Source organism: Actinokineospora inagensis DSM 44258 (genome assembly GCF_000482865.1).
GTDB lineage: Bacteria > Actinomycetota > Actinomycetes > Mycobacteriales > Pseudonocardiaceae > Actinokineospora > Actinokineospora inagensis.
The window spans coordinates 1-57,671 of record NZ_AXWW01000022.1 but is presented as its reverse complement, the minus strand read 5'-3'; the positions used below and the strand labels follow the sequence as shown (position 1 = coordinate 57,671).

General features: G+C 70.2%; 27 protein-coding genes (1 of these 27 running past the window's edge). 10 read left to right on the top strand and 17 right to left on the bottom strand.

Features of this window, described 5'->3' with window-relative positions:
• Positions 1-175, top strand: partial view of an alpha-ketoglutarate-dependent dioxygenase AlkB family protein gene (locus H504_RS34050; protein WP_051385652.1) — the end only. 491 nt of this gene lie to the left of the window's left edge; the window shows 175 of its 666 coding nt (coding positions 492-666); its start codon lies off the left edge, out of view; the stop codon is at positions 173-175.
• A gap of 387 nt (positions 176-562) precedes the next feature.
• Here H504_RS34050 and H504_RS0109205 read toward each other — a convergent pair whose 3' ends face one another.
• A complete protein-coding gene (locus H504_RS0109205) occupies positions 563-1,588 on the bottom strand; it encodes a TetR/AcrR family transcriptional regulator (protein ID WP_026422553.1) in 1,026 nt (341 codons plus the stop codon).
• 114 nt (positions 1,589-1,702) lie between these two features.
• On the opposite strand from H504_RS0109205, the gene H504_RS0109200 reads away from it, so the two are divergent.
• Together H504_RS0109200 and H504_RS0109195 are read left to right on the top strand one after the other, a co-directional pair.
• A complete protein-coding gene (locus tag H504_RS0109200; RefSeq protein ID WP_157440303.1) occupies positions 1,703-2,860 on the top strand; it encodes a cytochrome P450 in 1,158 nt (385 codons plus the stop codon).
• A gap of 1,412 nt (positions 2,861-4,272) precedes the next feature.
• The gene (locus H504_RS0109195) at positions 4,273-4,620 is read left to right on the top strand and encodes a hypothetical protein (RefSeq protein ID WP_026422551.1); all 348 of its coding nucleotides are present in this window, start codon (positions 4,273-4,275) and stop codon (positions 4,618-4,620) included.
• Positions 4,621-4,937: 317 nt separating this feature from the next.
• On the opposite strand, the gene H504_RS0109190 is transcribed toward H504_RS0109195, so the two are convergent.
• Together H504_RS0109190 and H504_RS0109185 are read right to left on the bottom strand one after the other, a co-directional pair.
• Positions 4,938-5,336, bottom strand: coding sequence for a histone-like nucleoid-structuring protein Lsr2 (locus tag H504_RS0109190; protein ID WP_026422550.1), 399 nt, complete (start codon positions 5,334-5,336; stop codon positions 4,938-4,940).
• Positions 5,337-5,983: 647 nt separating this feature from the next.
• Complete coding sequence (locus H504_RS0109185) at positions 5,984-8,953, bottom strand: glycine--tRNA ligase (protein ID WP_035303809.1); 2,970 nt, start codon at positions 8,951-8,953, stop codon at positions 5,984-5,986.
• Positions 8,954-9,332: 379 nt separating this feature from the next.
• Here H504_RS0109185 and H504_RS0109180 point away from each other — a divergent pair, with 379 nt between their 5' ends.
• Both H504_RS0109180 and H504_RS0109175 read left to right on the top strand, forming a co-directional pair.
• On the top strand, positions 9,333-9,887 hold the full coding sequence (locus H504_RS0109180) for an acyl-CoA thioesterase (protein WP_035303787.1): 555 nt from the start codon (positions 9,333-9,335) through the stop codon (positions 9,885-9,887).
• Positions 9,884-10,402, top strand: coding sequence for an ester cyclase (locus H504_RS0109175; protein WP_026422547.1), 519 nt, complete (start codon positions 9,884-9,886; stop codon positions 10,400-10,402). The genes H504_RS0109180 and H504_RS0109175 overlap by 4 nt, the downstream gene beginning before the upstream one ends.
• Before the next feature lie 211 nt (positions 10,403-10,613).
• Here H504_RS0109175 and H504_RS0109170 read toward each other — a convergent pair whose 3' ends face one another.
• Positions 10,614-10,874, bottom strand: a complete 261-nt coding sequence (locus tag H504_RS0109170; protein ID WP_026422546.1) for a hypothetical protein — start codon at positions 10,872-10,874, stop codon at positions 10,614-10,616.
• A 412-nt stretch (positions 10,875-11,286) separates the two neighbouring features.
• Here H504_RS0109170 and H504_RS0109165 point away from each other — a divergent pair, with 412 nt between their 5' ends.
• The 3 genes from H504_RS0109165 (at position 11,287) to H504_RS38535 (ending at position 15,948) form a co-directional block, all read left to right on the top strand.
• The gene (locus H504_RS0109165; RefSeq protein ID WP_051385651.1) at positions 11,287-12,486 is read left to right on the top strand and encodes a cytochrome P450; all 1,200 of its coding nucleotides are present in this window, start codon (positions 11,287-11,289) and stop codon (positions 12,484-12,486) included.
• A 65-nt stretch (positions 12,487-12,551) separates the two neighbouring features.
• A complete protein-coding gene (locus tag H504_RS0109160; protein WP_026422544.1) occupies positions 12,552-13,448 on the top strand; it encodes a hypothetical protein in 897 nt (298 codons plus the stop codon).
• A 13-nt stretch (positions 13,449-13,461) separates the two neighbouring features.
• Entirely contained in the window at positions 13,462-15,948 is a 2,487-nt protein-coding gene (locus tag H504_RS38535) for a P-loop NTPase fold protein (RefSeq protein ID WP_051385650.1), read from the top strand.
• A 649-nt stretch (positions 15,949-16,597) separates the two neighbouring features.
• Here the strand turns inward: H504_RS38535 and H504_RS0109150 are convergent.
• Complete coding sequence (locus H504_RS0109150; RefSeq protein WP_026422543.1) at positions 16,598-18,277, bottom strand: PstS family phosphate ABC transporter substrate-binding protein; 1,680 nt, start codon at positions 18,275-18,277, stop codon at positions 16,598-16,600.
• 143 nt (positions 18,278-18,420) lie between these two features.
• Here H504_RS0109150 and H504_RS0109145 point away from each other — a divergent pair, with 143 nt between their 5' ends.
• Entirely contained in the window at positions 18,421-19,002 is a 582-nt protein-coding gene (locus H504_RS0109145; RefSeq protein ID WP_026422542.1) for a DinB family protein, read from the top strand.
• A 16-nt stretch (positions 19,003-19,018) separates the two neighbouring features.
• Here H504_RS0109145 and H504_RS0109140 read toward each other — a convergent pair whose 3' ends face one another.
• Positions 19,019-19,579, bottom strand: coding sequence for a copper resistance CopC family protein (locus H504_RS0109140; RefSeq protein ID WP_026422541.1), 561 nt, complete (start codon positions 19,577-19,579; stop codon positions 19,019-19,021).
• Positions 19,580-19,811: 232 nt separating this feature from the next.
• Positions 19,812-21,080 (bottom strand): cytochrome P450, encoded by a 1,269-nt coding sequence (locus H504_RS0109135; protein WP_026422540.1) that lies wholly within the window; start codon positions 21,078-21,080, stop codon positions 19,812-19,814.
• 258 nt (positions 21,081-21,338) lie between these two features.
• Between H504_RS0109135 and H504_RS0109130 the strand changes: the two genes are divergently transcribed.
• Positions 21,339-22,673, top strand: coding sequence for a fibronectin type III domain-containing protein (locus H504_RS0109130; protein WP_169735363.1), 1,335 nt, complete (start codon positions 21,339-21,341; stop codon positions 22,671-22,673).
• A 59-nt stretch (positions 22,674-22,732) separates the two neighbouring features.
• Here H504_RS0109130 and H504_RS0109125 read toward each other — a convergent pair whose 3' ends face one another.
• From H504_RS0109125 to H504_RS34030, 10 genes are all read right to left on the bottom strand, one after another.
• Entirely contained in the window at positions 22,733-23,842 is a 1,110-nt protein-coding gene (locus H504_RS0109125) for a DegT/DnrJ/EryC1/StrS family aminotransferase (protein ID WP_026422538.1), read from the bottom strand.
• Complete coding sequence (locus H504_RS0109120) at positions 23,839-25,317, bottom strand: NDP-hexose 2,3-dehydratase family protein (protein WP_035303785.1); 1,479 nt, start codon at positions 25,315-25,317, stop codon at positions 23,839-23,841. Before H504_RS0109120 ends, H504_RS0109125 begins: the two co-directional genes overlap by 4 nt.
• A 108-nt stretch (positions 25,318-25,425) precedes the next feature.
• On the bottom strand, positions 25,426-26,604 hold the full coding sequence (locus H504_RS0109115; protein WP_026422536.1) for a macrolide family glycosyltransferase: 1,179 nt from the start codon (positions 26,602-26,604) through the stop codon (positions 25,426-25,428).
• A gap of 1 nt (position 26,605) precedes the next feature.
• On the bottom strand, positions 26,606-27,541 hold the full coding sequence (locus tag H504_RS42960; protein ID WP_026422535.1) for an NAD-dependent epimerase/dehydratase family protein: 936 nt from the start codon (positions 27,539-27,541) through the stop codon (positions 26,606-26,608).
• Positions 27,538-28,134: a dTDP-4-dehydrorhamnose 3,5-epimerase family protein gene (locus tag H504_RS42955; RefSeq protein ID WP_026422534.1), complete on the bottom strand. Its 597-nt coding sequence runs from the start codon at positions 28,132-28,134 to the stop codon at positions 27,538-27,540. Before H504_RS42955 ends, H504_RS42960 begins: the two co-directional genes overlap by 4 nt.
• Before the next feature lie 14 nt (positions 28,135-28,148).
• On the bottom strand, positions 28,149-28,886 hold the full coding sequence (locus H504_RS42950; protein WP_026422533.1) for a hypothetical protein: 738 nt from the start codon (positions 28,884-28,886) through the stop codon (positions 28,149-28,151).
• Between the two features lie 10 nt (positions 28,887-28,896).
• Positions 28,897-29,793, bottom strand: a complete 897-nt coding sequence (locus H504_RS0109095; protein WP_026422532.1) for an ABC transporter ATP-binding protein — start codon at positions 29,791-29,793, stop codon at positions 28,897-28,899.
• Positions 29,790-45,947 carry a type I polyketide synthase gene (locus H504_RS43590; protein ID WP_051385649.1) on the bottom strand — a complete coding sequence of 5,386 codons (16,158 nt, stop codon included), beginning with the start codon at positions 45,945-45,947 and terminating at the stop codon, positions 29,790-29,792. Before H504_RS43590 ends, H504_RS0109095 begins: the two co-directional genes overlap by 4 nt.
• Before the next feature lie 229 nt (positions 45,948-46,176).
• Positions 46,177-56,163, bottom strand: coding sequence for a type I polyketide synthase (locus H504_RS0109085; RefSeq protein WP_026422531.1), 9,987 nt, complete (start codon positions 56,161-56,163; stop codon positions 46,177-46,179).
• Between the two features lie 160 nt (positions 56,164-56,323).
• Positions 56,324-57,671 (bottom strand): beta-ketoacyl reductase (locus H504_RS34030; protein WP_157440301.1); only part of this gene is annotated, 1,348 nt, incomplete at its 5' end.

Here is a 57,671-nt window from a genome sequence, read left to right as displayed (position 1 = left end):
CCTGGTGGTTTTCGGTGGACCGTCCCGGCTGGCCTACCACGGCGTGCCCCGGATCCTGCCCGGAACGGCCGATCCGGCGCTCGGCCTGACCGGCAGGCTGAACGTCACCTTGCGGGTGTCCGGGCTGGCGGGCCCGACAGGCGCAACAGCTCACCCACACAGCCGCACTCCGTGACGCGCAACGTATCGGCCGGGTTGGAACACTCCACAATCGAGCATCTGTCAGTTTCAAACAAACCGCAGGTGAGCGTGGCTTCCCTCGATCGAGGGCAAGTCGAATTCCCAAAAACCACTCGATCGAGTGTCACTCCATAGTGGGGAGATGCTCGCGGTGGGCACCGTCCGAACCGTACAAACAACGGTGTCGGAGTTGTCCGCTCCGATTGGGTCGAAGCAAAGGAGCACATCATGTTGAGTGGCCTTCTCGACACGGTCCTCGGCCTCGTTTCCGGCCTGCTCGACACCGTCCGCAACCTCGTGCACAGCCTGCCCCTGCCCCTCTGATCGGTGACCGGTCCGGGTTCCGCGGGGTCAGCACACGGGCGGAACCCGGGCCGCCGGGTCAGGAATTCACGAACTCCGGCGCGCACACCGCGTGGCACGCGCCGACACCGTCCGCCCGCACCACGACCCGACCACCGGCCACCCGCACCGCCGCCTCGGTCGCGTCGCTCACCGCGGTCAGCCCGGCCGCCGCGGCGATCGAGTTGTCGCACACCACCCGCAGCGCCGGTAGAACCGCGAACGACTGCCGCAGGCACACCGCGACCTCCGTGACCACCAACCGGACCAGCGGGTGCAGTTCCTCGGGCCGGTTCGTCACCACCACAACCGTCGCGGGTAGGCCCAACCGCAGCACCTCTTCCACCGCCATCACGCGGTGGGTGCCAAGGATCGCGACCACACCGTCCCCGATCGACGCGGCTTCCCCGGTGACAAGGTCGACCGCTTCCGTTGCCCGCCAAGGCTCATCCACCTGCCGCGCGGCGGCCGTGCTGTACGGGTAGGCCCACCAGTCGTTGATGGCCAGGTCCGCCAACTGCTCACACGCGCTGACGACGTCGAACGCCTCGACGAACCCGGACGCTTCCAAGTGGGAAGCGCCGTGCAGCACGGTCAGGATCGCCTGGGCCTGTCGCACCCGACGCGCGGGTGGCGCGCCCGGCGGCGACTGCGGCCGGTCGAGTTCCTCCATCGCCGCCGCCAGGAGCAACCCGGTCAACTTCAACAGCCGTGCGTAGGGCAGCAGCACCGCCTGGTCGTCGATGATCTCCGACACCAGCGGCGACACGGCCGGGTCGACGACCCAGGCCCGAGCGAACCCACCGACCGCCGACCGGAGCGTGTCCCCCACGGTGGCCATCGGCGACCCGGTCGCACGGGCCGCCCGGTCCGCGAGCACCTCCAGGTAGAGCGCCTGCTTCCCCGGGAAGTTCGAGTAGACGGCGCCCCTGGTCAGCCCGGCCCGCGCCGCGATCCCGTCGATCTTGGCGTCGCGGTACCCCTGGTCGCGGAACTCCGCTCGGGCGGCGTCGAGCACCCGCTCCCGGTTCCGCGCCTGCGCCTGCGCCCTGTTCAGCCGATCCACCACGCGTCCATTCTCCGCCGTTACCCGATCCGGCGAACCTCGACACCGACTCATCCAGATGATGGCATCATGTGATTGGAACATCTCGTATCACCAGAGGCCTTGGAGACAGCAGTGCGCACCATCCCCGAACTCCCCGTCATCGATCCCGCCGTGCTGGCCGATCCGTTCACGGCGTACGCGCGGGTCAGCGCCCAATCACCGGTCGTGCGACTGGTCGGCCCCGGAATGCCGGCGCTGTGGGCGGTGACCCGGCACGAGCACGCGCGGGCCGTGCTGGCCGATCCCAGGTTCGAGCTCAGCGAGGCCAGCTTCCTGCGCCCGCCGGGCATCCCCGAGCACTGCGCCCGCTACCTGCACACGATGGCCGAGATGGACGGCCCCGAACACGCCCACCTCCGTAGCGCGGTCGCCCCCGCCTTCACCGCCCGCCGCACCGAGCGGTTACGACCGGCCCTCGACCTGATCGTCGACCGGTTGCTGGCGCCGCTGGGCGGAAGCACCGACCTGCTGCGCGAGTTCGCGGGTCCGCTGCCGATGGAGGTCATCTGCGAACTGGTCGGCATCCCGGAATCCGACCGCCCCCGGTGGCGCGGGTACGGGGCGGCGGTGGCCGCCGGGTTCGGCTCGGGCTTCATCGCCGCCATCCCGGACATCCTGGCCAGCGCCGAGACCGCCGTCGCCGCCGCCCGCGCCACCCCGGACGACGGCATCCTGTCCCTGCTGGTCGACGGCCCGCTGACCGAGGTGGAACTGGTGACCCTGGTCTGGCACCTACTCCTGGCGGGCCAAACCCCCACCAACCTGATCGCCAACAGTGTCGCCGCGCTGCTGGCCCACCCCGACCAACTCGCCCTGCTCCGCGAGAACCCCGCCCTCGCCCCGAACGCCGTGGAGGAACTCATGCGCTGGTGCGGCCCCCAACTGCTCACCACCCCCCGATACGCCACCGAAGACGTCCCCATCGACGACGTCGTGATCCCCCGGGGCGCCGCCATGACCGTCTCGATCGCCGCCGCCAACCGAGACCCGCGAGCCTTCGCCAACCCCGACCAACTCGACATCACCCGCCCGCTGGGCAGCCCCGCCCACCTCGGCTTCTCCCACGGCCCCCACTTCTGCCTCGGCGCGCCCCTCGCCAAGGCCCAAACCGAAATCGCCCTCACCGCCCTCTTACACCGCTTCCCCACCATCACCCCAACCGAGCCGTTCGTGCCCACCCCCGACCCGGGCACCTGGCGCCTGGCCGCGCTCCCCGTCCACTTGGGCTAGTGGCCCGGCCCGGCCTCGATCACCGTGCCTCGCCGCTCGACCAACTGAACGGTCGCGAGTCGAGAACTGATGATCCGGCCAGGCGAAGCCGTTGCCACAGAACGGTGACGCGCATGGGGCGGGACCAGTCCGGTGGCGCGAGTGTCGGTCACGGTGGCGCGGTATGTCCGACTGTCCGCGCAGCATGTCCGGCTATCCGAGCGACGGGTGACGGCTGGTCGAGCGGCATGTCCGACAGTTCGAGCGGCAGGTGGCGGCTGGTCGAGTGGTGGCGGCTGGTCGAGCGGTGCGCAGCGGCTGGTCGAGCGGCATGTCCGGCTATTCGGGTGGCGGGTGCCGGGTGGCGACAACGGCTATTCGGATGCCAGGTGGCGGTGACGCTAGCGGCTATGTGGGTGCCAGGTGGCGACGGCGGCTGTTCGGGTGGCGAGAGGCGAGAGGCGAGAGGCGAGAGGCGAGCACACCAGGTGCGTGGTCTGCGAGTTCGACGTGCCCCGGGTCGAAACACGGTGGCTGCGGGTGGGTGGGGTCTGGCGAACTGGACTACAGCCCGGTTTGTCTTCCGGGCGTGATGCGGACCTCGGCCCGCACCAGGTCCAGGGGGCTAGGGCGGTATTCGAAGGGCGCGGGGCCGCGAAATGAGGCAGGCGGGCGAGCCCGGACTGGTCTAGGCCAAACCGGTTAAAGACGAGTTGGGCGGGCGGTGTCCCGGGTGGGTGGCAGCGGGCGGGGTGCGCAATGGGTGGTGTTCGCCGGTGGGCCACTAGGGGACAACGGCCCGGTCCGGCGCCTAGAGGTAAACATGAGTGGGTGTGAACGATCCGTCCGGCGGGGTCCGGGTGAACCGGGCCGCCGATTTCGAAGGGAGTGCCGGATGCGGCCGCCGAGGTAAGGAGGCGAGGGGCGGGGATGCGCGGAATTTGCGGCGTTCCGCGCTCGGTGTGAGCACCGGGTGAAGGCCGGTTGGGTCGGAAGCGCGGCGGGGTGATTGCGCCGATAGGCCTATCGAGTGAGTTCCGCCACCCGGTGTCCGGTGTAGACCCGGGGGCGGGGTGAGCGGAAGGGGTTAGGTGGTGGGAATCGGCCGACGTGGGGGGCGCGGATACCCGGGGCGCGAGTTTCACAAACCGGCCGAGGGGGCGGGGCGGAGAGGCGCCGGCGGGGTGCGGGCGGTGGATAACCCACCTCGCCCCCGGCAGGGGATATCAGTCACGGCGGCGGGCGGCCGGAATCCGGGCGGAGGTGGATCTTGGTGAGCGGATAGCAGTCCGGAAACCCGCGAATGGGGTGGCGGCGGTGGCGCAATTGACCCGGTGCGGTCAGTCCACTGGGGAGCGGCCGGGTTGGCGGTGTGCGGCATGCTGGAGACGTCGTACCGTGGGGAGAACGGTCCAGGTGAAGGAGGGGTTGGGATGCCCGAGCCGGTAATGGTGTCGATCGCGGCGGCGGTGGCGGGGAAGTCGGTCGGGGCGTTGTACGAGCTGGTGAAAGCCAAGCTCGGCCGCAAGGCGGACGCCGCCGCGGTGCTGGTCGCCGCCGACGGCAAGGACCCGGGATCGACCGAGGTGACCGCACTGGCCACCGAGCTGGAAACGGCCGAACGAGCCGACCCCGACTTCGCCGAACGCCTGCGTGACCAGTGGGCCGTCGACGCCGCCCGTCTGCACGCCGACCAGGGTGGCGTGGTGAACCAGATCACCGGCAACGTCAGCGGCAAGGTCCTCCAGGCCCGCGACATCCACGGCGGCGTCAGCTTCTGACGAATTACCCGGGCGACCGCGTCCGGGCCCACGGGAACCCGTGTGCCGTGACCCGGGTTCACCGGAGCCCAGGCAGGCATCGGGGTCGGGACCGGGCTGTCCGGGCATGGATTTCGGGCTCGGATTTCGAGCGCGGGTCGATCTCAGCCAAGAAGCGGCCGACCGGCAGCTTCCGGCCTGCCGCCGGAAACAGGGTGGGAACGTCGGGAATTCCAGGCCAGGACCCGGCGGGCAACAGGGGCTGGATAGCGCGGGACCGCGGCGGGGAATGCCCGCCGCGGTCCGTCCCGGTGGCCCGAGGGGCCGGTAGGCGGGGGTCAGCCGGAGAAGGCGGCCTTCTTGACCTTGCCGTTGCCCTTGGCCTTCACCGTGTGCGCCTCCTCGAAGGCTTCCACCACGGCGGACGGGATGCGGCCGCGTTCGGAGATGTCGTGGCCGTTCTGCCGCGCCCAATCCCGAATCGCCTTGGTCTGCTCCTTGGAACGGGTGTCGCCCGCGGGCTTCGCCGAAGGGGCGGTGTGCCGCTTCACGCGGCCGCCGGTCCGCCGGGCGGCGGCGACGAACTCGGCCAACTGGTCGCGCAACCGGGTCGCGTTGGCCTCATTCAGGTCGATCTCGTAGTTCGCGCCGTCGAGGCTGAATTCGACCGGGCGGATGTCGTCGCCCGCCGAGCCGTCGAGGTCGTCGTAAAGCTGGACGATGGTCTTCTGAGCCATAGGGCACCTCACTGCACACGGGGTGTCACGGGAATTCAAAACAGCTCCCCACTTGGCGTGAAGGCTACCCGCTCACCTTGGCTTCTTCAAATAGGAGCCCACCGGGTAATGCCACCCGTGTCGGCGGAGGCGGCGCGGCGGTTCGGCGAAAGCGGGTGCGCGACGGCCATATCCGCCGGTCGGCCGGGGATTTCGAGCGGCGGGTGTCCGGTCGGCGGCGGCGCTTTCCTGCGCACGGCCACCGGCGCCGGGCCCGCGGCGCACACCATACGAATCGCGGGGTCCGGGCAATCCGGGCGGCGGTGGACGGTGGGCAATCCCGGTCCGCCGGTGGCCGATTACCTCCGTTCAGCCCCGATGAGCCGACCGGGACCGGCAGACCATTGCCCGACCGGCGGCCCGCTCCGGATCGGTGCGGCGACCCAATTCGGCCACCGACCAACCAGTGCCGCCGCGGCTAACCGCCGGTTGCCGCGCCCGCCGAAAAGCGACAACCGTTGGCGCGCACATACTTCGCGGTGGCCGAATGTCCCGGCAATGATCAAGTCAGTTGCGGAATAAGACCGACCGTGCGGACGAGAAAACCCGGTCCAGGGTGGACCTGGACCGGGTCTCGGAACGATCGGGATTCAGCCGCGGCGGACGGATCAGGAGTCGAGCGAGGTGCCCAACGCCTGCCAGTCCAACACGGGGGCCGCCCAGTCGCGAATGGCGGCGAGCAGGCCGAGCCGGGCGGCACGAACGGTCGGATCGGGCGCCATCACCAGGATCGCGTCGAAGAACACGGCGACCGGCTCGGTGAGCACCGAAGCGGCCGTGGCGAATTCGGCGAGTCCCGCCCCGGTGGACCGCGCTTTGCCGAACGCGAGGTGGAGTTCGACTTCCGCCGGTTCGGTGAGCGCGGCCGGGTCGTAACCGGGTTCGGTGTCCGCGGGCACGATTCGGCGGACCCGCTGCAGCGCGGCCACCAGCGCCGCGAACGCCGGGTCGCCGACCCGGGCACCCAGTTCGGCCAGGGTCTCGTCGGCAGCCGCCGGGGCGTCGGCGAGTACGAGCACCGCGCCGACCTGCTCGTGCGGGCTGCCCGCGTCGAGCAGCACCTGCTCGTAGCGGCGCTTGACGAACTCGGCGACCTCGGCGAGTACGGCGTCGTCGACGTCGATCCCCTGCCCGCGCACCTCGTCCGCGGCCACCGACAGTCCACTTGGCACAGTGATGGCGCGCAGCCCGGGGAACGCGCGGAGGATGGCGACGACCCCGGCCCCCGCCCGGCGCAGACCGAACGGGTCGGAGCTGCCGGTCGGTTTGGCCCCGATCGCGAACAGACCGACCAGCAGGTCGAACCGGTCCGCCAGGGCGAGCACCGCGCCGGGCACCGACGACGGCACCGCGCCGCCGCCGGACCGGGGCAGTTCCATGTCGTAGAGGGCCTGGGCGACCGCGTCCGGCTCGCCAGCGCGGCGGGCGTACTCACGGGCCATGGTGCCCGCCAGGCTGGTCAGCTCGATCACCATCTGCGAGCCGAGGTCGAACTTCGCCAACCCGGCCGCCCGGCGCACGGTCGCGGTGTCCTCTTCGGACAAGCCAGCGGCCAGTCGGAGCGCGATGGCGGCGATCCGGTCGGCGCGCTGGGCCATCGAGCCGAGCCGTTCCTCGAAGGCGAGCTTGGCGATGCCCTCCTTCATCCGCGACGGCGGGGTGCGCAGGTCGGCACGCCAGAAGAAGCTGGCGTCCTCGTAGCGGGCGCGCAGCACCGCCTCGTTGCCCGCGCGCACGGTGTCGTGGTCGCAGGCCCCGTTGGCGACGGCGACGAAATGCGGCAGCAGGGCGCCGTCGGCGTCGCGGACCGGCAGGTAGCGCTGGTGCTTGCGCATGACGGTGGTGAGGATCTCGGCGGGCAGGTCGAGGTAGCGGGGGTCGAACGAACCGAGGATCGCGTTCGGTTCCTCGACGAGGTTGGTGATCTCGTCGACCAGCGCGGACTCGCCGTCGACGACTCCGCCGACGGTGGCGGCCAGCTCGGCCGCCGAGGACACGACCAGGGAGCGCCGCTCGACCGCGTCGGCCACGATGCCGTGCCCGGCGAGGAACTCCAGGTAGCCCGCCGCCGAAGGCACCTCGACCACCGGGGTCGACGCGGTGCGGTGCACCCGGGTGGTGCGGCCCGCGGTGAGCGCGGACGCCGCGACCGGCACCGGTTGCCCACCCAGCAACGCGAGCAGCCACCGCACTGGCCGGCTGAACGACAGCTTGGGGTCGCTCCACCTCATGTTCTTGTCCGCGCGCAGCTCGGCGACCACCTCACCGAGCACGCCGCTGAGCACCTCGACCGCGCCGCGCCCGAGGTCGGTGCGGGTGATGCCGACGTACTCGACACCGTCCACGTTGACGCGGCGCAGCTCGGCCGGGTCGACGCCCTGGCCGCGGGCGAACCCGGCGGCGGCCTTGGTCGGGTTCCCATCGGCGTCGAAGGCGGCGGTGGCGCGCGGGCCGCGAACAGTGCGCTCGGCGTCCGGCTCGACCGCCTCGACCCCCTCGACCATGGCGATGACCCGGCGGGGCGTGGCGTACGTGCGAACGGCGCCGTGCCCGAGTCGGGTCGCGGCGAGCTTGTCGGTCAACGCGCGCTCGACGGCGGCGGCCGTGCGGGTCACCTCGTGCGGGGGCAGTTCCTCGGTGCCGATCTCGAACAGCAGTGGGCGCGTGCCCTCGACCGCCGGGAACTCGGTCGGCTTCGGCGCGGGCTCCGCGACGGCCGCGCGGCCAAGCGGATACTCCAGTTCCGCGCGCCGCTCCGCCCACAGCGCGGCGACCTCGCGGGCCAGCCCGCGCATCCTGGCGAACGCCTTCGCGCGCTCGGTGGTGCTGACGGCGCCGCGCGCGTCGAGCACGTTGAAGGTGTGCGAGCACTTGAGGACGTGGCTGTGCGCCGGGACCGGCAGGCGCAGGTCGAGCAGCCTGCGCGCCTCGGCGGCGTAGTCCTCGAACAGCCTGCGCTGGGTGTCGACGTCGGCGTCGTCGAGGTAGAAGCGGCTCATCTCGTACTCGGCTTGGCCGAACGCCTCGCCGTAGGAGATGCCGGGCGCGTAGGCGATGTCCTTGAAGTGGCTGACCCCCTGCAGCGCCATCATGATCCGCTCGACGCCGTAGGTGATCTCCACCGACACCGGGTCCAGGGTCTGCCCGCCCGCCTGCTGGAAGTAGGTGAACTGGGTGATCTCCAGCCCGTCCAGCCACACCTCCCAGCCGAGGCCCCAGGCGCCGAGCGCGGGTGAGGCCCAGTTGTCCTCGACGAACCGGACGTCGTGCGCGTGCACGTCGATGCCGAGCGCGGCGAGGCTGCCCAGGTACTGCTCCTGCGGGTCACCCGGGTCGGGCTTGATGACGACCTGGAACTGGGTGTGCGTCTGCAGCCGGTTGGGGTTCTCGCCGTAGCGGGCGTCGTCCGGGCGGACGCTGGGCTCGACGTAGGCGACCCGCCACGGTTCGGGACCGAGCACCCGCAGCACGGTGGCCGGGTTGAGGGTGCCTGCGCCGACCTCGGTGTTGACCGGCTGCACCACCATCGCGCCGCGGTCGGTCCAGTAACGGGTCAGGGCCAGCAGCGCGTCCTGCATGGTGAGCACGTGGAAACCTCGCTCGCAAGGGGGAAGGGCGGGATCGGGGGCAGTCTAGAGCGGTGCCACCGGGCGCCGACCGGTCCGCGCCGCCGTGGGTGGGGGTCACCCAGAGGTTGGACCGGCGGCGGACCGGGAAAACTCGATCCGCGCGACCGTCATCACCGTTTCGAGTGAGCTTTATCCGACATTTTCGGCCCAGTTCGATCACGCACAGTCAACTTTGTCGCCCGACACAGGGAGATATCCGCCGATCATGAGAAATTGGCCAGGGTCACCCAAGTGATCGTTTAGACTGGCCCGCGTCTCCCCCCACGCAGGTCCCCGTCCCGGTTTCGCTTTTCGCCGTCACCGAGATCCCCTTGGAGAAACACTTCCGATGACCCCTGTCGACATCCCAACGCGGGCACAGCGGACCGACCAGCCGCCGCTGCCGACCGGGAAGACGATGGGCTCCTCGCGCTGCGAGCTGTCCCGCGTCGTCTGGCGGTCCAACGAGAACATGTTCGGCTCGGGCAAGGGCACCCTGGTGCTCGAACTGGTCGACGACGTCGCCTGGGCCAGCGCCGCCCGGCACTGCGACGGGCACGCCGTCACCGCGTCGGTCGAGGACATGACGTTCTTCGCACCGGTCTGGGCAGGCGACATCGTCAGCGCGTTCGCCCAGGTCGAGGGCACCGGCCGCACCTCGATGGAGGTCGGCGTGTACGTCAGCGCGCGCCGCTGCCACGGCGGCGACGAGCCGGTGCGGGTGGCCGAGGCGCACCTGGTGTTCGTGGCCGTCGACGCCGACGGCGCGCCGCGGCAGGTCCGCCCGGTGCACCCGGAGACCGACGCCGAGTACGCCCGCCACCGCGCCGTCGCCATCCGCCGCGAGCACCGCAGAGCACTCGCCGCCGCCCTCGCCGAGGTCGCCCTCCCCGCGCCGCGATGACCGAGTCAACCGGGATGTCCACCGGAACCGCGACCACGGGAACCCAGGTCGGAATCCGCACCGGAACCGATGTCGTCGCCATTCCGGGTCAGCGCGCCCCGGCGGGCGACCAGGTCGACATCGCCGTCGCGTTCATCCGGGAAACGCTGAACGAGGGCGATTTCGGCATTCTGGACGCCTTCGCCCACCCGGACATCCGAGATCTCTCCGACGTCCGGGTATTCGACGACGGAATCGCCGGGTTGCGCTTCTCCGTGGTGGCCGCGCGGCGCGCCATGCCGGACATCTACGCCCGCATCATCAGCGCCCGGCGCACCGGGGCCGACACGGTCGAGACCCGGCTGGAGCTGACCGGCACCTACCTGGGTGCGAACCTCGCGCCCAGTCCCCGCCACGGCCGCCGGGCCACCTGGCGCCAGCACCACCTGTGGTCCTTCCGCGGTGCGCGGGCCAGCGCGCACCTGGGCTGGATCGATCGCACCGCGCTGCGCGCCGCGCTCGGCGAGCCGTACTGACAATCGCCCCACCTATCTCCTTCGGTGTCCCGCTTCGGCGGGTTGGTCCCCCGGTCGGCGCCCACCGACCGGGGGACCTGCGGTTCGGGGGTTCGTGCCCCCGGCCGCGACGCGGCGCCCACCGCGTCCGGTCATCGTCCCTCTCGTCCGTCCCATACTCGGCCGGTCCGCGAGCCCCCACCAGGGTCGCCCGGCCCACCCGGCAGGGCCCTCAGCCCGCCAGCCGGTCGTGCGCCCCGTGGTGCGCGCCGCGGCGCGACCAGGCCAGCCGGGGCGGGTGCGGCCAGGCGGCCGCCCGCTCCGGCTGCTGCTCGGCCTCGACGGCCAAGGCGTACTCCTCGACCCGCACGTCGCGCTCGGCACCGGCGCGCTCCTCGGTCAGGATGCGGTCGACCAGGCTGGAGGCCTTGCGCAGCCGCCAGGTGAGCAGCGCCAGTGCGGTCAGTGCACCGATGATCCACAGCAGTGTCATGGCTATGTCGATTCTTCAGTGGTTCCAAGCCCACCGGGGAGACCACGCGCGAGGTCCTGGCGCTGGTTGGTCCACCCGGGGCACTGTTGCCCGTTCCATCGCATCGACCCATAACATCAGTTACACGTCGTGACTTATGACAACCGAGTCGCAACCAAGTTCACTCGTACGTCGTACACATTGAAGCGTCAAGTAACGATCTGCTGATCAACATCGACGTTACACAACCGGCCGCTACCGTGTGGCCTTGTACCGAACGCCACCACCGGGGTCACCGACCGTGGTCACGGCAAAAAACTGCGGAGTGTGACCGCCTCGGTCACTAGGGGTCCACCTAGGGGTTGACGGTCCCCGGGGCCGACAGCACGATCGGAGCCGTCTCCCCCGGTGGCTGTCAGGGACGGATCCCGCTATGACCGCACTGTTCGACCTGAACGACCCGGCGCTGGCCACCGACCGCTTCGGCTACTACCGGCGGCTCCGCGAGACCGACCCGGTGCACCGCTCGCCGTTCGGCTACTGGGTGCTCTCCCGCTACGACGACGTCGACGCCCTGCTGCGCGCACCCGGCGCGTCCAGCAACTTCCCCGCCGACCCCGGCTGGGCGATGATCCGCGGCGGCCCCACCTGCCCGGTCGTCAAGAGCACCGGCAAGTGGATGCTGATGCAGGACGGCCAGGCCCACCGGCGGATGCGCAGGCTCATCGCGCGCGTGTTCACCCCGCGCAACATCGACCGGATGCGGCCGCGCATCCAGCAGGTCGTCGACCGGCTCATCGACGACATGGGCGACGGCCCGGTAGACCTGATCCAGGGCCTGGCACTGCCGATGCCGATCCTGGTGGTCGGCGAATTGCTCGGCATCCCACCCGCGGATCGCGCGAAGTGCCGGGAGTGGACCGACAAGGTCGGCTACGTCATCGACCCCGGCGTCACCCCCGAGCGGCGGATCGCGATGAACAAGGCCGAGCCCGAGTTCCGCGCCTACCTGCTCGACCTGATGGACTCCCGGCGCGACGCGGACCCGGAGTACGACCTCATCTCGGTCCTCATGCAGCCCGACGCCGACGGCGAGCAACTCACCGACGAGGAAATCGTCGCCAACATCCTGCTCATCTTCAACGCGGGCCACGAGACCACCGTCAACCTCATCGCCAACGGCATGCTCGCCCTGCTCCAGCAGCCCGAGGCCCTGGCCGCCCTGCGCGCCGACCCCGGCCTGATGGGGACTGCGGTGGAGGAGCTGTCCCGGTTCGACCCGCCGGTCCAACTGGCCGCCCGGATCATGACCGAGGACACCACCATCGGCGACAAGGTCATCCCCGCGGGCGAGACGGTTATCGTGCTGTTCGACGCCGCGGGCCGCGACCCGGAGCGCTACCCGAACCCCGACCGGCTCGACTTGACCCGCGCGGAGCCCAAGTCGCTGGCGTTCAGCGCGGGCAACCACTACTGCCTCGGCGCGGTGCTGGGCAAGCTGGAAGCGGGCACCGCGTTCACCGAGCTGCTGCGCCGGTACTCGCGGATCGAACTGGCGAGCGACGACCTGAGCTGGCACTCGCACTTCAACCTGCGTGGCCTCACCGAACTCCCGCTGGTGCTGCACCGCTGATCTCCGGTTGAACCGCCGCCCCCGGTCGGCCGTGTTGGTGGCACAACCGACACGGGGAGACACCGATGAAGCGAGTTCTTTCTGCCGCTATCCTGTTCGCCGCAGGCATCGCAGGCGCCGCAAGCCTGTCGGCCTGCGGCAACGCCACCGGAGCGCCCGCCGCGCAGTCCACTGTGGCCAGTTCGGACAACGCGGAACCGGCGGCGTTCCTGCCCGGCACGGCCAAGTCGAACAACGCGCCCGCGGGCACCGGCGATTGGGCCACCGGCTCGGACGGCACGCCGAACACGGCCAAGGCGGAGACCGCGCGGAAGTGGGTGCAGCTCAAGGCGGACAAGGCGGGGGCGCTCGACCCGGTCGTGGTCAACGGCGCCGGGCTCACGCTCTACCGGTTCGACAAGGACACGGCCAACCCATCGAAGTCCACTTGCGACGGCGACTGCGCGAAGACGTGGCCGCCGGTGACGATCGCCAAGGGCGGCAAGGTTTTCGTGGCGGGCGTGGCGAAGTCCGCGGTCGGGTTCGTCCGCCGCACCGACGGCGACCTGCAGCTCACCATCGGCGGCTGGCCGGTGTACCGGTTCGCCAAGGACACCAAGCCCGGCGACACGTTCGGCCAGGGCGTGGGCGGTACCTGGTTCGGTGTGACCCCCGACGGCAAGAAGGCGGGCTCGACCCCGACCAGCCCGACGACCACCCCGGCGCCCGGCCCGAAGGCCACCAGCGTCGTCCTGTTCGACGACGCGCGGTTCAGCGACTCCGGCGCCGCCGAGGGCACCGCCGGTCAGGGCTGCAAGAACCTCGCCCGACCCAAGACCGCGTCCTCGCTGGCCGCGCAGGGTTCGCTGAAGCTGTGGTCGGAGAAGGACTGCAAGGGCAAGTCGCTGGTCGTCCCGGGCGACGTGCCCGACCTCGCCGCGCTGGGCTTCGACAACCTGGCCACGTCTGTGTTCTTCGGCTAGGTAATCTCGGCGTATGACGGCGCCGGAGCGGGAAATACGCCTCTACCTCGACAACGACCAGGGCGGCGCCGAGATCACGGCGCCGCTCTTGTCCGCGTTGGCGGACGCAGGCTATCTCGTTGTCACCCAACCGGATGAAGCTGACGAGGTTGTGCCGGTCGCGAACATCTCTGACGCGGTGATCGCGCTGGACAAGCGGCTGGGGCGGACCAGGGTCGCGCCGTTCCGAGAACAGCGGCTCATCGACACCGGGGCCACGGTCACCTCTGTGGCGATCAGCGCGGGCGACGCGCCGATGGTGATCGTTGGGGGCAACGACGGGGTCATCCGCACCTGGGACCTGAACGGGCCGGGAGCGCGAGAGCTGCGTGGGCACGCCGGGGCCGTGTGGTCGGTGGCGACGAGCGTGTTCACGCCAGGGCGGTTGTTCAGCGGAGGGCAGGACGGGACGGTTCGGGCTTGGCCGCTGTTCGGTGAGGGCGGCGGTTCCACGCTCTACCAGCACGACGACAGCGTCAACGCGGTCACCGTCGGCGTCGGCGGCGAGGTCGTCAGCGGCGGAGACGACCAACTGGTCCTGACGTGGCGCAACAACACCACGGAACGGTTGACCGGGAACACCACCTACGTCACGGGTGTGGCGCTGCTCAACACCGGCAGTGTCATCAGCACCTCGCGAGACGGGACAGTCCTGCGCTGGGACTCGGCAGGCGGGCATACCGAACTCCCGGACGACTCGGGCCCGGTGCAGCTCGCGTCCGACGGCGGGTTCTTCGTCACCGGGCGCAAAGTCGTGCGCCTGTGGTCCGGGTTCGAACCGACCGCGAGCCTGGACATCTCCAGCGACGTCACCGGCTTGGCGGTCGAGGTCATCGACGGCGTGATCGTGGTGGTCATCGGCGGGGCGGACGGGCTGGTTCGGGTGTGGCAGCCGGGGACCGGCGGGATGACCGTCCTGCACGGCCACACCGCTCCCGTGGCGGGGGTCGCGCTCGGCGCGGTCGACAACCGGCCGGTGATCGTCAGCGGCGACGAGGCGGGCACCGTGCGGGTGTGGTCCAGCCCGCTCGCCGATCAGGTCGACTGGGCGCCGGACGCGCCTGCGACGGAGGACTGGCTGCGCAGGCGCCCCTTGGCCGCCATGATCGCCCAGCACCTGCGCCGGGTCGACGAATCGTTCCTGGTCCACGTCGACGGCCCCTGGGGCTCCGGCAAGAGCACCGTCCTGGGCTTTCTCGGCGACGAACTGGCCGACGACTTCACCACCGTCCGGTTCGACGCCTGGCGGGAGGCCGGGGTCGGGCCTGCCTGGTGGGCCCTGCTGACCGCGCTGCGCACCGCCGTCCGCAGCCAGTACGGTTTCTTCGGGCGACTCAAGCTGCGGATGACCGAGTCCATCGCGCGCCTGTTCCGGGTCGGCGCACCAGTGGTGTTGGCCCTCACGGTGTTGCTGGGCATCGGAGTCGGCATCTGGCTGTTGTTCGCGACCAACCTGCAGAGCATCGGCAACGTCGTGCAGTCGGCGCTCGGGGCGATCGCGTCGGTCGGGACGGTGTGGGCGGGCGCGTTGGTGGCAAGCCGGTTCCTGCTTTGGGACTCAGCACGGGGTGCGCGGCTGTTCGAACAGTCGAACACGAATCCGATGTTGGAGGTGAACCGGCACTTCGCGTGGCTCAACCGAAAAGCCCGAAACCCGGTGGTGTTCTTGGTGGACGACCTGGACCGGTGCCAGGAGTCCGCTGTGGTCGAATTGCTGGATACCATCCAGACGCTGGTTCGCGATACTGGACCGCACTTCATCATCTGCGCTGACGGGGCTTGGATCCGCGCGAGCTACGAACACGCATTTGAGCGGTTCGCGAGTGCCGTGGCCGAGCCGGGGCGGCCGTTGGGATATCTGTTCCTGGACAAGTTCTTCCAACTCAGGGTGCCGATTCCGGCGATCGATGTGGTTCGACGGCAGGAATACCTGCGTCGGTTGCTGCGGACTGGGATCGCTGCTCCGAATCTCGCCGAGGAAAATCTGGTGCGGGCGGAAATCGAACGGAGCACGACGGAGGCGCAGGTGGTGGCGGCTCTGCAGTCGACGAGCCCGGAGGTGCGGAGTCGAGTTGCCGAAGTCGCCTTGCGGCGGATGATGACGCCGGAAGCGGTTGTCGCGACTGAGCACAGTTTGCAGAGGTACGCACCGTTGCTGCCTGCGAATCCGCGGGCGATGAAGAGGTTTCTGAACACGTACAGCGCGATGCGGGCGGTGCGGACGCTGGAGGGGAATCCGGTGCGGGTGGACGTGCTCGCGGTGTGGACGATCCTGGAGACGCGGTGGCCGGGCGTGGCTGATCATCTGCGGGAACGGCCGGAGGATGTGGAGATGGTGGGGAGTGCGGAGGTGAAAGGGGTGCCGGAGGGGCTTCGAGGGGTGTTCGGGGATCGGGAGTTGGTGGGGTTGGTGAAGGGGCGATTGGGGGTGGAGGAGATACGGTCTTGTTGTGGGATTTGAGGGTGGGTGGTGCGGTATAAGGTGTGTTCGGGGGCCTCTGGGGCTGGTTGATCATGGTTCTGGGCTGGTCGGCTGGCCGGTTTTGTCGGTGGTCGCGGCTAGGCTGTGTATTCGGGGGCTTTCGTCCGGGTTGATCATGGTGTGAGGAGTCTCTGGGCCTCGGCTGCGCCTCGAGATTCGGCCTGGTCGCCTGGCGGCGACGCCGGCCGCGGGCGCCAGATTAAAGCGGTGGTGCCCGTTGTGGTGAAGTTGTTTTGTTTGGGGCCCCTAGCGGCAGCCTGGGTAAGGCTAAAAGGCGGGGCCACTGGAAAGACGTGGCCTTACCCGCCAGCCGGCTTAGGCCACCGCTCCCCCAAACAAAACAACTCCACCACAACGGGCGGTTGGTGTCGGCGGGTCCCGAGGCGCGTGGGGTGGGCTGGCGGCCTTTGTCGATGTTGGGCGGCTTTTTTGAGGCGTGCGGTGTGGGGGTGGCGCTTCGTCGATTCGGGGTGGCTTTTTTGAGGCGTGCGGTGTGGGGGTGGCGCTTCGTCGATTCGGGGTGGTTTTTTTGGGGCGTGCGGTGCGGGTTGGTGGTGCCGCCTTGTGGTGGTGCTTTACTGGGGCACTGTTGTTACGTCGTATTCAACTCAAGCCGGGTTTTTGGGGGTTAGCGGCTGTTGCAGAGTTCTAGGGGGGTGCCTTCGGTGGTGGTGCAGGGGAGGTAGCCGGCGTCTTTGAGGTGGAGGCGGGCGGAGTCGTGGGTGTGGAGGTAGGTGATGAAGCTGGCGAGGAGGGTGTTGGGGGCGGGGTCGGACTTGGTGTAGAGGTATTCGACTGTCCAGAATGGATAAGAGGTTTCCGCACCCGCGGCGGAGTCGAAGACCTTGCCGTCGATGCTGAGGGCGTTGACGGCGTTCTTTTTCCTTGCCTCGGCGACGGAGGGGGCGTCGGCGTAGCCGATGGCGCCGGGGATGGTGCTGATTTTGGCCACCACCTCGGTGTTGGAGTCGCGTTCGCAGCGGATGGTGCGGGCGGTGGGGTTTCGGTCTCGGTCGAGGCAGTCATTGGACGAGAGACCGGATTCGCCGGTGCCGAGGACTCGTTGTTCGAAGAGTTGGCGGGTGCCGGACGACTGGCCGCGGCCGACGATGCGGATGGGCAGGGACGGGCCGGGGCGGACTTGGTTCCAGTCGGTGTAGGTGCCGTCGTAGACGTGTTTCAGGTCGGCGGTCGAGATCGTGTCGAGGCCGACGGACGAGTTGACGACGACGTGGTAGACGACGATGGCGAGTTGTTGGCTGGTGAGGCCCTCGCCGCCCTTCTGCTTGCCGTCGGCCATGGCGGCCATGTCGGCGGCGTCGGTCGACTCGGCGAGGGCGCGGACACCGTCGATGCTGCCGGTGGCCGACACGCTGATGTGGGCGTCCGAACACGCCGCCGTGTAGTCGTCGGCGATCAGGTTCATGGTGGGGGTGAAGACACTCGAACCCTGGATGGTGAGCGAACCGGACGAGCAGTGCACCGACGGGTCGCTCGGCGGTGAGGCGAACACCAGGCTCAGCACGAGGAACGTGGTCAGCACCAACGCCAGCGCGCCGGTCAACCGGGGGAGCGTCAGCCTGCGTTGCCGCTTCTCGTCCTTGATGATGCCGTTGTCCGACAGCTTGCCGGTGGCGTTGATCTCCTTGCTGGTCTCCCCGCCCGGGTGGTCCGCGGGCTCCTCCAGCACCACGACCAGCTTGATCTTCTGCTTGCGCTTGAGCGCCAACGACTCCAGCCGGACGCCGTGCCAGCGCGGCTCCGCCTCCGGTTCCCGGGTGGTCGGGGCCTGGCCGCCGAGCCAGCGGACCATGCGCTGGGACATCTTCGCCCGCACCGTCAGCAGGCTGTCCCGGTCACCGTTGTCGGCGACCACGGTGGGGCCGTCGTCGTGGCGGAAGAACGCCAGACCCGCGCGCAGCTTCTCGCGGGCCTCGTCCGAACCGGCCTCGGAGAACCGGGCGTTCCACACGACCCGCTGGCCGAAGGTGAAGGTGAGCGGCTTCTCGAAGTCGTCGGCGTCGATGTCGTAGCCACCGGTGTTGCGGATCCGGATGACGACGATGCTGAGCCGGTCGAGCAGCCGCGCCAGCGAGGCCAACTGGGACGACCCGGCGCCCTCGTCGAGCAGCTTCTCCGGGCCGAGGCCGATCTTGGAGTTGTAGTGCACCCGGTAGCTGACCCGCTTGCGGCGGATCAGGAACCGGTCGACCACCGGGGTGGCGACCAGGCCGACGATGGCCAGCACCAGGTTGCCGGGGCCGAGGAAGTCCAAGATCGCGCGTAGCGCCTCCCGCACGGCGGTCACCGAAGGCTCCCCTCCCAGGTCGACACCGGAGGATAGCCTAGGCAGCGGCGCCAAGGCCGGACACCGGGACCACCATCCGTTCACCCCGGGTTCAGCGGTCGGTTACCGAGCGGAGTGTCGGTGGGCGGTGCGATGCTGGCGCCATGAGCTCAGATCAGAAAGCCGACCTGCTCGCGTACCTGCAGATGGGTCGGGACACCCTGCTGTGGAAGCTGGACGGGCTGTCCGAGTACGACGCACGGCGCCCGCTGACCCCGACCGGCACGAACCTGCTCGGACTGGTCAAACACTCCGCGCACTGCGAGATCGGCTATTTCGGCGACACGTTCGGCCGCCCGTACCCGGTGCAGGCGCTGGATTATGACGCCGACCCCAACGCCGACATGTACGCGACCGCCGACGAGTCCCGTACGGACATCATCGACCTCTACCGCGCCGTCTGGGCGCACTCGAACGAGACGGTCAACACGCACGCGCTGGACGCGGTGGGCCGGGTGCCGTTCTGGCCCGCCGAACGGGCGGACGCCACCCTGCACCAACTGCTGATCCACATGGCCACCGAGACACACCGGCACGCGGGCCACGCCGACATCCTCCGGGAACTGCTCGACGGCGCGGTCGGGTTACGGCAGAGCCGCTCCAACATGGCGTCGGACGACCCGGCCTTCTGGGTGGACTACCGGGACAAGCTGGCGAAGCTGGCCAAGGAGGCGGATCAGGGCTGACCCGCCTCCCCGGTCGTCACTTCGCGCCGCGGCGCATCCGGGCCAGCAGCAGGACCACGATGATCACGACCACGGCCAGGCCGACCACGAACCAGACCCAGCTCGGCACGCCCTTGCTGTCCTCGCTCGCGGGCGCCGCCACGGGTGCCTGGGTGGGGGCGGTGGTCGACGGGGCCGCCTCCGTCGTCGTGGTGGTCGGCGCGGCACCGGCCACGGCCATGGTGAAGTTGATCCCGCCGCTCACGTGGTCGCCGTCGTCCGCGGTGACCCGGTACTCCAGCAGGTACTCGCCCACCGGGCCGACCGGGGTGACCGGCACGGTGACCACACCACCGGCGACGGTGGGGTTGCCGATCGTCCAGCGCGCGCCGCCGGGGCCGGTCACGGCGAACCCGTCGGCGTCGGCGAGCACCGTGTCGCTGAAGGTCAGCGTGATGTTCTTGGGCAACTGGGTGACCGAGGCGCCCTTGGCGGGGTCGGTCGACTCGAGCTCGGCGTGGGCCAGCGCGGGGAGCGCGGTGCCCAGCACGAGGGCGCCCGCCACGAGCAGGGTGGCGGCGAGGCGGCGGAGGGACATGGGGGGACCTTCCTTACTCCGGGAGCGGACCGGGACGCGGGCGCCTCGCGCGTCGGGGCCGCGCCCCGACGGGACGGCGCGAACGGTGCCGTGCATCCCAGCGGGCGGAGCGTAACGGAGGTGACACCGGGCCGGTGGGCGTGGTCTGCGGACCGGGCGGGTGTGACCACCGTTTCCGTCGTCGGCGACTCCGCGCGGTTTCCGTATTCCCCGATGTGGTGAACCGGTGGGCTCAGCCGGTCAGGACCGGGATTTCCTCGACGCCGTAAACAATTGAGGTCTTGCGGAACTTGAGTGTCGACTCCGGGGTGGCCAACCGCAGGTCCGGGAATCGGCGGACCAGCGCCGGGTAGGCGGCGCGCAGTTCCATCTTGGCGAGTTCGGCGCCGATGCAGCGGTGCGCGCCGTGGCCGAAGGCGAGGTGCTGGGTGGGGGCGCGGCGCGGGTCGAACGTGGCGACGCCGGGAGCCAGCGCCTCGTCCCGGTTGGCTCCGCTCAGTGAGCAGACGACCACGTCGCCCGCTCCGATCTTGGCGCCCGCGATCTCCAGTTCGTGGCGGGCGAACCGGGGAAAGGCGACCTGGACCACGGTCAGGTGGCGCAGCAACTCCTCGACGAACGGGCCGATGGCGGTGTCGTCGTCGCGGACCATGGCGCTGGTCGCCCGGTCGCGCAGCAGGATGAGCGCGCCCAGCGCGAGCATGCTGGCGGTGGTCTCGAAGCCGCCGGTGAGGATGCCGTCGGCCAGGCCCGCGAGTTCCTGGTCGTCGACCTCGTCGCCGTGCTCGCGGATGATCATGCCGAGCAGCCCGTCGCCCGGTTCGGCGCGCTGGGCCTTGACCACGCCCTCCAGGTAGGTCAGCGACTCGGAGATCGCGCCGAGCGAGGCCCCGGCCCCGCCGAACAGGTCGAACCGGGCGACCGCGAGCCGCTGGAAGGCCTCCCGGTCGGTGTACGGGACGCCGAGCAGCTCGCAGATGGTCAGCGACGGGATGGGCAGCGCGAAGTGCTCCACCAGGTCGACCGGGCCGGTCGCGGCGGCCATCCGGTCCAGGCAGTCGGTGACGATCTCGTCGATGCGCGGGCCGAGCCGGGCCAGCCTGCGCATGGTGAACTCGGGGGTGAGCAGCTTGCGCAGCCGGGTGTGGTCCGGCGGGTCGGCGAAACCGAGCCCGCCGGGGTTGCGCTCCTGGCTGCCGATCAGCTCGCCGAGCTGGGTGTAGTCGTTGCTGAACGAGGTGGTGTCGGCCAGCACCTGCTTGGCGGCGGCGTAGCCGGTCACCAGCCACACGTTCACCCCGAACGGGATGGGCAGCTTGCTGATCGGCGCTTCCTCGCGCATCCGGTCCAGCTCGGCGACCGGTTCCAGGCCGTCGCGGCGCAGCGGGATCAGCGCGGCCTCGGGCAGCAGCGACAGCGCTCTGGTGCCGACCTTGCGCAGCACGAGACGGGCCAACGCGGTACGCGCCAGCCAGCCACCGACCGTCCTCATGAGACCCATGGCGACCTCCCCCGGGACTTGCCGAGGCCGACCCTACCCGGGCAGGGCCGCCGCTCTCAGCGGCCTCTCAGCACAGCGGGTGCGACATGACCCAGCTCACATCCGCGTTCGGCCGCGGCGGACTCGAGTCCGAATTGGCGTATCGGTCGTGATTGTCGAGCACCGGAAATGTCGGCCTGCATTCGGAGCAACCTGATTGCCGGGTTTGTAGAATAACTCCTAAAATTCGCGAACTCCCCCGAGCGAATGGACACCCCAATGCGCAGACGGAGAATCTTGGCAACCGGACTGGCCGTGACGGCGGCGGTGGCGTTCACCGCCGTCCCGGCGGCGGCCCAGGCCATGTCGGTCAGCGCGACCGGCCAGTGCGCCTCCCCCACCGTCGGCTCCGTGCGACTGGACGTGACCGCCGACATCGAGAACCCGGCCTACTTCGGCCCGCGCCCCGAGGCCCGGCGGATCACCGGCACGGCCACCGTCCCCTGGACCGGGCTCGCCGGTCTCGGCGCCACGGCGGTCGAGGGCACGGCGACGGTCAAGCTGGCGGTCAGCGGCACCGTGACCTCGACGTCGACCGTCACCCTGCGGTTCCCGAAGACCCCGGTCACGCCCGGACAGGACGTGGTGGTGAACGTCTCCGGCTACACGGGCACGACCTACTCGCCCAACAACGCGACCGGCTACAGCTATGTGGACGTGACCGGCGTCGACCTCGCGCTGCGACCGTGGCGAGCGGACGGTACGCCGGTGCGCCCGGTGTCCGGGATCAGCACCTCGTGTCCGCTGCCGACTCCCGCCCGGTGGATGGCGATCCGGACCGACAGCATCATCGGCGAACCGTTCCCGGCTCCCAACGGCACGCGGGTCACCGCCGTGACCACCGACAGCGTCACCATGGTCTGGAACGCGACCTACGGCCTGATGGGACCGCCGTCCGGGTACGAGATCCTGGTCGACGACGACTCCGCGTTCCGCGTCCTCAACGGCAACAACACGTTGACCGGCAGCGTCACCGGACTCCGGCCGGACACGGACTACTGGTTCCGCGTGAAGGGCGTGTCCCTGGGTGGTGAGCGGCGCAGCGACCCAATCCTCGTGCACACGGCACCCACGCACTCCGCCTACTACTACGACGTCGCCGGCTCCGCGCGGGTCAAGGGCGCGGCGGTAGCGCTTACCGGGCAGCAGATCACCGACATCGAGCTGGCCACGGCGACCCACACGTCGAACCTGACGTTCGCGCCCACTGACATCCGGCTGGGCAACTCAGGTACCGCGCGCGCCGAGTTCACCCCGGTCGGTCCGGCGACCGGGTCACTTAACGGCGGTGTTTTCACGGTCAAGTCGCGACAGAAGGTAGTGCTACCGCGCGTAACCCTTCGCGGCCGTACGTACACGACACCCGAATGTTCAACTGAACTGGTGCTAACCCTGACCTCTGGCCCTAACTACAACCCGGTCTGGGGCGGCAAGCTGACCGCCGCGTTCGCCATCCCGCCGTTCAGTGGTTGTGGCCCGGTGACCGATCAGGTCAACGCGGCCGTGGCGGGGTCGGGGAACACCGCGCAGGTCCAGCTAGCCCCCTGGACCTGATTCGAAGTCCCCGGTGGGGCCACCGCGCCACGAGCCCCACCGGGGGCGTTCCCCGGCGACTAGACCGTCCGCAGGACCTCGCGGACGGCGCTGATGACCTTGTCCTGCAGGTCCTCGGACAACGACGAGTACATCGGCAACGAGAAGATCTCGTCGGCGAGACGTTCGGTGACCGGTAGCGACCCGGTCCCGTAGCCCAGGTGCGCGAAACCGCTCATCGTGTGCACCGGCCACCGGTAGCTCACGTTCAGTGAGATGTCGTAGGCCTGCAACGCCTCCAGGATCGCGTCCCGGCGCGGGTGGCGCACCACGTAGACGTAGTACACGTGGTCGTTGCCCGGTTCGACAGACGGCAGCACCAGGTCGGTGTCGCCCAGGGCTTCGGCGTAGCGGGCGGCGACCCGGCGGCGGGCGTCCAAGTAGCCGTCCAGGCGGCGCAGCTTGCGGCGCAAGATCTCGGCGTGGACCTCGTCCAGGCGGGAGTTGTGGCCGGGGGTCTGCACCACGTAGTACTGCTTGTCCATGCCGTAGTAGCGGAGCCTGCGCAGGTCCGCGTCCATGTCAGCGTCATCGGTGATGACAGCGCCGCCGTCGCCGTAGGCGCCAAGAACCTTGGTGGGGTAGAACGAGAACGCGGCAGCCTTGCCGGTTGTACCCGCGATCTTCCCGTGCTGTCGGGCCCCGTGGGCCTGCGCACAGTCCTCCAAGATGGACAGACCGTGCTTGGCGGCGATCTTAGTCAACGGGGCGAGGTCGACACACTGGCCGTAGAGGTGCACCGGCAACAGGCAGGTCGTGCGCGGGGTGATCGCGGCCTCAACCTGGGCGACGTCCATCAGGTAGTTGCGCTCGTGCACATCGACGAACACGGGTGTCGCGCCGACCTGGTCGATGGCGATCACCGTGGGGGCGGCCGTGTTGGACACCGTGACGACCTCGTCACCCGGCTTGACGCCGAGCGCGCGCAGGGCCAGGACCAGCGCGTTCGTGCCGTTGTCCACCCCGACCGAGTGGCCGACGCCGTGGTATCCGGCGAACTCCTCCTCGAACCCGCGCACACTCGGCCCGAAGACCAACTGCCCGGAGCGGAACACCGTGTCGACCGCGTCCAGGATATCTTCGCGCTCGTTCTCGTACTCGGACAGGTAGTCCCAGACGCGAGTGGTCATCGTGTTCCCTCCGGGGTGACCAGGCTGTGCAGGCAGGCGAGCACGCTGCGCGCCTGGACGTTGAGGTAGTGGCTGTGCCGCAGCAGGGTCGCCAGTTGGTGCGGGGCGAGCCACCGGTAGTCACCGTTCGACCGGGCCTCGGTGTCGGCGGTCTCGGTGGTGTCGGTCTCGATGACGACGTACCGGGTGCGGGCGTGCAGGAACCGGCCGCCCTCCTCGGAGTGCACGGCGTCGAACCGGATCCGCTCGGCGGGCGCGGCCAGCACCTCGTCCAGGAACGGCGGCCTGGCCTCGGCGGGCAGGTGCTCGTAGGTCTCGGGCGTGCACTGGACGGTCGGGGCGAGCTCGACCACGTCGAAGTAACCGGGCTCGACCTTGGCGTGCATGAGGACGTGCGGGACGCCGTCGATCCGGCGCACCAGGAACGCGACCAGGCCAAGGCCGCGCGGCTCCAGCATCGGCTGCTGCCAACGGCCCACCTCGCGGCCGACCGCCTCGACACCCACCCCGACCACGTCGAAGAACATGTGCGAGTCGTGGGTGATGCGGCCGTCGTCCCAGTACCAGTTCGCGACCTCGTTGAGCGGGATCTCGTTCACCCGCACGTCGTGCCGGGTCCGGGCCTCGGTGATCCAACTCAGCACCTCGGCCATGGACTGCGCGGTGGGCGCCCCGGGGTCGAGGCCGTGCACGAGATCGGCGCGGAAGTCCCCCGCGGTGTTGTTGAGTCCCACGGTGTCGTTGAGTCCCGCGCTGTCGAATCCCGAACTGGAGAAGGGGAAGCAGCACAGCACGGTGCGGGTGTCCATGTTGATCAGGTCGTCGAGCCGCAGCAGGGCGTGCACCTGGGCCAGGGTCAGCCAGCAGAAGCCGTCGAGCACCTCGACCGGCTCGTCGACCAGGACGACCATGTTCCGGTTGCGCTTGCGGTGGAACCACGCGCCCTGCTCGGACTGCCGCACGTCGGCCAGCACGGTGTGCCGGTCGGCGGCGCGGAAGTAGTCCAGGTACGGGACCGCCTTGCCGCCGTGCACGCTCGTGTAGTTGCTGCGGGTCGCCTGCACGGTCGGGGAAAGCTGCACGCCGTTGACGTTGCCGGGCTCCACTTTGGCCTGCATCAACAGGTGCGGGACGCCGTTGAACTCGCGCACCAGGATGCCCAGGATGCCGATCTCCGGCTGGCTGATGATCGGTTGGCTCCACCGTGGGATCGGCGCGCCCGCCACTTCAACGTCGAGTCCCCGCACGGTGAAGAACTTGCCGCTGTGGTGGCCGATGTCGCCGGTCTCCGGGTGCACGGACCAGCCGTGCAGTCGGTCCAGCGGCACGGGTTCGACCAGGGTGCGAAACCGGTCCTGGCAGTCGGCCAGCCACTCGGTGAACGCGGTGTCCCCGGTGATCGGGTCGGTGCTGAGCGCGGACTCGACAACCCTCGCGGCGATGTCGACCTGCCTGGCCTCGGACAGTTCGGTCACGGTCGTGTCCCAACGCCTGCGGTTCGGTCGCCCCGAGCCTAAGAACGGCCGTCTTCGCCGGACAACCCCTTGCACCCCCTACCGCGTTGTCTGTCCACAACAGACTTTCTATCGAGCGTGGGCCTCCAGGGCATCCGCGCCCGCGACACCTCCCCCGGACTCTTCGATGTCCGTGCGCATCCGGGCCACCCGTTGGCGGGTCATCCGGTCGCGGTGAACGTCCAGCACGGCGGCACGCAAGCGTGACGGTGCGGGCAGCTCGTCGCGGATCACCCGCCCCAGGCCCAGCTCGGCCACCCGGCGCGCGTTGACCCAGTCCTCGGGCGAGGACGGGACCACGACCAGCGGGACACCGCGCGACAACGCCCCCATCATACTTCCCAGACCGGCGTGCGACAGGAACACGGACGTGTGCGCGAGCACGTCGAGGTTGGGTAACCACCCGTGGACTTCCACATTGGACGGAATCGGGCCCAGCTCGGCGCGGTCGACACCCTCGTGCACCGCCAGCACCACGTGCCAGGGCTGGTCGTGGAACGCGTCGACGCACGCCCGGAAGAAGCCGGGACGCCGATTCACGCAGGTGCCCAGGGACACGAACAACAGCGGGTTGCCGTTGTCCGGCGGGACCCACTCGGTCGGGTCGGCGGCCAGGCCGGGGCCGACGAAGACGAACCTGTTGTCGAAGGTGTCGCCCGCGAACTGGAACGAGCGCGGGAAGTAGACCAGGTTCAGGTCCTCCGTGCGACCGATGAAGTCCTCAAGGTCGGTATCGGCCTGGCCGCGCTCGTCGAGCAGTGTCGTCAACCTGCGGAAGAAGGACCGCAACTCCGGGTGGCTCAGCTCGGCGCGGCCCATCTTCTCGACCATCTTCTCCAGCAGCGAGAAATGCCCGTTGGAGGCGAACACCGGCAGGCACTGGGCGACGGGCACGTCCCACTGGCGGCCGAGGACACGCGCCGCGTGGTACACGGTGAGGTCGTAGCAGATGACGTCCGGCACGCCCTCGTAGCCGTTGTCCACGGCGCGGAGGATCTCCTCGCTCTCGGTCAGGTAGATGCCGGTGAGCGCGGCGGTCTCGTCGGCGGTGTTGTACGTGGACAGGTCTATGCCCGGCAGGCGCGACTCGTACGGCAGGACCTTCGCGCCGGTCGCGGCAACCTTCGCCACGGGGCCTGCCGCCGTCACGTAGGTGACCTCGTGGCCCCGGCGGATCAGCTCCTCGACGACGCTGAGCGACGGGATGACGTGACCGAAGCCGGAGTTGTTCAGGTGCAGGACGCGCATGTCAACTCCCGGCGACGGCGGCCACGGTCCGGCGGATGCCCTCTTCCAGACCCACCCGCGTCGTCCACCCCGTCACGGCGTGGAACGCGGAGGCGTCGACCTCAACGCTCTTGAGGTCCGTGGGCTCCATGTGTCCAGGTGGTTCTACCGACACGACCGGCACAGGCGGGTTACCTGTGACGGCAGCGACCTCGGCCGCCACCAGCTCGAACACCTTTCGCAGCGGTACACCCACCCCGCTCCCGAGCACGTAGTGCCTACCGGCAAGGGCATCCGCGTGATCGAGGGCCGCCGTGAACGCCGAGGTGACATCGTCGGCGAACACCAAGTCACGGCGAACAGTGCCGTCGTGCCACATGGTCAGCGGCTCACCCGCGAACGCCTTGCGAGCCATGAGCGACACCACGCCACGGTCGCCCTTTTCGCCATAGATGGTCGGTAGCCGCAACGACACCGCGCGCACGACGCCATCACGGGTGGCGTCCTTGAACAGGTTCTCGGTGGCGAGCTTCTGACGGGTGTACGCGCTGTGCGGGTTGTCCGGCTCAGTCCCGTCGATCCGCTCCCGCTCGGCCAAACCCACCTGGGTCTCGGTCCCGGAGAACAACACGACAGGCGGCGTCGAACGGGTCCTTAGTGCATCCACGACGTCCGCAGCGAGGCCAACGTTGACCCGCTCGGCCATCTTGTCGCCATCGGCCACGCGCCACCCACCATCGGTGTAGGCGACCAAGTGCACCACGGCATCGGCATCGGCGATGTGCTCGGCGACCCCGTCCCGCAGGTCCGCCGCCCGGACCTCGACCTCGGCCACCGCGGCTACCGGGATCGGGGGGGTTCGACGGGCCACCAGCCGCAGTTGGACCCGCCGGGCGGCCAACGCCCGGGAGATGCCGGTGCCGATGAACCCGGACGCGCCGAGGACGACAACCCTCACCGGTACAACTCCCGCTCGATCTCCTGGCACAGCCCGTACTCCGGCAGCATCCCGGCCGCGCGCGCCTCCGCCAGCGTCGGTGCCACCAGGTCCCGGTCGGAGATGATCGGGTTCTCCGGGAGGGACAGGCCCAACGCCGGATCGGTGAGCGACAGCGCCAACTCGTGTTCGGGGACGTAGCCGCTGGACACCAGGTAGGACATCACGGTGTCGTCCGCCAAGGCGATGAACGCGTGCCCGCAACCGACCGGGAAGTACATGGTGCGGAAGTCGTCCTGGTCGAGCAACACCGAGTCCCACTGGCCGAAGGTCGGCGACCCGACCCGGATGTCGACGATGATGTCGATCGCCTTGCCGCGCGCGCAGTACACGTACTTCGCCGAGCCCGGCCGCACCACCGTGTAGTGCACGCCACGCGCGACGTCCTTGCGGGACCGGCTGTGGTTGGTTTGCGCCACCGGGAACAACTTGTGCCCCGTGGCTTGGACGAACGTCGGCTCTTGGTAGGGCGACAGGAACAACCCGCGGTCGTCGGGGAACACCTTGGGGGTGAACTCGACCGCGCCGTCGACCTTGAGTTTGCGGAACTGCACTGGCCCGTCCTCTCTCAGCGGTAGCGCTTGCCCTCGTCGGACCGGTACGCCCGGTAGGCCAGGAAGCCCAGCACGACGGTCCAGACCACCAACATGACCATGGACAGCGGCTGCGGGCTATAGTCGCCGATGGCGGCCCACACCAACTCGGCCGAACCCCGGGTGGGGATGAACGGCGCGACGTGCGTGACGAACCCGCTGGTGCTGTGCGGGTCGGTGAACAACCCACCCACGTAGGCCAGGATGATCGGCGAGATGTTGGTGATGACGCTGACCAGGTAGGGGTTGACGGCATAGCCGATGGCCAGCATCAGCAGCGAGAACGGCACGATCGCCAGGACCAGCCCGCCGAGACCGAGTAACACCCCGCCGACGGAGGCGGTGGCCTTGGTGCCGATGGCGGCGATCGCGATCAGCGGGATGGTGCCGAGCACCACGAACAGCGCGCTCATCGCGATCATGCTGATCATCTTCGGCAGCGGCCCGCCGGGCAGCGTGCGCACGTAGCCGCCCCACGGCTTCATCCTGGCGTCGGCGATGCCGAGGCCGTACTGCGCCGAGCAGATGATCAACACGGTGAACAGGCACATCGACCCGGTGCTCAGCGCGGCCGCGGTCGGGTCGTCGCCGAGCGCGGGCACCACGAACAGCAGCATGCCGACGGTCGGCAGGAACAGCAGGGCGACGAAGACCATCGGGATCCGGATGGCCCCGAGGATCTCGAACTTGGTGTAGGCGGCGATGGTGTTCACGACGGATCTCCTAGGCGCTGGCTGGTGTGGCGGTCGGGGCCTTGGTGGTGTAGGCGAGGAACGCGTCCTCCAGCGAGCCCGTGCTGACCTCGAGGTCGGCGAACGGCGCCCCGGAGGCCACCAGGTCGCGGACCAGTTGGTCGGCGTCGTGGGTCAGCAGGCTGACCACGTCACCGGACTGCTCGACCCCGACCACCCCGGGCAGGGTCGGCACCTCGGGGGTGCGGATGGTGACCTTGCGCAGGCCGCTGACCTGGCGCAACGCGGCCACGCTGTCGTCGGCCACGCAGCGGCCGCCGTCCAGGATGATGACCCGCTCGGCCAGCTCCTCGATCTCCTCCAGGTAGTGGCTGGTGATCACCGCGGTGCCACCCGCGGCGTTGTAGGCCTTCACCCCGTCCCACAGCGCGCGCCGCACCTCGACGTCCAGCCCGGTGGTCGGCTCGTCGAGGAACACCAGGTCGGGGCGGCCGACGAAGGCCAGCGCGATCGCCAGCCTGCGCCGCTCACCGCCGGAGAGGCCACCGGTCTGCCGCTGCTCCACGTCCTCCAGGTGGAACTGGGCCAGCAGCTCCTTGCGCGGCAGCGGGTCCGGGTAGTGCGCGGCGACGAACTCGATCACCTCGCCCGCGCGCAGGGTCTCCGGCATGCCGGTCTCCTGCGGGGTCATCCCCATCCGGCGCCTGGCCCGCACGTCGCGCGGGTCGTGGCCGAACAGCTCGACCGTGCCCGAGCTGGGCTTGCGCAGCCCCACGAACATGTTGATCAGCGTGGACTTGCCCGCGCCGTTCGGGCCGAGCAGGCCGAGTAGCTGCCCGGCCGGGATCTCCACGGTGAGGTTGTCCACGGCGACCACGTCTCCGTAGCGCCGGGTGACACCGCTCGCGCGGGCCAGGACATCGGTCATGGCTGGGTATTCCTTTCGGTGGGCTGTTCGCCGAGGAGGTCGGCGATCCAGTGGTGGACCGCCGCGGCGGTCGGCCCGGCGTGCTCGGACATCATGGTGAAGTGGTTGCCCGCGACATCGACGGTCGTGTGCGCGGGCCAGGCGCTGCGCCACTCGCCGGTGGCCGCGCCCAGCGGCTCGGTGGCGCGCACCAGCAGGGTGGGGATCTCGGGGGCGGGGACCGGGGTCTGCCAGAACAGCCGCCCGTACCAGGCCATCGCGGTCAACCGGGTGTCGTCCATGGGGACGTACTGCTCGCGCCGCTCGAACACGCCTTCGGAGAGTTCACCGGCCCACTCGGTCATCATCGGGTGGTCGAGCGGGTAGATGTCGACCAGGACCAGCCCTGCCGGAGGTCGCCCGAGGTCGGCGAGCCTGGTCGCCAGCCGGTGCGCGAGGGTGGCGCCGCCGGAGTGTCCCAAGAGGACTACCTGGGTGCTCTCCGGGATCGCGGTGGCCATCCAGTCCAAGGCGACCTCGTCTGTCGCGGGAAGGAACTCGTCGCGGTTGTAGCCGAGCACCGGCACTGCCGCGACATCACGCTTGCCGCGTAGGGCTGCCGCAAGCCGCGCGAACTCATGGGGACCACCGCCTGCGGTAAGACCGCTGGAGCAGACAAGAAGCCCAGGAGCGTCTCCCGTGGCCAGAGCGATTCGCCTGGCTGTGCTACCGACCTCGGTAAGGCTGTCGGCAAACGGGCGGAACTTGGCCGCGTCACCGAGGAACTCGAGGAAGTCAGCGACCCGACCAGTCCGCATGGCCTCGCGATACAGCCCCTCCAGCAGACCAGTGGACACAGGCGCCGTGGGTTCGCCTTCAAGGTGTCGTGCCAGGGCGACCGGCGTGGGATGGTCGAAAATGACGCTCGCGGGCAGGTCGACGCCGGTCTCTTCCTTGAGCACAGCCCGCAGGTCAAGCGCGGTCAAGGAGTCCATACCGAGTTCAAGGAACTCCCGCTCCACCTCGATGACAGCCGGGTCGTTGTGACCGAGTACCCGCGCGGTGACGGCCTGGACGAGTTCCAAGGTCGAGACAGGTTCGGCGGTCGGCGTCTTGACCTCTTCCTTCACCAGTTCCTTCGCATCAGGTGCGCCGACCGCGTCCACCCAGTACCGCTTGCGTTGGAACGCGTAGGTGGGCAACTCGACCCGCTTACCGCCCCACTCCCGCATCACCTGACCCCAGTCGACCCGCTGTCCCACCACATGCAGGCCGGCGAGAGCCGCCATCAACCAGGCAGGCTCGTCTCTACCGGCCCGCTGCGCGCCCAGGACCACGCTGGGTGTCGGGGAGTCGAGCGACTTCAGGAGGCCCGGGTGACTCAGGGTCTGGTCGGCGACGGCGGTGAGCACGCTGTCGGGACCGACTTCGAGGTAGCGGGTCATGCCCCGTTCCCGCAACGACCGGACGGCGTCGGCGAACCGGACTGTGGAGCGGATCTGGCGCACCCAGTAGTCGGGGGTCGACATCTGGCCGTCGTCGATCTGGCCGGTCACGGTCGACGCGATCGGTAGCCGCGCGGGCCGATAGGTCACTCCCCTCGCCACCGCTTCGAATGGCTCCAGGATGGGATCCACCAAGTGGGAGTGGAACGCTCGGGCTGTCTGTAGCTGTTTCACCTGTCGACCGGTAGACCGCGCAAGCGCCTCAAGCTCTGCGACAGCATCGATGTCACCAGACACCACTACCGAGTCACGCGCGTTGATCGCGGCAATGTCGACTGCGTAGCCCTCGATCGCCTGAGTGACCTCGGACTCCGTCATCCGCACGGCGAGCATGGCACCGCCCTCGGGCAACTCCTGCATCAGCCTGGCGCGTGCACCGACAAGCGCACACGCGTCCGGTAGGGACAAGATGCCCGCCACGTGTGCTGCGGCGAACTCGCCGAAGGAGTGTCCGGCCAAGGCGTCCGGCTGGAGCCCCCAGGTCTCCAACAACCGGAACAGGGCTACTTCGACCGCGAAGAGGCCAGTTTGGGTATAGAGGGCCTGATGTACGTCGTCGGTGTCGATGACATCGTGCAGCGGTAGATCGAGGTGAGCACACACGGCGTCGAACGCGTCGGCGTACGCGGGGAAGGCGGCGTAGAGTCTCTTCCCCATGCCGGTTCGCTGCGCGCCCTGACCGGAGAACAGGTAGGCCAACCCGCCCCGACCGGTGACACCGCGAATGACCGTAGCGTCCGTGCGCCCTTCCGCCAACGCGGTCAACCCGCTTCGCAGGCCCACGGCGTCGTCAGCGAGTACGACCGCTCGATGCGTTAGGCAAGCCCGCTCAGATGCCAACCCCCGAGCAACACCGACGACATCACTATCCACAACGGACAAGAGTTGGTGTGCTTGAGCGCGTAGGGCGGTCTCCGTGCGGCCCGACAGAACCCACGGTACGACCGTGGGAGCCAACCCCTCGGCGGTAGCGTCAACAGGCTCGGGCACGCCCTCGATCACCACGTGCGCGTTGGTACCGCTCATGCCGAACGACGAGATACCCGCACGCCGGGGTCGCGAGACGGCAGGCCAGGCGCGGGCAGATGTCAGCAGCGACACCGCGCCCGCGTCCCAGTCCACGTGGCTGGACGGTTGGTCAACGTGCAGGGTCCGCGGCAGCTCACCACGCCGCATGGCCTCAACCATCTTGATGATCCCGGCCGCACCCGCCGCCGCCTGCGTGTGGCCGATGTTGGACTTGATCGACCCGAGCCACAGCGGCTCCGCCCGGTCGCGCCCGAAAACCGAGAACAGCGCCTGCGCCTCGACAGGGTCACCCAGTGTCGTCCCCGTGCCGTGCGCCTCAACAGCGTCCACATCGGATGGTTGCAGTCCGGCGCTCGCCAGCGCGGCCCTGATCACCCGCTGCTGCGAGGGGCCGTTAGGTGCGGTGAGGCCGTTGGACGCGCCGTCGGAGTTCACCGCTGAGCCACGGACCAGCGCCAAGACCTGGTGCCCATTGCGCCGCGCATCAGACAGCCGCTCCACAAGCAGCAGCCCGACACCCTCACCCCATCCAGTGCCATCCGCGCCTTCCGCAAACGATCGACAGCGTCCAGACGCAGCGAGTCCACCTTGACGGGCAAACTCAGCGAACACGGTGGGCGTCGGCATAACCGCCACACCACCGGCTACCGCGAGCGAACACTCCCCCGCGCGTAGAGCCTGCGCGGCCAGATGCAACGCAACCAGGCTGCTCGAACATGCGGTGTCAACGGTGACGGCGGGTCCCTCAAGACCGAACGAGTATGCGACTCTTCCCGACAAGACACTGTTCGACGTGCCTGTCATCGCGTGCCCCTCAGAGCCCGATGGCAACACGCCGCCCACGCCATAGCCCGAGGACGACGCACCCACGAACACGCCGGTAGTGCTACCGCGCAGGGAGTCGGGGGCGATGCCCGCGCGTTCCAGCAGCTCCCAGGTCGACTCCAACAAGAGCCGTTGCTGCGGGTCCATCGCGGCGGCCTCGCGCGGGGAGATGCCGAACAGGTCCGCGTCGAAGTCGGTCGCGTCGTGGACGAACCCGCCCTCGGCGGTGATGTCACCGGCGGCCGACAGGTCCCAACCCCGGTCGTCGGGGAAGGGCGACATGGCGTCGACCTCGGCGGCGACGAGCTCCCACAACCGCTCGGGAGTGGTCGCGCCGCCGGGGTAGCGGCAGCTCATCGCAACGATGGCGATCAGGTCGTCGGCAAGTGGGGCCTGGACGGGAGTGGCCGTGTCATGGTCACCGCCGATCCTCGCGACTAGTTCGTCGGCCACCGCGTCGGGCGTGGGGTAGTCGAAGACCAGGGTGGACGGGAGCCGTACCCCGGTCGCGGCGGCGACGCGGTCGCGGACCTGCACGGCGGTCAACGAGTCCACGCCGAGGTCGCTGAAGGGCACGTCCCCGGCTACCGGCTCCGTGTACCCCAATACTCCCGCGACCTCGCGGCACACCAGTTCGCGTACACCCGCCGCGCTCGTCAGGACCGGCGCGTCCACCGTCGTCGGTGCCAACTCAGCCAGCAGTGGGCTCGGCCGCGCTGTCGTGAACGACGGCTCAAACCTGGCCCAGTCGATGTCGGCGATGGTCACCGACGGTTCGTTCGCGGCAAGAGCGGTGACAGCCAGCTCCGGACGCAACGGAGTGATACCGCGTTTGCGCAGGTAGTCGTGGGCGTGCTCGGCCATACCGGCACCCGCCCACGGTCCCCACGCGATCGCGGACGCGGGCTTGCCCTGAGCGCGGCGGCGTTCGGCGAGTGCGTCGAGGTAGGCGTTCGCGGCCGAGTACGCGGCCTGGCCACCGCTCCCCCACACACCGGCGATCGACGAGAACAGCACGAAGAAGTCGACATCGCCCACGAGTTCATCGAGGTGGTGGGCGCCGAGGACCTTCGCGCCAAGGGCGTCGTCGAACTCTTCGGCAGCGGTGAACTCCAACGGCACCGTTGTTGCCACACCTGCGGCGTGGACGACGCCGTTCACCGGATGTTCAGCCAGTAGCGCGGCCACAGCATCGCGGTCAGCGACGTCGCAGGCCACCACAGTGGCGATGGCTCCGCGCTCGGCGAGCTCGTCGATCAAGCCAGCGGCAGCCTTGCCGGACCTGTTCACGAGCAGCAACTCGGTCACGCCCTGGTCAGCCAGCCATCGCGCGGTAGCCGCTCCGAGCGCGCCGGTACCACCGGTGATGAGAACCCGACCCCGATAGGCCTGTCGCGACCGGGTGGCGGAGATACGCGTGAGTCGACGCACGAACACACCAGACGCGCGGACTGCAACCTGGTCTTCGCGAGACAGACTCCCGGCGAGGATGGCACCGAGGCGGGCGAGTGCTCGTGCGTCCAAGGCGGCCGGAAGGTCGATCAGGCCACCCCAGCGGGTGGGGTGCTCAAGCGCGGCCACTCGACCCAAACCCCAGAGCAGGGCTTGATCCGGGTCCGGTGGCGCGTCGGCCTGACCAGTACTCACCGCGCCCCGGGTCAACGCCCAGACCGGCGCGTCAACCTGCTGGAGCAAGGTGACCACATCGCGCGCGGGGAGCAACGAGACGACACCGACCCACTCACCTTGCGGCAGGCCGTCCGCGAGTCGTGCCACTGTGCTCTGCGGGAAGAGGCCCGTCAGTTCCGGCGGGCATTCATCGTTCGTCACTACGAGCCAGTGGCCAGTTGGCCGGGCCGGTTCGATGTGGGTTGGCTGCCAGGCGATCTGGTAGCGCCATGTGTCAACGACCGACTCATCGCGTCGGGCACGGCGCCAAGCAGACAGGACCGGTAGCAGATCGGCAAGAGTGTCCGCGTCGACCCGCAGCGTGTCGGCCACGGCAGTGGCATCTTGTTGTTCGACAGCCGCCCAGAACTCGTGCTCGCCAGGGTCACCTGTGACGACAGGCTTAACTGTGTCGGGCCAGTAGCGCGTGTGGTGGAAGGCGTAGGTCGGCAGGTCGACAAACCGACCGCCCCACGCCTTGGCAATCTCGGGCCAGTCGATGACAACACCCGCGACATGCGCGCGTGCGAACGAGGTCATCCGATCGCCGTTGACCTCGACTTCCGCTTCGACCGCCGTTCGCACGACCCCGTGGAACAGGTACGGGGACTCCTCGCCCGCCACCAACGCGGCAAGACCAGCCGCGTGGTCCCCCATGACCATGGCGCGGTGGTCGAGCACAGCACGGGAGGTCGCCAGCGTGGTAGCGACGTCGACCGGGTCCTCGGTGACCCTGCTCAGCCGAACAGCCAACTCGCGAAGGGCCTCGGCGCTGCGGGCCGAGAGCAGCCACGGAACGCCTGTCACGCGAGCCTTTTCAGGAGCCGCAGACTCCGGGTATTCCTCGACGATCGTGTGCGCGTTGGTCCCGCTGAGCCCGAACGACGATACGGCCGCGCGACGCGGGCCTTCCGATTCCCACGACCTGGTGTCGGTGAGAAGCGCGATCTGCCCGGCCGACCAGTCGACGTGCGTCGAGGGGCGGTCGGCGTACAGGGTCTTGGGCAGCTCACGATGGCGCAGCGCCATAACCATCTTGATGACACCCGCGACGCCCGCAGCAGCTTGGGTGTGACCGATGTTCGACTTGACCGACCCTAGCCACAACGGGTTCTCACGGCCCTGGCCGTAGGTGGCCAGCAACGCCTCAGCCTCGATGGGGTCGCCGAGCGCGGTACCCGTACCGTGCGCCTCGACCACATCGACATCCGAGGCTCTTAGCCGTGCATCCGCCAATGCCGCACGGATCACCCTTTGCTGGGCAGGACCATTGGGCGCGGTGAGACCGTTGGAGGCACCATCCTGGTTGACGGCGCTACCGCGCACGACAGCAAGTACGCGGTGGCCCTTGGCGATCGCGTCCGACAACCGGGTGAGCAGCAGGACGCCGACACCCTCACCCCACCCCGTGCCATCCGCGCCTTCCGCGAACGCCTTGCACCTGCCGTCGAAAGACAGACCGCCCTGGATGCTGAACTCAAGGAAGGTACTTGGCTGCGGCATGACGGTAACGCCACCGGCGATGGCCATCGAACACTCACCATCGCGCAAGGCCTTGGCCGCGAGATGCAGAGCAACCAGGCTGCTAGAGCACGCGGTGTCAACGGTGATGGCAGGGCCACGCAGGCCGAAGGCATATGACACCCGACCCGACAGCACACTCGCCGTGTTCCCGGTGCCGAGATGTCCTTCCCCGGCCGCGTCAGATCCCAGCAGCAGCGTGGCGTAGTCCTGACCGTTGGTACCCGCGTAGACACCGATGTCGCTGTCCCGCACGGACAACGGATCGATGCCCGCGCGCTCGAACACCTCCCAGGACGCCTCCAGCAACAACCGCTGCTGCGGGTCCATCGCGATGGCCTCCCGGGGCGAGATCCCGAACAGGCCCGCGTCGAACCCGGCGATGTCGTCGAGGAACCCGCCGACCCGGGCCGCGGACCCACGCAGACCATCCAGGTCCCAGCCCCGGTCTCGGGGGAACTCGACCATCGCGTCCACACCATCCCGCACCAGCGCCCACAGGGCCTCGGGACTGTCGACGCCGCCGGGGAACCGGCAGCTCATGCCAATGATCGCCATGGGATCATCGTCAAGCGGCCTCGGCGCCGTGGGGAAGTGGGCAACGCCAACCTGTGGATAACTCCGGCCAATGAGGACAGCCAGGTGCTTGCCGAGCGCGGTCGGCGTGGGGTGGTCGAACACCAACCCGGCGGGCAACGCCACACCGGTCTCGGTCGCGAGCAGATTGCGCAATTCCAGCCCGGTCAACGAATCAAAGCCCAGGTCGCGGAAGGGGCGGCCGGGTTCGATCGCCGTCGTGTCCGAGTGCCCGAGCACCCGCGCGGCCAACTCCCGGACAACGGCGACAAGATCGCGGTCGGCCGGGCGCGCGAGTTCCGCCAGCCGCTGAGCCTGTGGATGATGTGCGGGGATGTGGACAACCTCGGTCAGCAACGGACTCGGTCGAGCCGCGGTGAAGGCGGGGCTGAGGACATCCCAGTCAACATCGGCGATGACGTATGACGAATCACCGCTAAGGGCATCCGTGAAAGCCTTGAGCGCGCGGGGCACAGACATCGGTCTAAGACCGGACTGGGCAAGATGGTCTGCGACTGCGGCGGCCATTCCCGCGCCAGCCCAAGCACCCCAGGCCAACGACACAGCACGCCCACCACGTAACCGTCGCCGCTCCACGACAGCGTCAACTTGCGCGTTGGCAGCGGCGTAGGCGCCCTGGCCTGGATTGCCCAGTACCCCAGCCAGTGAGGTGAAAGCGACGAACGAGACCTCGTCAGGTAAAAGCTCGTCAAGGATCTCGGCAGACCCGGCCTTAGCCGCGATCACGACCGCCAACCGGTCTGGGGTCAGACCGGCCACGAGCCCGTCGTCGAGCACACCTGCAGCGTGAATGACGGTCGAAATCGCTTGCCTGGCAAGTAGTTCGGCCACCGCGACCCGGTCGGTGAGATCACAGGCCACGACCTCGGCGCCGGTCTCCGCGGCCAACTCGTCCGCTCCTGGCGCGGCGGAACCCCTGCGACTGGCCAGGATCAGCCTGGTCACGCCACGAGATCGCAGCAAGCGAGCCACATGCCCGCCCAGCGCGCCGGTACCGCCGGTGATCAACACCGCACCCGACTGTTCACTCGATGGGAGGCAATCGCCCCCGGCGGCGCCGATTTTCGGTTCAATGGAAGGGAAAGGAGACGAACCAATGTCCGCAGTCTTGAGCTCAGCATTGAGCCCAGTCCTCACTCCAGCCTTCGCCCGAGGCCGCTCGACTCGACGCAGCCGCCTGCCGAACACCCCACTCGCCCGGATCGCGACCTGGTCCTCGCGTGCGCTCAGTGTCCACACGAGACTCTTCGCGGTCGTGGCGTCGATCGTGTCGATGTCGATCAAACCGCCCCAGTGGTCCGGGTGCTCCAACGCGACCACCCGACCAAGACCCCACCCCCCGGCCGCCGTCGGCGCCAACCCCTCCCCGGCCACCGAGACCGCGCCCCGGGTCACACACCACACCGGCGCGTCGAACCGCAGCAGTCCGGGGACATCGGCCGCAGAGTCGACCACGGCCACAACCCCCGCGAGGTCGGTCGTGTCGTCCTCACCGGGCTTATCAGCCACGGTGTCCACCTCGGCGCCTGCCTGAGCGAGCGCGGCCGCGATCTCCGGTGCGCCGAGCACCAGCCACCGACCGGACATCCTGGCCGGCGCTGCGGCCAGTGGCTGCCACTCGACCCGGTAGAACCACGGCTCCGGTGTGGGGTCCGGCCAGTAACGCTGACGCTCGAAGGGATAGGTCGGCAGGGCAACCCGGCGCCCACCCCACGGCCTGAGGTACGTCCGCCAGTCAACGGGAACGCCCCGGGTGTGCAACCGAGCCACCGCGGCGACGAGAGCAACCGCCTCAGCCCGGTTCGGGCGAAGCGTCGGCACGGCCACCAGGTCCGGGGTGATCTGTTGGGCCAAGGCGGAGAGCACCCCGTCCGGACCTAGCTCAAGAGCCGTTGTCACCCCGGGCAAAGCGGCGACCGCGTCCGCGAACCGAACCGTCTCGCGAACCTGGCGGACCCAATAGTCAGGACTGTCAACGGCACCGGAGGAGGTGGTGAGAATCGGGATCTTCGGCGGGTGGTAGTTCAGCGTCTCGGCAACCCGGGCGAAGTCCGCAAGCATCGGCTCCATGCGCCGCGAGTGGAACGCGTGCGACACGGTCAGCCGCTTGACCCGACGCCCTTCATCCCGCCACCTGGCCGCCTGCTCCCCCACCGCGGCCGCGTCGCCGGACACCACCACCGCTCGCGGACCGTTGACGGCCGCGAGATCAACACCAGCCCTCAACACGACATCCGCCTCGATGGCCTCCACGGCCACCATCGCGCCACCACCCGGCAGCGCTTGCATCAACTTCCCCCGCGCCGCCACCAACACACACGCGTCATCAAGCGAAAGGACCCCGGAGACATGAGCAGCCGCCAACTCGCCGATGGAGTGGCCCACCAGCACATCGGGTACGACTCCCCAGGACTCCAGCAGTCGGAACAACGCGACCTGCAGCGCGAACAACCCCGCCTGCGTATAGACCGTCTGGTGAACATCCTCGTCACCAATGGCCTCCCGCAACGGCCGGTCGAGCTCCACCCGCGCACAGACCGCGTCAAACGCCTCCGCAAAGACCGGGAAAGAGTCGTAGAGCTCGGCGCCCATACCCACCCGCTGCGCGCCCTGCCCCGTGAACAGAAACGCCAGGCCCCCATGCGCAACCACGTCCTGCACACGCTGGTCCCCGACCAACACGGCTCGATGACTCAACGCCGCCCTGGTCGTGACCAATGACCACGCCACATCAGCAGCACCGGCACCGCCCAGCAGCACGCCGGACACGGCCGCCACCTGCCGATCCAACGCCGCCCCCGTGTTCCCGGAGAACACCAGCGGCAACGGCACCCCTCGCCCCCCGAAAGGAGACGCCACTGACCCGACGACCGCACCGAGCAGCGCCGACACCGGTTCACCAGACTTGCCGTCCAGGTTGCTTCGCCCAGCAGCCCGGAGTTCGTCAACCTCCACTGGCTCGTCTCGGCCACCCGCTCTGCGCGGTTCTCCACCCTTGACAAGCGTTCCGGAGTCACCGAGCCCGACTGCTCCGAGCACCCTCGGCCCGCCGAGGTTCCCAAGACCGTCGCGACCACCAAGTCGATCAGAACCACTAGACCCCTCGGATCCACCAAGTCCCTCGGGGCGACCAACCCCCTCAGGGCCACCAAGCTTCGCTGGATTGCCAAGTACGCCGCGATTGCCGAGTGCGGCAAGGCCGGATTCTCCGAGCTCGGCAAGGTCTTCAAGGCTGTCGGGTCCTGGAGAGCCGCCTTGCCCAGCAGAGCTGCCCTGCCCTCCAGGCTTGCCTTGCCCTCCGGGACTGCGTCGCTCATCGGGCTGGGTGGGGGCGGGACCGGTGGGTGTCGGGAGGTGGGTGGGTGGGGCCTGTTCGAGGATGGTGTGGGCGTTGGTGCCGCTGATACCGAACGAGGACACGCCGATGCGGCGGGGGTGGTTGGTGGCCGGCCACGGGCGGGGGGAGGTCAGCAGGGCGACCGAGCCGGTGGACCAGTCGACGTGGGGGGTGGGGGTGTCGATGTGCAGGCTGGCGGGGAGGGTGGCGTGCTGGAGGGCCAGCACGGCCTTGATCACGCCAGCGACCCCGGCGGCGGCCTGGGTGTGGCCGATGTTGGACTTCACCGAGCCCAGCCACAGCGGTTCCGGGCGGTCCTGGCCGTAGACCGACAGCAGCGCCTGGGCCTCGATCGGGTCGCCGAGGGCGGTACCAGTGCCGTGGGCCTCTACGGCGTCCACGTCGAGGGGGGTGAGGGCGGCGGAGTCGAGGGCGGCGCGGATCACCCGTTGTTGGGCGGGGCCGTTGGGGGCGGTGAGGCCGTTGGAGGCACCGTCGGAGTTGATGGCGGAGCCGCGGACGACGGCGAGGACGTCGTGGTTGTTGCGGCGGGCGTCGGAGAGGCGTTCGACCAGCAGCACACCGACACCCTCGCCCCAGCCGGCGCCGTCGGCGGAGGCGGCGAAGGAGCGGCAGCGGCTGGTGGTGGACATGCCGCGCTGGCGGCTGAACTCGGTGAAGATGCCGGGGCCGGACAGCACCGTCACCCCGCCGACCAGGGCCAGGTCGCATTCGCCCGCGCGGAGGGCGTGCGCGGCGAGGTGCAGGGCGACCAGGCTGCTGGAGCAGGCGGTGTCGACGGTGAGGGCCGGTCCCTCCAAGCCGAACGCGTAGGCGACCCGGCCGGAGACAACGCTGGGTGAGCCGCCGGTGGCCAGGTAGCCCTCACTGCCGGACGCGGTCAGGAAGCTCATGTAGTCCTGGCCGCCGGTACCGGCGTACACGGCGGTCCGGGAACCGCGCAGCGACAACGGGTCGATGCCCGCGCGCTCGAACAGTTCCCACGACGCCTCCAACAGCAGCCGCTGCTGGGGGTCCATCGCGAAAGCCTCACGAGGGGAGATGCCGAACAGGCCGGCGTCGAAATCAGTCGCGTCGGCGACGAAACCGCCTTCGCGCGCGTAGGTGGTGCCGGGGTTGTCCGGGTCCGGGTGGTACAGCGCCGCCAAGTCCCAACCGCGATCGTCGGGGAACGGGGTCATCGCGTCGACACCGTTGACAACCAGCTCCCACAGGTCCTCGGGAGACCGGACGCCACCCGGGAAACGGCAGCTCATGCCGACGATGACAATCGGGTCGTCGTCGACCGCGGCCACCAGCGCGGGCTGCATGGACTGAGCAGGCTGGGTGGTCTCGGGAACCTGGCGGGCCTCAGCGGCGATCTCGGCGCCGAGGAAGCGGGCGAGCGCGGTCGGGGTGGGGTGGTCGAACACGACGGTCGCGGGGATGCGCAGGCCGGTGGCAAGGGTGAGCCGGTTGCGCAGCTCGACGGCGCCCGCCGAGGCGAGGCCGAGGTCACCGAACGCGCGGCCGGGGTCGACAGCGGTGCCCGACTCGTAGCCGAGGACGAGGGACACCTGGTCGCGAACCAGGTCGAGCAACACCCGGTGCCGTTCGGCGGTCGAAGTGCCCGCAAGCTGTCGCGCGAGGGGGACGTCTTCGTCCTCGGGGGCGGCCGGGCCGGTGAGGTCGTCGAGCAGGTGGCTGGGGCGGGTGGCGGTGAAGAACCAGCCGAAGGTGTCCCAGCGGATGTCGGCGATGGCGACGGCCGTGTCGTCGTTGTCGATGGCTGCCCGCAGGGCCCGCAGCGCCAGGGCGGGGTCCATCCGTGGGACGCCGTGGCGGGCCATGGCGTCGCCGATGTCGCCATCGGCCATGCCCGCGCCAGCCCACGAACCCCAAGCGATCGACGTCGCCGGGAGGCCCTGGGCGCGGCGGAACTGGGCGAACGCGTCGAGGAACGCGTTGCCGGGGCCGTAGTTGCCCTCGCCCGCCGCGCCAAACACGCCGGCGAGGGACGAGAACAAGACGAAGGCGTCGAGGTCGCCGGTCAGTTCGTGCAGGTTGAGCGCGGCGGTGACCTTGGCGCGCAGCGCGGGTTCGACCCGGTCGAGGGTGAGGGAGTCGAGGATGCTGGAGTCGACGACACCGGCGGCGTGGAAAACCGAGGTGGGCGGGTGTTCCGCGAGCACAGCCGCCAGCGCGGCGCGGTCGGCCGGGTCGCAGGCGACGATGGTGACCCGGGCGCCCAGGTCGGTCAGTTCGGCGGCGAACGCCTGCGCACCGGGCGCCGACGGGCCACGGCGGCTGAGCAGCAGCAGGTGCTCGGCACCCGCGCGGGCCAGCATGCGGGCGACGTGGGTGCCGATCGCCCCGGTGCCGCCGGTGATCAACACGGTGCCGGACGGGTTCCACTGCCGGTTGGCGACCGGAGCCGGTGCCGGGCGGAGCCGCGCGGCGAACACGCCGTCCAGTCGGACCCGCACCTGGTCCTCGTCCCGCTGGCCCAGCACGGCCGCAAGGCGATCCAGGGTTTGGCCGTCGAGCTGGGCTGGTAGGTCGAGAAGCCCGCCCCACCAGGGGTATTCGTGCGCAGCGACCCGGCCAAGCCCGGCGACCAGCGCCTGCACCGGGTGCGCGATCAGGTCGACGGTCGCGCACCACAGTGGGACCTGAAGGCGAGTCGCGTGCAGAGCGTGCACCAGTTCGATGGTGTCCGCGAAACCTTGCGGCACCGCCGGGAAGCCCGTCGTCCCGCCCTCGGCCAAGGCCAGTAGCGACAACACGCCGGCAGGGGCGGTCTCGGCGAGCCGCGCCTTGAGGTCAGTGGTCTCGTCCAGGTCGAGAACCGCGGCGTCAAGGTGCGCCGCGACCGTGGCGGCGAGTGGGTGAGCGCCCCGGGTGACAACCAACCAAGGATCGGCAAGCACAGCGCTGGGAAGGGTGACAGGGCGCCAAGTCATCTCGTAGCGCCACGTGTCGGTGACAGGGAGGGCGGTGGTGCGCAGCGGCTGCAGCCAATAGCGCCTGCGCTGGAACGCGTAGGTGGGCAGGTCGACGCGGGTCCCGCCCCAAGGTTCGAACAGGGCGCGCCAGTCGACGGTGACGCCGTGCACGTGGGCCTCGGCGAGCGCGGTCAGCCAACGACGGGAGTCACCCGCGTCGCGGCGCAGGGTGGCCAGGACGGCGGCGGTGAGACCGGTCGCGGCGACTGTCTCACCCAGGCCGTAGGTGAGGACCGGGTGCGGGCTGACCTCGACGAACAACGACCGGCCGGAGCTGAGCAGGTGCTCGATGGCGGCGGCGAACCGGACGGGTTCGCGCAGGTTGGTGAACCAGTAGGCCGCGTCGAGATCGGCGGTGTCGAACCGGGCGGCGGTGACGGCCGAGTGGAACGGGATGTCGCTGGTGCGTGGGCGGATCGGGGCGAGATCGGTCAGCAGTCGGTCGCGGAGCGCGTCAACGTGCGCGGAGTGGGAGGCGTAGTCGACGGGGACCCGGCGTGCGCGGATCTCGGCGGCCGCGCAGTGCGCGACCAGTTCGTCCAACGCGGTGGCGTCTCCCGAGACCACCGTCGACGTGGGACCGTTGATCGCGGCGACGGACACACCGGGCCAGCGCCGCGCCAGCTCGGTCGCGTCCGCCTCGCTGAGCGCGAGGGACACCATGCCGCCCGCGGTCAGCACCTCGGCGATCGCACGGCTGCGGAGTGCGACGACTCGGGCACCGTCCTCAAGCGACAGTGCGCCCGCCACGACGGCGGCCGCGATCTCGCCCTGCGAGTGCCCGACGACGGCGGCAGGCACCACCCCCGCCGACTGCCACAGCGCGGCGATGCCGACCATGACCGCCCACAGCACCGGCTGGATGACGTCCACTCGGTCGAGTTCGTCGCCGCTGCGCAGCACGTCCAGCAGCGACCAGTCCACGAACGGGGCGAGCGCGACGGCGCACTCCTGGACGCGGGACGCGAACACCGGCTCGGTCTCCAGCAGTGACACGACCATGCCCGGCCACTGCGCGCCCTGGCCGGGGAAGACGAACACGACCCCACCCTGACCGACATCCCCGGTCCGGACGACAACACCGGGAACCTCGCGGCCTTCGGCGAGTCCGTCGAGACCGCGTGCGAAGTCCTCCGGGGTGGAGCCGAGGACCACAGCGCGGTGGTCGAGCGCCGCCCGAGAGGTGATCAGCGAACGGCCGATGTCGAGAGGATCACCGTCGTGTGCACGCAACCGGGCGGCCTGACCACGCAGCGCCTCGGCCGTCTTGCCGGAAACCACCCACGGCAGCACTTCGGGCGCGGCCCGGTCGGCGGGTTCGGCGGGTTCGCCCCGGTACTCCTCGATGATCACGTGCGCGTTGGTGCCGCTGACCCCGAACGACGACACCCCGGCCCGACGAGGTTCGGCACGACGTGGCCAAGGCCGGGCGGAGGTCAGCAGTTCGACGGCGCCCGCGGTCCAGTCGACGTGCGGGCTCGGTTCGTCGACGTGCAGGGTGCGGGGCAGCGTCTCGTGCCGCAGCGCCTGCACCATCTTGATCACACCGGCGACACCGGCCGCCGACTGGGCGTGGCCGATGTTGGACTTCAGCGACCCCAGCCACAGCGGTTCGGCGCGGTCCTGCCCGTAGGTGGCCAAGACGGCCTGCGCCTCGATGGGGTCACCGAGAGAGGTGCCTGTGCCGTGCGCTTCAACGACATCGACATCGGACGGGTTGAGTCTTGCGTTGGCCAGTGCCGCGCGGATCACACGCTGCTGTGAGGGGCCGTTGGGGACGGTAAGACCGCTGGAAGCCCCATCTGAGTTGACGGCGCTACCGCGTAAGACGGCGTGTACGGGAAGCCCGTCGCGTTCGGCGTCGGATAACCGTGCTACAAGCAGCATGCCGACGCCCTCGGCCCAACCGGCACCGTCAGCGTCAGCGGAGAACGACTTGCACCGCCCGTCGGAGGCGAGACCGCCAGACATACCGAAGTCGACGAAAGTGTTCGGGGTGACCATCACCGATACCCCGCCGGCCAAGGCGAGGTCACATTCGCCGTGCCGCAACGCTTGAGCCGCGAGGTGTAGCGCGACGAGGCTGCTGGAGCAGGCGGTGTCCACGCTGACGGCAGGCCCCTCAAGTCCGAGCGCGTACGCGACCCGACCGGACACCACACTGCCCGCGCTCCCCGTGCCCAGGAACCCTTCTACTCCTTCGGGGATGTCCAGCGCGCGGGCCGCGTATTCGTGGTACATGACGCCGGTGAACACACCTGTCTTGCTGCCGCGCAACGAGAGAGGGTCAATGCCCGCGCGCTCAATGGCTTCCCAAGAGGTCTCCAGCACGAGCCGCTGCTGCGGGTCCATGCCAAGCGCCTCGTTCGGAGAGATCCCGAACAGCGACGGGTCGAAGTCCGCGACACCGTCGAGGAAGCCACCCTCCCGGGTGAACTCGACCGTCGACTGCTCGAACAGCGTCAGGTCCCACCCACGGTCGGTCGGGAACCCGCCGATCGCGTCAACGCCCTGATCCACCAGGCGCCACAACGACTCCGGGCCGTCCACTCCGCCCGGGTACCGGCACGCCATACCGATGATCGCGATGGGTTCCCGCTCCACCTGCCGGAGCCGCTGCCGCGCCTGGGTCAGGTCGGTGGTGACCCGGCGCAGGTAGTCGCGGAGCTTGTCCTCGGTGGAAGTCATCGCGCACCCACTCCGGAGGGCTGTGGAAGACAGTTGGCATTGTGGACAAGTTGTCCACAAGTCGGTCGGATACCCACAGCCACAACATGTTTCGCCGAAGTGTCTTGTGGGAGGGGCAGACTGGTCGCCAGGCGCAGCTCCACGGCAAACGAAGGGAGAGGGACGAACGAAGCGGAGAGCCGCTCGGGTGGGGTGCTGGGCAGGCGGTGCGCCGAGTGGGGTGCGGGTGTCATGACGAACCCAGTTCGTTGTCGATGAAGGCGAACATCTCGGCGTCGCTGGCCTCGGCGAGGGGGGCGGTCGGGGTGGCGCCGGTTGTGGCGGTGTTGTCGTGCCGGGCGAGCAGGGCCTGGAGGCGGGCGACGGCGCGGGCCCGGAGGTCCGGGTCGGCGGTGGCGAGATCGGATTCGAGGTGGTCAAGATGGGTGATCAGGGCGGGGACCTGGTCCGCGGTGAGGCGGGTGTGCAGATGAGCGGCGAGTTGGCTCGGGGTCGGGTAGTCGAAGACGAGGGTCGTGGGGAGCCGGAGGTCAGTCGCGGCGGCGAGCTGGTTGCGCAGCTCGATCGCGGTGAGCGAACTGATCCCCAGCTCGGTGAATCCGCGGTCCGCGGTGACGGCGTCCGGGCCGGGGTAACCGAGCACGGCGGCGGCGTGGTCACGCACCAAGGCGAGCAGCATGTCCTGTTGCTCGGCATGAGTTCGGCCGGTGAGCCGGGTGCCCAGGTCCACCTCGACCTGGCGCGGCGCGACCGGGACCAGCGACCGGAGCAGCGGCGGTACCGCGCCGCGAGCACGCAGGCCGGGCAGGTCGAGGCGGGCGGCGACGATGTGTGGGCGGTCGGCACCGATCGCGGTGTCGAACAGGGCCAAGCCCTCCGCGTCGGAGAGCGCGGGGCCGGTGCGGTCGGCTGCGGCGGTCATGCCGGTCTCGCGTGCCCACAGCCCCCACGCGATCGACACGGTGCGCAGGCCACGGGCAGCGCGATCGGCGGCGAGCCCGTCCAGGTGGGCGTTCGCGGCGGCGTAGTTGGCCTGGCCGGGGGTGCCGAAGGTGGCGGCGCCGGAGGAGAACAGGATGAGGTCGGCGTCGCCCGCCAACTCGGCGAGGTGGGTGGCGGCGAGCTTGGGGCGCAACACGGTGGACAACCGGTCCGGGGTCAACGCCTCCAGCACGCCGTCGGCCAACACCGCGGCGGCATGGATGACGGTGTCGACGTGGTGGTCGGCGAAGACGGCGGCCGAGGCGTCGCGGTCGGCGACGTCGCAGGTCAGGACCTCAACGGGAACACCAAGGTCCGGCACGGTGTCCAGGCCGCGGCGGCTGAGCAGCAGCAGGCGGCTGACGCGGTGCCGGGTGGCGAGGTGTTCGGCCAACAGCAGGCCGAGACCGCCCGTACCGCCGGTGATGAGCACGGTGCCTTCGAGAACGCGGGGTGTGCCGGTGGCCCGGACCAGGCGCGGCACGTGGGGGACGCCGGAGCGGAGCGAGACCTCCGGCTCGTCGGGGAGCGCGGCGAGGCCCTCGACCCCGTCGACCAGGGTGAAGCGGCCGGGGTGCTCGGCGATCGCGGAACGGACCAGGCCGCGGTCGGCGGGGCAGTCGGTGAGGACGATGGCGCGGCCGAAGCGCTGGTCGGCGAGGAACGCCTGGAGGGTCACCAGCAGACCGTTGACCCGGGTCTCGACGTCGTCGCCCGCGAGGGTGAGCACGACAGCCTCCGGGTTCGGCATGCCCGCGTCCACCGCCTCGACGAGCGCGGCGAAGTCGGGATGCCAGTCGACGGGGACGATCGGGGCGAGGTGTTCGGCCGCGCCACGCGGATCCGGGCCGATGACCGCCCACGATCCCGGGACCGGACCTGGGGTGGCGGGCACCCAGTCGACCGCGTACAGCGAGTCGGACGGGCGGGTGGCGAGCTGGTCGGCGGACACCGGTCGCAGCACCAGACCGTCCACAGTGGCCACCGGCGCACCGGTGCCGTCGGCGATGTCGAGACGCACCGAGTCGGTGCCGGTGAGGCGGACCCGCAGAGTCGACGCGCCAGCGGCATGCAGGGTGACCCCGGTCCAGGCGAACGGGAGCAGCACACCGGACTGGTCCGGGCGCAGTGCGCCGAGGGCGTGCAGGGCGGAGTCCAGGAGGGCCGGGTGCAGGCCGTAGCTGTCGCCGTCGGGGCCGGAGACCTCGGCGTAGACCTCGCCGTCGCCTTGCCAGAGCGCCCGGAGTCCCCGGAACGCGGGACCGTAGCCGTAGCCCGCTTTGGCGGCGGCCGGGTAGAAGTCGCCGATGGCGACCCGCGTGGCGGGCGGCGGCCACTCGGTCAGCGGTTCGCCCGGCCGAGTGTGGTCGGACAGGGTGCCTGCGGCATTGCGGATCCAGGTCTCGTCCGGCCGCGAGTAGATGCCCACCTCGGTGCCCGACACCACGACTTGGACGGCCACGTCACCCAGGACCAGCGGGGCCTCGATGGTCAGCTCGGTCAAGGTGGTCAGGCCGACTCGGGCGCCCGCGTGCAGCGCCAGTTCGACGAACGCGGCCCCGGGGAGCAACACGGTCCCCAACACGGCGTGATCGGCCAACCAGGGCTGGACGAGGGTCGAGAGCCTGCCGGTCAACACGAGGCTGTCGGTACCGGCGACCGGGACCGCCGCCCCGAGCAGCGGGTGCTCGGCCACCCCCAGGCCAACGGCGGTGACGTCACCGGGGAGTCGCACGGGGTCCGGCCAGAACCGGGTGCGTTGGAACGGGTAGGTCGGCAGGTCGACGAACCGGCCGCGGGGCAGCACCCTCGACCAGTCGACCGGGACACCGGTCACCCAGGCCTCGGCAAGAGCGGTGTGCCACCGGTCCAGGCCGCCCTCGTCGCGCCGCAGCGTCCCGAGCACGGCGCCGGTGCCACCGTCCAGCGTCTCCTGCAGGCCGGTGGCGAGCACGGGGTGGGCGCTGACCTCGACGAACAGCGTGTTCCCCGCTCGCAGCAGTGCCCGGGTGGCTTCCTCGAACCGGACGGTGTCGCGCAGGTTGTCGTACCAGTAGCGGGCGTCGAGCCGGTCGGTGGCGATCTGGTCGCCGGTGACGGCCGAGTAGAACGGCAGCTCGCCGATCCGGGGCGTCACCGGGGCGAGGTCTCGCAGCAGGCGGTCCTCGATGCGTTCGACGTGGGCGGAGTGCGAGGCGTAGTCGACCGGGACCTGCCGCGCCCGCAGCGACTTCTCCGCGCAGACGGCCAGCAACTCGGCCAAGGCCCCGGCGTCTCCGGAGACCACTGTGGACAGTGGGCCGTTGACGGCGGCGACCGAGAGCGGCAGTCCGGCGATGAGGTCGGCTGCGTCGGCCATCGACACCGCGAGCGACACCATCCCGCCGCCGCGCAGTTCCTCGGCGATGGCCCGGCTGCGCAGGGCGACGATCCGCGCCCCGTCGGCCAGGCTCAGGCCGCCCGCGACCACGGCGGCGGCGATCTCGCCCTGGGAGTGCCCGACGACGGCGGACGGCTCGACCCCGGCCGACCGCCACAGCGCGGCCAGCGACACCATCACCGCCCACAGCGTGGGCTGCACGACGTCGACCCGGTCCAGGTCGTCCCCGGTGAGGGCATCGCGCAGCGACCAGTCGACGAAGGGCGCCAGCGCCTCGGCGCAGGCGTCGATGGCGGCGGCGAACGCGGGCTGTTCGAGCAGGCCGACCGCCATGCCCGCCCACTGGGAACCCTGCCCGGGGAAGACGAACACAACCCCGCCGCGCCCGGCCGTGCCGGTGACCGCCCCGGCTGCGCCGTCGGCCACGGCCGCCAACCCGGCCTGGTCGAACACGACCGCCCGGTGGTCGAGGTGGGCTCGGCCGGTCGCCAGGGTCCAGGCCACGTCGCCGGACGAGCCTTCCACAGTGGACAGTGTGCGGGCGGTGGCCCGCAGCGCGGCCGAGGAGGTCGCGGACAGCACCCAGGGCGCGGGCTTCGCGGCGCGGCCGAGTTCGGCCGAGTCGAACTCCTCGATGACCAGATGCGCGTTGGTGCCGCTGACGCCGAAGGACGAGACCGCGGCCCGGCGGGGGTGACCGTTGCGCTCCCACGGCACCGGCGAGGTCAACAACTCGACCGAGCCGGAGGACCAGTCGATGTGCGGGGACGGTTCATCGACGTGGAGCGTCTTGGGGAGGACGCCGTACCGCATGGCCTGCACCATCTTGATGACGCCACCGACCCCGGCGGCGGCCTGGGCGTGGCCGATGTTGGACTTCAGCGACCCCAGCCACAGCGGCCGGTCCCGGTCCTGCCCGTAGGTCGCCAGCAACGCCTGGGCCTCGATCGGGTCACCGAGCGTGGTCCCGGTGCCGTGCGCCTCCACCGCGTCCACATCGGACAGATCGATCCCGGCGTTCGCGACGGCCTGGCGGATCACACGTTCCTGCGCGGGCCCGTTGGGCGCGGTCAGGCCGTTGGAGGCGCCGTCCTGGTTGACGGCCGAGCCCTTGACCAGGGCGAGCACGGGGTGGTGGTGCTTGACGGCGTCCGAGAGCCGCTCCACCAGCAGCAGGCCGATCCCCTCCGACCAGCCGGTGCCGTCCGCGGCCGCGGCGAACGACTTGCACCGGCCGTCGAAGGCCAGCCCGCGCTGGCGGCTGAAGTCGACGAACACGGCGGGCGTGGACAACACCGTCACCCCGCCGGCGAGCGCCAGGTCGCACTCACCGGACCGGAGTGCCTGCGCGGCCAGGTGCAGGGCCACCAGGCTGCTCGAACACGCGGTGTCGATCGTCATCGCCGGGCCTTCCAACCCGAACGTGTAGGACACCCGACCGGCCAGCACGCTGCCGGAGGTGCCGGTGCCGAGGTAGCCCTCGACGCCATCGGGCAACACCGGCATGGTGGCCGCGTAGTCGTGGTACATCAGGCCCGCGAACACGCCGGTCCGGGTGCCGCGCACCGAGGTCGGGTCGATGCCCGCGCGCTCGAAGACCTCCCAGGAGGCCTCCAGCATCAGCCGCTGCTGCGGGTCCATCGCCAGCGCCTCGCGCGGCGAGATCCCGAACAGCGACGGGTCGAAGGTATCGGCGTCGTGGACGAAACCACCTTCGAGCACGTAGGACTTGCCCGCCGACTCTGGATCAGGGTCGTACAGGCCCTCGGTGTCCCAGCCGCGGTTGGTCGGAAATGGCGTGATCGCGTCGCCGCCCGTCGACACGAGTCGCCACAGGTCGTCCGGGCTGTCGACCCCGCCGGGGTAGCGGCAGCTCATGGCCACGATCGCGATCGGCTCGTCGGCGACCCGGGTGGCGGTGACCGCCACGGTCGGCCCCGAGGCGCCGAGCAGCCGGGGAAGCAGGTGGTCGGCGAGGACGCGCGGGGAGGGGTGGTCGAAGACCAGGGTGGCCGGGAGCCGCAACCCGGTCACGGCGCCGAGTTGGTTGCGGAGTTCGACGGCGGTCAGCGAGTCGAATCCGAGGTCCTTGAACGAGCTGTTCGGCTCGACCAGGTCGACCGACCCGTGGCCCAGCACGGCGGCGACTTCGGCGCGCACGACCCCCAGCAGCGTCTGGCGCCGATCAACCTCACCGAGGCCAGCCAGGCGGGCGCCCAACCCGGCGGTCGGAGCAGCCTCGGCACGACGGGCGCGACCGCGGACCAGGCCGCGCAGCAAGGGCGGCACCACCCCGTCAACCTGGGCGGGCAGGTCGAGTCGCAGTGCGATGACGTGCGAGTCCGTCCCGGCGAGGGCGGCGTCGAAGAGGGCCAAGCCTTCCGCGGTGGTGAGAGCGGCACCCGCGCGGGTGATGCGAGCGCGTTCGATGCCGTCGAGTCGGCCGGTGATGGCGCTGGCCTGCTCCCACAGGCCCCACGCGACCGAGACAGCGGTGCGGCGGCGGTGCGCGATCGCGTCCAGGACGGCGTTGGCGGCGGCGTAGTTCGCCTGGCCCGCGGCACCGAAGGTGGCCGAGGCGGAGGAGAACAGGACGAACGGCACGTCGTCGTCGACCAGGTCGTCCAGGTGCTGGGCGGCGATCGCCTTGGCCAGCACGGAGTCGATCCGGTCGGGGGTGAGGCTGTCGACCATGCCGTCGTCGGTGATTCCGGCGGCGTGCACGACGAGGGCGATGGTGCGGCCTTCGAGTGCGGCGCGCAGGGATTCGCGGTCGGCGACATCGCAGGCGACGACCGTGCAGGACGCGGTCTCGACACCCAGGTCGGTGCCCGCGAGTGGGCCGCGCCTGCTGAGCAGCAGCAGGTCCCGGGCACCGTGCTTCTCGACCAAGTGGCGGGCGACCAGGCCGCCGAGGGTGCCGGTGCCACCGGTGATCACGACCGTGCCGCCGGGCAGCGGCGTCGGGTCCGGTCGGGTGGTGATGCGAGCGAGCCGGGGCACGAAGGTCTTACCGTCGCGGACGGTGAACTGGGTCTCGTCGGTGTCCAGACCGGCGAAGGGTTTCTCGGCGTTGGCGAGGACGAATCGGCCGGGATGTTCGGTCTGGGCGGCGCGCACGAGTCCCCAGACGGCTGCAGCGGCGGGATCGGTCGGGTCGTTGGTGCGGACGACCAGGCGGGACTCGGCGAACCGGTCGTCGAGCCATGTCTGCACCAGAGTGAGCGCTCGCTTGGTCGCGGCGGCGACGTCGTTCTCGTCGATCCGCACCGCCACCAGCGGTGGGACGTCGACCAGGTCGGCGGGGTCGTCGACCAGGGTCCACGGGACGACCTCGCCGGTCAGCGGCACCCAGTCGATCCGGAACAAGGTGTCGCGGGGCAGGGTGTCGGCGGCCGCGACGGCGGCAGGGCGCAGCACCAGCGCGTCCACGGTGAGCACCGGGGCGCCGGTGGTGTCGGCGGCGGCCAGCGACACCGAGTCGGGGCCGGTGGCGGCCAGCCGGACGCGGAGCGCGGTGGCGCCGACGGCGTGCAGGGCGACACCCGACCAACTGAACGGGAGCCGGACCGCGCCGCCGTCGAGCAGCGAGCCGACCGCGATGGCGTGCAGGGCGGCGTCCAGCAGCGCGGGGTGCAGGCCGAAGCGATCACCGTCGCCGTCCAGGGTGATCTCGGCGAACACCTCGCCGTCTCGCCGCCATGCCGCGGTCAAGCCCTGGAACAGCGGGCCGTAGCCCAGTCCGGCGGTCGCCGCGACCGCGTAGAAGTCCGACACGTCAACGGGTTCGGCCTGGGGCGGCCATTCGTCGAAGGTGGTGCCGCCCGCGCGCGGCGGGGCAAGCACGCCGGTGGCGTGGTGGATCCAGTCGCCGCCGTCGGGGCGGGAGTGGACGGCCACCGAACGGAGTCCACCGGTCTCAGGGCCGACCTCGATCTGCAGTTGGACGGCGCCTCGGTCGGGGACGATCAGCGGGGTGCTCAGGGTCAACTCGTCGATGACCGGGCACCCGACCTGGTCGCCCGCGCGGAGGACCAGGTCGACGAACGCGGTGCCGGGGAGCAGCGCGGTGCCGTGTACGCGGTGCTGCGCGAGCCAGTCCTGGGTCGACGAGGAGAGCCTGCCGGTGAGGACCAGCCCGTCGCTCCCGGCCAGGGAGACCATCGCGCCGAGCAGGGGATGATCCGCGGCGGCGAGACCGGCGGCGGTCACATCACCGGCCGTGTTGAGCGCGGGCCAGTACCGCCGGCGTTGGAAGGCGTAGGTGGGCAACGGGACGACTCGGGCGTCCCACGGGGCGTAGATGCCGGTCCAGTCCAGGTCGACCCCGGCGACGTGGAGTCGCGCGACGGCTCGCAGCAGGGTTTCCACGCCTGGGCGACCCCCGCGCTGCAGGGCCACGGCCCCAGCACCGATCAGGGCGCTGAGCACGCCGTCGGGGCCGAGTTCGATGAAGCTGGTCGCGCCCCGCTCGCGGGCCCGCGTGGCGGCGGCGTGGAAGCGGACGGTGGAGCGGACCTGGCGCACCCAGTACTCCGGGCTCGTCATATCGCCGTCCACTGTGGACATGATCGGGACGGCGGGCTGGTGGTAGGTCAAAGTCGCGGCGACGGCGGCGAAGTCGGCCAGCATGGGGTCCATCTGGCGGGAGTGGAAGGCGTGCGAGACGGTCAACCGCTTGACCCGTCGACCTTCCGCGCGCCAGCGGTCTTCCAGGCGTTGGATGTCCGGCCCGTCGCCGGACACGACGAGGGATCGTTCGCCGTTGACCGCGGCGAGATCGACACCGTCGAGGTCAAGTTCGTCCTCGGCGGCTTCGACCGCCAGCATCGCGCCGCCTGCGGGCAGGGCCGCCATGAGCTTGCCGCGCGCGGCGACCAAGGTGCAGGCGTCGTCCAGGGAGAGCACCCCGGCGACGTGGGCGGCGGCAAGCTCACCGACGCTGTGGCCGAGCAGCATGTCCGGGCGCAGGCCCCAGGATTCGAGCAGGCGGAACAGTGCGACCTCGACCGCGAACAAGCCTGCCTGCGCGTGATCGGTGCGGTCGCTGGCGAGGATCACGTCGGCGGGCAGACCGATCCGCTCGACCACGGCGTCAAACGCTTGCGCGAACACCGGGTAGGTCGCGTGCAGGTCCTGCCCCATGCCGGGGACCTGCGCCCCTTGGCCGGTGAACAGCAGCGCGGTCAGGCCGGGTTCGACCACCCCGCGCACGACGTCGGCATGGCTGTCGTTGGCCTCGATCGCGACCAGACCGGCGGTGAACGTGTCCCGGTCAGCGGCGAGGACCACGGCTCGGTGTTCGAAGGACTGCCTGGTTGTCGCCAGGGAGAAGCCGATGTCGAGGAGATCCCCGTCGACGTCGGTCAGGTTGACGGCCTGGGCGACGAGCGCGGCAGCGGTGCGACCGGAGACGGGGAGCGGAACGACGGGTGGTGTGGTGCCTGCTCGGGGGGTGGTCTCGACGGCGGGGGCTTCCTCGACGATCACGTGGGCGTTGGTGCCGCTGATGCCGAAGGAGGAGACGCCGATCCGTCGGATCTGGTCGCCCGCAGGCCAGGGGTGGGCGTCGATCAGCAGCTCGATCGCGCCGGACGTCCAGTCGACGTGCGGGGTCGGCTCGTCGATGTGCAGGGTGCGCGGCAGCAGTTCGTGCCGCAACGCGAGCACCGTCTTGATGATGCCCGCGACGCCCGCGGCGGCCTGGGTGTGGCCGATGTTGGACTTGAGCGAACCCAGCCACAGCGGCCGGTCGCGGTTCTGCCCGTAGGTGGCAAGGAGGGCCTGCGCCTCGATCGGGTCACCGAGCGCGGTGCCGGTGCCGTGCGCCTCGATGGCGTCGATGTCTTCCGGGGAGAGCCGGGCGTTGGCCAGGGCAGCGCGGATGACCCGCTGCTGCGAGGGGCCGTTGGGCGCGGTCAGGCCGTTCGACGCACCGTCCTGGTTGACGGCCGAGCCGCGGACGACAGCGAGCACGGGGTGTCCGTTGCGGACCGCGTCGGACAGCTTCTCGACGAGGACCATCGCCGCGCCCTCGGCCATGCCCATGCCGTCGGCGCGGGCGGAGAACGCCTTGCACCGGCCGTCGGAGGACAGGCCGCGCTGCCGGTTGAACTCGTGGAAGCCGGTGGGGTGCGGCATGATCGTGACCCCGCCGACGAGCGCCAACGAGCAGTCGTCGGACCGCAGGGCCTGGCAGGCCAGGTGCAACGCGGTCAACGACGACGAGCACGCCGTGTCGACCGTGACCGCGGGGCCCTCCAACCCCAGCGTGTAAGCGATCCGCCCGGACACGACGGAGGTCGCGCCGCCGGTCAGCAGGTAGCCCTCGGAGCCGGCCATGCCCGCCTGCATGCCCGCGCCGTAGCCCTGCCCGTTGGTGCCGACGAACACCCCGGTGCGGCTGCCCTTCAACGCGGCGGGGTGGATGCCCGCGCGTTCGACGACCTCCCACGTGCCTTCCAGCACGAGTCGCTGCTGTGGGTCCATGGCCAGCGCTTCACGGGGGTTGATCCCAAAGAAACCGGGGTCGAACATGCCCGCGTCGTGCAGGAAACCGCCCTGCGCCGAGTCCACCGAGGTGTGGCCGTCCGGGTGGGTCAGCGCTTCGGCGACCCAGCCGCGGTCCGCGGGGAAGTCGGTGATGCCGTCCCTGCCGGCAATCAGGAGATCCCACAGGTCTTCCGGCGACGACACCCCGCCGGGCAGGTGGCAACTCATCGCGACGATCGCGACCGGCTCACGTTCGGCGGACTCGGCGGACCGCAACCGACCCCGGGTGTCGTGCAACTCCGCGATCACTCGGCCCAGGTAGTCCCGCAGCTTGCGCTCGGTGGCCGTGGCGTTGTCGGTCATCCCAGCCCTCCCCGGTCGTTGGCACTGGTTGGCAACCGGCTGTCGGTGTCAGCGGCTCTGGTGTTCGTCGAGCCAGACGTCCACAGTGGACTAGGGATGGGCGCGGACGGGTGGCGCGCGGTGGGCAGGGGCCCGCCGCGCGGCGGGGTGGGCTGCCGGGTCATGTCAGGCCCAGGTCTTTCTCGACCAGGTCGAAGAGTTCGTCCGTGGTGGCGGATTCGAGGCGGTCGAGCAGGTCCGTGGTCGGGGTGGCCGGGCGGTGCGCGGCGAGCAGGGACTCCAGGCGCATCAGCAGTCGGACGCGGGTGATGTCGTCCGGCGGGCGCGTGGTGAGGATCAGCTCGACCTGGTCGAGGTCGGTGGGGGTCGGGTCCTCGTCGGCGGTGGGGAAGGTGCGGGTGTTCAGGTGGGTCGCGAGGGCGACCGGAGTGGGGTGGTCGAAGACGAGGGTGGCGGGGAGCGCGTGACCGGTCTCGGTGGCGAGGCGGTTGCGCAACTCGACCGCGGTGAGGGAGTCGAACCCGAACTCGCGGAAGGCCCGGTCGGGGTCGATGGCGTCCGGGGTGGAGTGGCCGAGGACGACGGCGGCGTGCGCGCGGACCAGGTCGAGGAAGGCGCGGTCGCGTTCCACCGGGGGCAGCGGGGCCAGCCGGGCGCGGAAGCCGGTGGTGGTGATCTCGGGGGCGGCCGGGGCCGCCGCGGGGAGGGCGGCGCGGGCCTCGGGGAGTTCGGTGAGCAGCGGGCTGGGACGCAGGGAGGTGAAAGCTGGGACGAACCGGGACCAGTCGACCTCGGCGGCGGCGACGAAGCTGTCGGCGTGGTCGAGGGCCTGGCGCAGGGCGACCATGGCCGGGCCTGGTGTGATGAGCGGGACACCGCGGCGCAGCATGGGTTCGACGGCGGTCATGGTGACCATGCCACCGCCGTCCCACGGGCCCCAGGCGATGGACAGCACCGGCGCGCCCTCGCTGCGCCGGTGCTCGGCCAAGGCGTCCAGGTAGGCGTTGCCCGCGGCGTAACCACCGTGACGGCCAACCCCCCAGACGGCGGCGATGGACGAGAAGTGGACGACGGTGTCCACCTGGTCGGGGTCGAGGAGTTCGTCGAGGTGGCGGGCACCGGCGACCTTGGCGGTGATGAGGTGGGCGAGGTCAGAGACGCTGGTGTACTCCAGCGGCGCGAGCGTGCCCATGCCCGCGGTGTGCATGACAGCGGTGACCGGGGTATCCAGCTCGGCCAACATGCGGGCAACGTCGGCCCGATCCGACAGGTCGCAGGCGACGACGTCGACCCGGATGCCGCTGGCGCCGCGACCGTCGCGGGTGTCGCTGGCGCCGCGGCTGTCGCGGGTCTCGCGACCGTCGCGGGTCTCGCGGGCATCGCTGGCGGCGCGGGTATCGCGACCGTCGTGGCTGTCGCGACCGTCGCGGGTGTCGCGACCGTCGCGGGTGTCGCGACCGTCGCGGGTGTCGCGACCGTCGCGGGTGTCGCGACCGTCGCGGGTGTCG

Excerpts from the sequence above, each read along its gene's own strand:
- H504_RS0109195 (WP_026422551.1), top strand. The coding sequence starts at position 4,273 with ATGCCCGAGCCGGTAATGGTGTCGATCGCGGCGGCGGTGGCGGGGAAG.
- H504_RS0109190 (WP_026422550.1), bottom strand. The coding sequence starts at position 5,336 with ATGGCTCAGAAGACCATCGTCCAGCTTTACGACGACCTCGACGGCTCG.
- H504_RS0109185 (WP_035303809.1), bottom strand. The coding sequence starts at position 8,953 with ATGCAGGACGCGCTGCTGGCCCTGACCCGTTACTGGACCGACCGCGGC.
- H504_RS0109180 (WP_035303787.1), top strand. The coding sequence starts at position 9,333 with ATGACCCCTGTCGACATCCCAACGCGGGCACAGCGGACCGACCAGCCG.
- H504_RS0109175 (WP_026422547.1), top strand. The coding sequence starts at position 9,884 with ATGACCGAGTCAACCGGGATGTCCACCGGAACCGCGACCACGGGAACC.
- H504_RS0109170 (WP_026422546.1), bottom strand. The coding sequence starts at position 10,874 with ATGACACTGCTGTGGATCATCGGTGCACTGACCGCACTGGCGCTGCTC.
- H504_RS0109165 (WP_051385651.1), top strand. The coding sequence starts at position 11,287 with ATGACCGCACTGTTCGACCTGAACGACCCGGCGCTGGCCACCGACCGC.
- H504_RS0109160 (WP_026422544.1), top strand. The coding sequence starts at position 12,552 with ATGAAGCGAGTTCTTTCTGCCGCTATCCTGTTCGCCGCAGGCATCGCA.
- H504_RS38535 (WP_051385650.1), top strand. The coding sequence starts at position 13,462 with ATGACGGCGCCGGAGCGGGAAATACGCCTCTACCTCGACAACGACCAG.
- H504_RS0109145 (WP_026422542.1), top strand. The coding sequence starts at position 18,421 with ATGAGCTCAGATCAGAAAGCCGACCTGCTCGCGTACCTGCAGATGGGT.
- H504_RS0109140 (WP_026422541.1), bottom strand. The coding sequence starts at position 19,579 with ATGTCCCTCCGCCGCCTCGCCGCCACCCTGCTCGTGGCGGGCGCCCTC.
- H504_RS0109135 (WP_026422540.1), bottom strand. The coding sequence starts at position 21,080 with ATGGGTCTCATGAGGACGGTCGGTGGCTGGCTGGCGCGTACCGCGTTG.
- H504_RS0109130 (WP_169735363.1), top strand. The coding sequence starts at position 21,339 with ATGCGCAGACGGAGAATCTTGGCAACCGGACTGGCCGTGACGGCGGCG.
- H504_RS0109125 (WP_026422538.1), bottom strand. The coding sequence starts at position 23,842 with ATGACCACTCGCGTCTGGGACTACCTGTCCGAGTACGAGAACGAGCGC.
- H504_RS0109115 (WP_026422536.1), bottom strand. The coding sequence starts at position 26,604 with ATGCGCGTCCTGCACCTGAACAACTCCGGCTTCGGTCACGTCATCCCG.
- H504_RS0109095 (WP_026422532.1), bottom strand. The coding sequence starts at position 29,793 with ATGACCGATGTCCTGGCCCGCGCGAGCGGTGTCACCCGGCGCTACGGA.
- H504_RS43590 (WP_051385649.1), bottom strand. The coding sequence starts at position 45,947 with ATGACTTCCACCGAGGACAAGCTCCGCGACTACCTGCGCCGGGTCACC.
- H504_RS0109085 (WP_026422531.1), bottom strand. The coding sequence starts at position 56,163 with ATGACCGACAACGCCACGGCCACCGAGCGCAAGCTGCGGGACTACCTG.